Below are 57,671 nucleotides of genomic sequence, written 5' to 3'. Positions count from 1 at the left end.
ATTAACTCAGGCGGCCTCGGCACCATGGGATTCGGTTTACCCGCGGCGTTAGGGGTGAAAATGGCGCTGCCGGATGAAACAGTGGTGTGCGTTACCGGGGATGGCAGCATTCAGATGAACATCCAGGAACTGTCGACGGCGCTGCAATATGAGCTACCGGTACTGGTGCTCAACCTTAACAACCGCTATCTCGGCATGGTCAAACAGTGGCAGGACATGATTTACTCCGGGCGTCACTCCCAGTCTTATATGCAGTCGCTACCCGATTTTGTGCGCCTTGCTGAAGCTTATGGGCATATCGGTATCCAGATTAATCATCCAGGCGAACTGGAGAGCAAGCTGGGCGAAGCGCTGGAACATGTGCGTAACCATCGCCTGGTGTTTGTTGATGTCACCGTCGACGGCAGTGAGCATGTCTACCCGATGCAGATTCGTGGGGGCGGGATGGACGAAATGTGGTTAAGTAAAACGGAGAGGACCTGATTATGCGCCGGATATTATCAGTATTGCTGGAAAACGAGTCGGGTGCATTGTCACGTGTGATTGGCCTCTTCGCCCAGCGCGGATACAACATTGAAAGCCTGACCGTCGCGCCGACTGACGACCCGACCTTATCGCGGATGACGATTCAAACGGTAGGGGATGAGAAAGTCCTGGAGCAGATCGAAAAGCAGCTACACAAACTGGTGGATGTTCTGCGCGTCAGCGAACTGGGGAAGGGCGCCCACGTTGAACGAGAAATCATGCTGGTGAAAATCCAGGCTAGCGGCTATGGCCGGGAAGAGGTGAAACGCAACACTGAGATATTCCGTGGGCAAATCATCGATGTTACGCCGTCGATCTACACCGTACAGCTGGCGGGCAGCAGCGATAAGCTGGATGCGTTTCTGGCAACGCTACGGGAAGTCGCCAAAATCGTGGAAGTTGCCCGTTCCGGCGTGGTGGGGCTTTCCCGCGGCGATAAAATTATGCGCTAACGCTTACCTGACCTACGCGAGATGCATTGGCTACTGGTTGCTTTTTTTTGCGAAATCAGCAGTAACCAGAGACAAAAGCGGTTGCCGCAGTCATTATTCTGCGCTTAGATGTTAAGAAGTTTAACCCATGCCATCTCAAAGGTTATGGTTTGTACATTTTACGCAAGGGGCAATTGTGAAACTGGATGAAATCGCTCGGTTGGCCGGCGTTTCGCGAACGACTGCAAGCTACGTTATTAACGGCAAAGCAAAGCAATACCGCGTAAGCGACAAAACGGTTGAAAAAGTCATGGCGGTGGTGCGTGAGCATAATTACCACCCGAATGCCGTGGCGGCCGGGCTGCGTGCTGGACGCACACGTTCTATCGGGCTGGTGATCCCGGATCTCGAAAACACGAGCTATACCCGGATCGCAAACTATCTGGAGCGCCAGGCGCGTCAGCGCGGGTATCAACTACTGATTGCCTGCTCTGAAGATCAGCCTGATAACGAAATGCGCTGTATTGAGCATCTTTTACAACGTCAGGTTGATGCCATTATCGTTTCGACTTCCTTGCCGCCTGAACATCCGTTTTATCAGCGCTGGGCGAACAGTTCATTCCCGATTGTGGCGCTGGATCGCGCGCTGGATCGTGAACATTTTACCAGCGTGGTGGGCGCAGACCAGGATGATGCGCAGATGCTGGCGGAGGAGTTACGTAAATTCCCTGCTGAAACCGTGCTCTATCTGGGGGCGCTTCCTGAATTGTCCGTCAGTTTCCTGCGCGAACAGGGTTTCCGTACCGCGTGGAAGGACGATCCGCGTGAAGTGCATTTTCTCTATGCCAACAGCTATGAGCGGGAGGCGGCCGCGCAGTTATTTGATAAATGGCTGGAAACGCATCCAATGCCTCAGGCGCTGTTTACCACGTCGTTTGCCCTGTTGCAGGGGGTGATGGATGTGACCCTGCGCCGCGACGGGCAGTTACCGTCTGATTTAGCGATTGCGACTTTTGGCGACCACGAGCTGCTCGACTTCCTGCAGTGCCCGGTTCTGGCGGTGGCGCAGCGCCATCGAGATGTCGCGGAACGCGTGTTGGAGATTGTGTTGGCAAGCCTGGATGAGCCGCGTAAACCCAAACCAGGTTTAACGCGTATACGGCGTAATCTGTACCGTCGCGGTATTCTAAGCCGTAACTAAGTTGCCTCAATTGATGATGTCGGCGGATAAGCCTCTGACATCATCAATTATCCCGTTCTCGGAAATAACCGCATTATAATTAAGAATATTCTTTAGAATTATCTGAAATTGATTCTTCTATTATGCCGAATTAAAAATGCAACTATCCATTTTTGGGTAATTGAGACGTAACGATGCGTTACGGTTGTATTATTTTGTTACAAGCATGTAGGGATTTGCCGAATTAACAAACACTTTACTGGTGTGTTGCGACAATCTCGCCCTTATCTCGCTCCTGTGCGGCGTACAGACTGATTAACTGGTACTGTTATCTCGCTGCATATTGTCCTAAAATGCCGCTCGCGTCGCAAACTGACACTTTATATTTTTCTTTTGATGATATTCAGTTGTTTTAAACAATCATGAGTTGTTGGATTTTTTTCTTACAAATATTCATGACGTTAATTTGCTTCGTTTGCTGTACGGAATTTGTTCAACGCTGATATTAGCCGTAAACAATGGGTTTTTTGCTCCGCTAAGCGCCGTGACTTGCTTGACAAGGTTTTCCTCCGCTCCGTAAACTCCTTTAAGTGGGAATTTGTGGGATAAAGTGGTAATCGGGGGTGAGGCTGGCATGTTCCGGGGAGCAACGTTAGTTAATCTCGACAGTAAAGGGCGCTTATCTGTGCCTACCCGTTATCGGGATCAACTGCTCGAGAGCGCTACCGGTCAAATGGTTTGCACCATTGACATCCATCACCCGTGCCTGCTGCTGTACCCCCTGCCTGAATGGGAAATTATCGAGCAGAAGTTATCGCGTCTGTCGAGCATGAATCCAGTTGAGCGTCGCGTACAGCGCCTGTTGTTGGGTCATGCTAGCGAATGTCAGATGGATAGCGCTGGCCGATTATTGATAGCGCCCATTCTGCGGCAACACGCAGGGCTAACGAAAGAAGTGATGCTGGTTGGGCAGTTCAATAAGTTTGAGCTGTGGGATGAAACGACCTGGTATCAACAGGTCAAGGAAGATATCGACGCTGAGCAGTCTGTTACCGGCGCGCTGTCGGAACGATTGCAGGATTTGTCTCTATAAAATGATGGAAAATTATAAACATACAACGGTGTTGCTGGATGAAGCCGTAAACGGCCTGAATATTCGTCCAGACGGCATCTACATTGACGGGACATTTGGTCGCGGTGGTCACTCACGTCTGATCCTCTCGCAACTTGGCGAAGCGGGGCGTTTACTGGCCATCGATCGCGATCCGCAGGCGATTGCCGTTGCAAAGACGATTACCGATCCCCGTTTTTCCATCGTCCATGGTCCTTTTTCTGCGCTGGCTGATTATGTCGCCGAGCGCGGACTTACCGGTAAGATCGACGGGATTCTTCTCGATCTTGGGGTTTCTTCTCCACAGCTTGATGATGCTGAGCGCGGATTCTCATTTATGCGTGACGGTCCGTTAGATATGCGTATGGACCCTACACGCGGTCAGTCAGCGGCCGAATGGCTGCAAACCGCCGATGAAGCAGATATTGCCTGGGTGATTAAAACCTTTGGCGAAGAGCGCTTCGGCAAACGTATTGCTCGCGCCATCGTAGAGCGCAACCGCATCGAACCGATGACCCGCACTAAAGAGCTGGCGGAAGTGATTGCGGCGGCAATGCCGGTGAAAGACAAATTCAAACATCCCGCGACCCGTACCTTCCAGGCGGTGCGCATTTGGGTGAACAGTGAACTGGAGGAGATAGAGCAGGCGCTAAAAAGCTCGCTCAGCGTGCTGGCACCAGGTGGTCGCCTTTCGGTAATCAGTTTCCATTCGCTTGAAGATCGCATTGTGAAACGCTTTATGCGCGAACAAAGCCGTGGTCCTCAGGTTCCGGCTGGAATACCGATGACCGAAGCGCAGATCAAAAAGCTGGGCGGCCGTGAGTTAAGAGCACTAGGCAAGATGATGCCGGGTGAAGAAGAGGTAGCTGAAAATCCTCGTGCCCGTAGTTCAGTTCTGCGTATTGCAGAGAGGACGAACGCATGATCAGCAGAGTGACAGAAGCCCTCAGCAAAGTTAAAGGATCGATAGGAAGCAACGAGCGCCATGCCTTGCCTGGCGTGATCGGTGACGATCTTTTGCGGTATGGGAAGCTGCCACTCTGTCTGTTCATTTGCATTATTTTGACGGCGGTTACCGTCGTGACAACAGCACACCATACGCGGTTACTGACCGCGCAGCGTGAGCAGCTGGTTCTGGAGCGAGATGCGTTGGATATCGAATGGCGCAACTTGATCCTTGAGGAGAACGCGCTCGGCGACCATAGCCGTGTTGAACGGATCGCAACGGAAAAGCTGCAAATGCAGCATGTTGATCCCTCACAAGAAAATATCGTAGTACAAAAATAAGGATAAACGCGACGCATGAAAGCAGCGGCAAAAACGCACAAGCCAAAACGCCAGGAAGAACAAGCCAACTTTATCAGTTGGCGTTTTGCGTTACTGTGCGGCTGTATTTTGCTGGCACTGGGTTTTCTGCTGGGGCGCGTTGCCTGGCTGCAAATCATCGCGCCGGACATGCTGGTGCGTCAGGGCGATATGCGCTCTCTGCGCGTACAGGAAGTGTCCACATCGCGCGGGATGATTACCGACCGTTCAGGTCGTCCGCTGGCGGTGAGCGTTCCGGTTAAGGCGATTTGGGCCGACCCCAAAGAGGTGCATGACGCAGGCGGTGTAAGCGTTGGTGAACGCTGGAGAGCGCTGTCGACCGCGCTGAATCTCCCGCTCGATCAACTGGCTTCCCGCATTAACGCCAACCCGAAAGGGCGCTTTATCTATCTGGCGCGTCAGGTAAACCCTGACATGGCTGACTACATCAAAAAACTGAAGCTGCCAGGCATTCACCTGCGCGAAGAATCCCGCCGTTACTATCCTTCCGGAGAAGTGACCGCTCACCTTATCGGTTTTACTAACGTCGACAGCCAGGGGATTGAAGGCGTTGAGAAGAGCTTTGACAAATGGCTCACCGGGCAACCGGGCGAACGTATTGTACGTAAAGACCGTTATGGCCGCGTCATTGAGGATATTTCCTCTACCGACAGCCAGGCGGCGCATAACCTTGCGCTAAGTATTGATGAGCGTTTACAGGCGCTGGTCTACCGCGAACTGAATAACGCCGTGGCGTTTAACAAGGCGGAGTCAGGCAGTGCGGTACTGGTGGATGTGAACACCGGTGAAGTGCTGGCGATGGCCAACAGCCCGTCCTACAACCCGAACAATCTCACCGGTACGCCGAAGGATGCGATGCGTAACCGTACGATTACCGACGTGTTTGAACCGGGTTCCACCGTTAAACCGATGGTGGTGATGACGGTGCTGCAGCGTGGCGTGGTTCGCGAAAATACCGTACTTAACACTATCCCTTACCGAATTAATAGCCATGAAATCAAAGACGTGGCGCGTTATAGCGAATTGACCCTCACCGGGGTTTTGCAGAAGTCGAGTAACGTCGGTGTTTCCAAGCTGGCGTTAGCGATGCCGTCCTCAGCGTTAGTAGACACTTACTCACGTTTTGGGCTGGGAAAAGCGACCAATTTGGGGTTGGTCGGAGAACGCAGTGGCTTATATCCTCAAAAACAACGGTGGTCTGACATAGAGAGGGCCACCTTCTCTTTCGGCTATGGGCTAATGGTAACGCCGTTACAGTTAGCGCGAGTCTATGCAACGATCGGCAGCTATGGCGTTTATCGGCCACTGTCGATCACCAAAGTTGACCCTCCTGTTCCGGGCGAGCGTATCTTCCCGGAATCAACCGTGCGTACCGTAGTGCACATGATGGAAAGCGTGGCGCTGCCCGGCGGCGGCGGCGTGAAGGCGGCGATTAAAGGCTATCGTATCGCCATTAAAACCGGTACGGCGAAGAAAGTAGGGCCGGATGGCCGCTACATCAACAAATACATTGCTTATACCGCAGGCGTTGCGCCTGCGAGTCAGCCGCGCTTCGCGCTGGTTGTTGTTATCAACGATCCGCAGGCGGGTAAATACTACGGTGGCGCCGTTTCCGCGCCGGTCTTTGGTGCCATCATGGGCGGCGTACTGCGCACCATGAACATCGAACCGGATGCGCTGACAACGGGCGATAAAAATGAATTTGTGAATAATCAAGGCGAGGCAACAGGTGGCAGATCGTAATTTGCGCGACCTTCTTGCTCCATGGGTGCCGGGTGCACCGGAGCGAGCACTGCGGGAGATGACGCTCGACAGCCGTATGGCTGCATCGGGCGATCTCTTTGTCGCAGTATTGGGTCATCAGGCGGACGGGCGTCGGTATATCCCGCAGGCGATAGCGCAAGGTGTGGCTGCCATTATTGCAGAAGCAAAAGATGAAGCTACTGACGGTGAAATCCGTGAAATGCACGGCGTTCCAGTTATCTATCTCAGTCAGCTTAACGAACGTTTATCTGCACTGGCGGGCCGCTTTTACCACGAGCCTTCTGAAAAAATGCGACTGGTCGGCGTGACCGGGACCAACGGTAAAACCACCACTACCCAATTGCTGGCACAGTGGAGCCAACTGCTTGGCGAAACCAGCGCGGTGATGGGAACAGTCGGCAATGGCCTGCTGGGCAAAGTGATCCCGACGGAAAATACCACCGGCTCAGCCGTTGATGTCCAGCATGTGCTGGCAGGGCTGGTTGCACAAGGCGCAACGGTTGGCGCGATGGAAGTGTCTTCACACGGTCTGGTTCAGCATCGCGTGGCGGCGCTGAAGTTTGCCGCATCAGTATTTACCAACTTAAGCCGCGACCATCTTGATTACCACGGCGACATGGAACATTACGAAGCCGCGAAATGGCTGCTGTATTCCACGCACCATTGCGGCCAGGCCATCGTTAATGCGGATGATGAAGTCGGTCGTCGCTGGTTGGCCAAACTTCCGGATGCGGTTGCCGTATCGATGGAAGATCACATCAACCCGAACTGTCACGGTCGTTGGTTAAAGGCGATTGACGTGAATTATCACGACAGCGGGGCAACGATTCGTTTTACCTCCTCATGGGGTGACGGCGAAATTGAAAGTCGCCTGATGGGCGCGTTTAACGTCAGCAATCTGCTGTTGGCGCTGGCAACGCTGCTGGCGTTGGGATATCCGTTAGCTGATTTACTGAAAACGGCGACACAATTACAGCCAGTTTGTGGGCGCATGGAAGTGTTCAGCGCGCCGGGTAAAACCACCGTTGTGGTTGATTATGCCCATACGCCAGATGCGCTGGAAAAAGCGCTGCAGGCGGCACGTCTGCACTGTACTGGCAAACTGTGGTGCGTCTTTGGCTGCGGCGGCGATCGCGACAAAGGTAAACGTCCGTTGATGGGCGCGATTGCCGAGCAGTTTGCTGATGTTGTCGTGGTGACCGATGACAACCCGCGTACCGAAGAGCCGCGCGCCATTATTAACGACATTCTGGCGGGTATGCTGGATGCCGGACAGGCGAAAGTGATGGAAGGTCGCGCAGAGGCTGTGACAAACGCCATTATGCAGGCGAAAGAAAACGATGTGGTGCTGGTGGCCGGGAAAGGTCACGAAGACTACCAGATCGTTGGCTCGCAGCGCCTCGACTATTCTGACCGCGTCACGGCAGCGCGTCTGCTGGGAGTAATCGCATGATTAGCGTAACGCTCAGCCAACTGGCGGAGATCCTCCGTGGCGAACTGAAAGGAGCCGATCTGACTCTTGATGCGGTGACAACCGATACGCGTAAAGTTACGCCGGGCTGCCTGTTTGTCGCGCTGAAAGGCGAACGCTTTGATGCCCACGATTTCGCAGACAAGGCGCAAGAGAGCGGGGCGGGTGCGCTGCTGGTCAGCCGTCCGTTGGACACCAACCTGCCGCAGCTGATTGTTAAAGATACACGTCTGGCGTTTGGTGAACTGGCGGCATGGGTACGCGCCCAGGTTCCGGCGCGCGTTGTCGCGCTGACCGGCTCTTCCGGTAAAACGTCCGTCAAAGAGATGACCGCATCCATTCTGAGTCAGTGTGGCAACACCTTATATACCGCGGGCAACCTGAATAACGACATCGGCGTACCGATGACGCTGTTGCGCTTAAACAACGATTACGACTATGCCGTGATTGAGCTTGGCGCTAATCATCAGGGCGAAATCGCCTGGACCGTTGGCCTGACGCGTCCGGAAGCGGCGCTGGTGAATAACCTGGCGGCCGCGCATCTGGAAGGCTTTGGTTCACTGGCGGGCGTTGCGAAGGCAAAAGGTGAGATTTTTACCGGCCTGCCAGCGAACGGAATCGCCATTATGAATGCCGACAATAACGACTGGCTGAACTGGCAGAGCATTATCGGCGATCGTAAAGTCTGGCGCTTCTCCCCGAATGCGGCCAACAGCGACTTTTCGGCGGCCAATGTTCATGTGACTTCATACGGCACAGAGTTTTCTCTGCAAACGCCAACCGGAAGCATTGATGTTCTGCTGCCGCTGCCGGGTCGTCACAACATTGCTAACGCCCTGGCGGCGGCTGCGCTCTCTATGGCGGTAGGCGCGACGCACGAAGCGATTAAAGCGGGTCTGAAGGAGCTGCAAGCGGTACCGGGGCGTCTGTTCCCGATTCAACTGGCAGATAATCAGCTACTGCTGGATGACTCCTATAACGCAAATGTCGGGTCAATGACCGCAGCGGTAAACGTGCTGTCCGAAATGCCGGGCTACCGCGTGCTGGTCGTTGGCGATATGGCAGAGCTTGGCGCGGAAAGCGAAGCATGCCACGTGCAGGTGGGTGACGCTGCGAAGGCTGCAGGTATCGACCGTGTGCTGAGTACAGGGAAACTGAGTCAGGCAATTAGCCATGCCAGCGGTGTGGGTGAGCATTTTGCGGATAAAACCGCGTTGACCGCGCATCTTAAGGCGCTGATTGCAGAACATCAGATTATGACGATTTTAGTGAAGGGTTCACGTAGTGCCGCCATGGAAGAGGTAGTACGCGCATTACAGGAGAATGGGACATGTTAGTTTGGCTGGCCGAACATTTGGTCAAATATTATTCCGGCTTTAACGTCTTTTCCTATCTGACGTTTCGCGCCATCGTCAGCCTGCTGACCGCGCTGTTCATCTCTTTGTGGATGGGCCCGCGCATGATCGCCCGCTTGCAAAAAATGTCCTTTGGACAGGTCGTGCGTAACGACGGTCCGGAATCACACTTCAGTAAACGCGGTACGCCGACTATGGGCGGGATTATGATCCTCACCGCGATTGTTATCTCCGTACTGCTGTGGGCATACCCGTCGAACCCGTACGTATGGTGCGTGCTGGTGGTATTGGTCGGTTACGGCATTATCGGTTTTGTCGATGACTACCGCAAAGTGGTACGCAAAGACACCAAGGGCCTGATCGCGCGCTGGAAATACTTCTGGATGTCGGTGATTGCGCTGGGCGTGGCCTTTGCCCTGTATTTGGCTGGTAAAGATACCCCGGCCACTGAGCTGGTGGTGCCGTTCTTTAAAGACGTGATGCCGCAGTTGGGGCTGTTCTACGTGCTGCTGGCGTACTTCGTGATTGTGGGTACTGGCAACGCGGTCAACCTCACCGATGGTCTGGATGGTCTGGCGATTATGCCGACCGTGTTTGTGGCCGCAGGTTTTGCGTTGGTAGCGTGGGCGACCGGTAACATGAACTTCGCCAACTATCTGCATATTCCCTATTTACGTCATGCCGGCGAATTGGTGATCGTCTGTACGGCAATTGTCGGTGCGGGGTTAGGCTTCTTGTGGTTTAACACCTATCCGGCGCAGGTCTTTATGGGCGACGTCGGATCGCTGGCGCTGGGCGGCGCGCTGGGCATTATTGCCGTGCTCCTGCGTCAGGAGTTCCTGCTGGTGATCATGGGCGGTGTATTCGTCGTAGAAACACTGTCGGTCATTTTGCAGGTTGGCTCCTTTAAGCTGCGCGGACAGCGCATCTTCCGTATGGCGCCGATCCACCATCACTATGAACTGAAAGGCTGGCCGGAACCGCGCGTAATTGTGCGCTTCTGGATTATTTCGCTGATGCTGGTGCTGATTGGCCTGGCAACGCTGAAGGTACGTTAATCATGGCTGATTACCAGGGTAAAAAAGTCGTCATTATCGGTCTGGGTTTGACCGGGCTGTCCTGCGTGGATTTCTTCCTGGCGCGTGGCGTGACGCCGCGCGTAATGGATACCCGCGCGACGCCGCCGGGCCTGGACAAATTACCGGAAGCGGTTGAGCGTCATGTTGGCAGTCTGAATGATGACTGGCTGCTGGCCGCTGATCTTATTGTCGCCAGCCCTGGTATTGCCCTGGCGCATCCTTCGTTGAGCGCCGCCGCCGATGCGGGAATTGAAATTGTCGGCGACATTGAGCTGTTCTGTCGCGAAGCACAGGCACCGATCGTCGCGATCACCGGTTCCAACGGGAAAAGCACAGTCACTACGCTGGTAGGTGAGATGGCGAAAGCGGCCGGTGTGAACGTGGGGGTTGGCGGTAATATTGGCCTGCCCGCGCTGATGCTGCTGGATGACGAACGTGAGCTGTATGTTCTGGAACTGTCGAGCTTCCAACTGGAAACGACCTCCAGCTTACAAGCCGTAGCCGCTACCATTTTGAACGTCACCGAAGACCATATGGACAGATATCCGTTTGGCTTGCAGCAGTACCGTGCAGCCAAACTGCGCGTCTATGAAAACGCGAAAGTGTGTGTGGTCAACGCTGATGATGCGCTGACCATGCCGGTTCGCGGTGCGGATGAGCGTTGCGTGAGCTTTGGCATCAACATGGGTGACTATCACCTGAACCGTCAGCAGGGCGAAACCTGGCTGCGAGTGAAGGGTGAAAAAGTTCTTAACGTGAAAGAGATGACGCTTTCCGGTCAGCATAACTATACCAACGCCCTGGCTGCGCTGGCGCTGGCGGATGCTGCGGGTCTGCCGCGGGCGTCGAGCCTGAAAGCGCTCACCACGTTTACCGGTCTGGCGCACCGTTTCCAGACTGTGCTTGAGCACAACGGCGTGCGCTGGATTAACGATTCTAAAGCCACCAACGTCGGCAGCACTGAAGCCGCGCTGAATGGCCTGCACGTTGACGGTACGTTGCACCTGTTGCTGGGGGGAGACGGGAAATCCGCTGACTTTACGCCGCTGCAACGATACCTGACCGGCGACAACATTCGTCTGTATTGCTTTGGTCGCGATGGCGCGCAGCTTGCCGCTCTGCGACCTGACGTTACGGAACAAACTGAAACCATGGAGCAGGCAATGCGTCTGCTCGCACCGCACGTGAAGACGGGCGATATGGTGCTGCTGTCGCCCGCCTGCGCCAGCCTCGACCAGTTCAAGAACTTTGAGCAACGCGGTGACGTCTTTACCCGCCTGGCGAAGGAGTTGGGTTGATGCGCTTATCTCTCCCTCGTCTGAGAATGCCGCGCTTACCGGGACTGGGTATCCTGGCGTGGGTCTTCGCGGCACTTAAAGGCTGGGTGATGGCTTCGCGTGATAAAGACGCGGACAGCCTGATCATGTATGACCGCATGCTGCTGTGGTTGACCTTTGGTCTGGCAGCGATCGGTTTTGTGATGGTGACATCGGCATCGATGCCCGTAGGGCAACGCCTGGCGGGCGATCCTTTCCTGTTTGCTAAGCGTGACGCACTGTACATCTTCCTCGCCTTCTGTCTGGCGATGGTGACGCTGCGTCTGCCGATGGAGTTCTGGCAAAAGTACAGTACGACGATGCTGATAGCCTCGATCATCATGCTGCTGATTGTGCTGGTGGTGGGTAGCTCCGTTAACGGGGCGTCGCGCTGGATTGCGCTGGGGCCGCTGCGTATTCAGCCTGCGGAATTTACCAAGCTGTCGCTGTTCTGTTACCTCGCCAACTACCTGGTGCGTAAAGTTGATGAAGTGCGTAACAACCTGCGCGGTTTCTTAAAACCGATGGGCGTGATCCTGGTGCTGGCTATTTTACTGCTGGCACAGCCTGACCTTGGTACGGTGGTAGTGCTGTTTGTCACTACCCTGGCGATGCTGTTTCTCGCCGGAGCGAAACTGTGGCAGTTCATTGCCATTATCGGCATGGGGATTTCAGCGGTCGTGCTGCTGATCCTTGCCGAACCGTATCGTATTCGCCGCGTAACCTCCTTCTGGAACCCATGGGAAGATCCGTTCGGCAGTGGCTACCAGCTGACGCAATCCCTGATGGCCTTTGGTCGCGGTGAGGTTTGGGGGCAGGGCTTAGGTAATTCAGTCCAAAAACTGGAGTATTTACCAGAAGCGCACACCGACTTCATCTTCGCCATCATTGGGGAAGAGCTGGGTTATATCGGTGTGGTATTGGCACTTTTAATGGTATTCTTCGTCGCTTTTCGCGCGATGTCGATTGGCCGTAAGGCGTTGGAAATTGACCACCGTTTTTCAGGCTTTTTAGCCTGCTCTATCGGGATCTGGTTTAGCTTCCAGGCACTGGTAAACGTCGGTGCGGCGGCGGGTATGCTGCCAACCAAAGGTCTGACGCTGCCGCTGATCAGTTATGGTGGTTCAAGTTTGTTGATTATGTCGACGGCCATCATGTTTTTGTTACGTATTGATTATGAAACGCGTCTGGAAAAAGCCCAGGCGTTTACACGAGGTGCACGATGAGTGGTCAACCGAAGCGGTTAATGGTGATGGCAGGCGGTACCGGCGGGCATGTGTTCCCGGGGCTGGCGGTCGCGCACCATTTAATGGCCCAGGGCTGGCAGGTTCGTTGGCTGGGCACCGCCGATCGTATGGAAGCGGACTTAGTGCCGAAACACGGCATTGAAATTGACTTTATTCGTATCTCCGGTTTGCGTGGTAAAGGCGTCAATGCGCTGCTTGCCGCACCTGTGCGTATTTTTAATGCCTGGCGTCAGGCGCGCGCCATCATGAAGCAGTTTAAACCCGATGTGGTGCTGGGTATGGGCGGCTACGTGTCTGGCCCTGGCGGTCTGGCGGCCTGGTCATTAGGTATTCCGGTTGTACTGCATGAGCAGAACGGCATTGCGGGATTAACTAACAAATGGCTGGCGAAGATTGCCACTACGGTGATGCAGGCTTTTCCTGGTGCTTTCCCGAATGCGGAAGTGGTAGGTAACCCGGTGCGCACTGACGTGCTGGCGCTGCCGTTGCCAAAAGCGCGTCTGGCCGGGCGTGAAGGTCCGGTTCGTGTATTGGTCGTCGGGGGATCTCAGGGCGCACGCGTACTGAACCAGACGATGCCGCAGGTTGCCGCAAAGCTTGGTGGCGCGGTGACTATCTGGCATCAGAGCGGCAAAGGCGCGCAGCAGACCGTTGAACAGGCGTATGCCGACGCGGGACAACCGCAGCACAAGGTCACTGAGTTTATTGATGATATGGCAGCGGCCTACGCGTGGGCTGATGTCGTGGTTTGTCGCTCAGGCGCGCTGACGGTGAGCGAAATTGCCGCCGCAGGTTTGCCTGCGCTGTTTGTGCCGTTCCAGCACAAAGACAGACAGCAGTATTGGAATGCGCTGCCGCTGGAGAAAGCGGGCGCCGCCAAAATTCTGGAGCAGCCGCAGTTTACTGTGGATGCCGTCGCCAGCACCCTTGCCGGGTGGTCGCGAGAAACGTTATTAACCATGGCAGAACGTGCGCGCGCCGCATCCATACCGGATGCCACAGAGCGCGTTGCAAATGAAGTGAGCCGGGCTGCCCGGGCGTAATTGTGGTGATGCCTTTTGCATCGCATGAACTAAGAAGTTAATGGCTAAAGAATGAATACACAACAACTGGCAAAACTGCGTTCCATCGTGCCCGAAATGCGTCGCGTTCGGCACATTCACTTTGTCGGCATCGGTGGTGCTGGTATGGGCGGTATTGCCGAAGTTTTGGCCAATGAAGGTTATCAGATCAGCGGTTCTGACTTAGCGCCGAATCCTGTGACGCAGCAGTTGACGAATCTGGGTGCCACGATTTTCTTCAACCATCGCCCGGAAAACGTGCGCGATGCGAGCGTGGTGGTGGTATCCAGCGCTATTTCTGCGGATAACCCGGAAATTGTTGCAGCGCATGAAGCACGTATTCCGGTGATTCGTCGTGCTGAAATGCTGGCGGAGTTAATGCGTTTTCGTCACGGTATTGCTATTGCCGGGACGCACGGTAAAACCACGACTACGGCAATGGTCTCCAGCATCTACGCGGAAGCGGGTCTGGATCCCACTTTTGTCAACGGCGGTCTGGTGAAGGCCGCAGGCGTGCATGCGCGCCTGGGTCATAGCCGTTATTTGATTGCCGAAGCAGACGAGAGCGACGCGTCGTTCCTGCATTTGCAGCCAATGGTGGCGATTGTCACCAATATCGAAGCCGATCATATGGATACCTACCATGGCGACTTCGAAAATTTAAAGCAGACGTTTATTAATTTCCTGCATAACTTGCCGTTTTATGGTCGTGCGGTGATGTGCGTTGACGATCCGGTTATCCGCGAACTGTTACCGCGAGTTGGCCGTCAAACCACAACCTATGGTTTCAGTGATGATGCCGATGTGCGCGTTGAAGATTACCAGCAGATTGGTCCACAAGGACACTTCACGCTGGTGCGTCAGGGGATGGCCGATTTACGTGTTACGTTAAACGCGCCGGGTCGTCACAATGCACTGAACGCGGCGGCGGCAGTGGCGGTCGCGACGGAAGAAGGTATTGAAGACGACGCTATTCTGCGCGCGCTGGAAAGTTTCCAGGGTACCGGACGTCGTTTTGACTTCCTCGGCGAATTCCCGCTTGAGCCGGTGAACGGTAAAGCCGGGACCGCGATGCTGGTTGATGATTATGGCCACCACCCAACGGAAGTGGACGCTACGATTAAAGCCGCGCGCGCGGGTTGGCCGGACAAAAACCTTGTGATGCTGTTCCAGCCGCACCGGTTTACGCGTACTCGCGATCTGTACGACGACTTTGCCAACGTGCTTACCCAGGTCGATGCGCTGTTGATGCTGGATGTGTATGCCGCGGGCGAAGCCGCGATTCCGGGGGCCGACAGCCGCTCGTTGTGCCGTACGATTCGTGGCCGCGGTAAGATCGATCCGATTCTGGTATCCGATCCGGCCCAGGTGGCAGAAATGCTGGCACCCGTATTAACCGGCAACGATCTGATTTTGGTGCAGGGCGCTGGAAATATCGGCAAAATCGCGCGTTCCTTAGCTGAAATCAAACTGAAGCCGCAAAACCCGGAGGAAGAACAACATGGCTGATAAAATCGCGGTCCTGTTAGGGGGAACCTCCGCTGAACGTGAAGTATCGCTGAATTCAGGCGCGGCCGTATTGGCAGGGTTACGCGAAGGTGGTGTAGATGCCCATCCGGTTGACCCTAAAGAGGTCGATGTCACTCTTTTGAAATCTATGGGGTTTCAGAAGGTGTTTATTGCGCTGCATGGTCGTGGCGGTGAAGATGGCACATTGCAGGGCATGCTGGAGCTGATTGGCCTGCCGTATACCGGCAGCGGCGTCATGGCTTCCGCGATTTCCATGGACAAACTGCGCAGCAAGCTGCTGTGGCAGGGCGCAGGTTTACCCGTCGCCCCATGGGTTGCGCTGACCCGCGCTGAGTTCGAAAAAGGTCTTAGCGATGAAGCAGTTACAAAAATTTCTGCGTTAGGCTTGCCGCTGATTGTAAAGCCAAGCCGTGAAGGTTCCAGCGTAGGGATGTCAAAAGTTGAAGAAGAAAATGCTTTGCAGGGTGCATTAGCATTGGCTTTTCAGCATGATGAAGAAGTACTGATTGAAAAATGGCTCAGTGGCCCGGAATTTACAGTTGCGATACTTGGCGAAGAAATTTTACCGTCAATACGTATCCAACCCGCGGGAACCTTCTATGATTATGAGGCGAAGTATCTCTCTGATGAGACACAATATTTCTGCCCTGCTGGTCTGGAAGTCGAACAAGAAGCCTTTTTACAGGAATTAGTCCTGAAAGCGTGGACTGCATTGGGCTGTAAAGGTTGGGGTCGCATTGACGTCATGCTGGACAGCGATGGCCAGTTTTATCTGCTGGAAGCGAATACCTCTCCGGGTATGACCAGCCACAGTCTGGTGCCGATGGCGGCGCGTCAGGCGGGCCTGAGCTTCTCGCAGTTGGTGGTAAGAATTCTGGAGTTGGCGGACTGATATGTCGCAGGCTGCGCTGAACACGCGAAACGGTGATGAAGAAGAAGTAAACTCCTCACGCCGCAATAATGGAACGCGTCTTGCAGGAATACTGTTCCTGCTGACAGTGCTGTGCACCGTGTTTGTCAGCGGCTGGGTAGTGTTGGGATGGATGGAAGATGCGCAGCGCCTGCCATTGTCAAAACTGGTGTTAACCGGTGAACGGCATTACACGCGCAATGACGATATCCGTCAGTCCATCCTGGCGCTGGGCGCTCCGGGAACATTTATGACTCAGGATGTGAACATCATCCAGAGTCAGATTGAACGCCTCCCCTGGATCAAACAGGCGAGCGTCAGAAAGCAATGGCCTGATGAATTGAAGATTCATCTGGTTGAATATGTGCCAATAGCGCGTTGGAATGACCAACATATGGTGGATGCCGAAGGAAATACCTTCAGTGTCCCAACCGGTCGGGCCAATAAGCAGGTATTACCTATGTTGTACGGACCGGAAGGCAGCGCAAGTGAAGTGCTGCAAGGGTTCCGCGATATGGGGCAGGTGCTGGCTAAGGACAGATTCACCCTGAAGGAAGCGGCAATGACCGCTCGTCGTTCCTGGCAGTTGACGCTGAATAACGATATTAAGCTGAATCTGGGCAGGGGCGATACGATAAAACGTTTGGCTCGCTTTGTGGAACTCTACCCGGTTTTACAGCAGCAGGCGCAAACCGATGGCAAACGGATTAGCTACGTTGATTTGCGTTATGACTCAGGAGCGGCAGTAGGCTGGGTTCCCTTGCCTCCTGAGGAATCTAATCAGCAACAGAATCAGGCACAGGCAGAACAACAATGATCAAGGCGACGGACAGAAAACTGGTAGTTGGACTGGAGATTGGCACCGCGAAGGTAGCCGCTTTAGTAGGGGAAGTTCTGCCCGACGGTATGGTCAATATCATTGGCGTGGGCAGTTGCCCATCGCGAGGTATGGATAAAGGCGGGGTGAATGACCTTGAGTCAGTGGTGAAGTGCGTACAGCGCGCCATTGACCAGGCTGAACTGATGGCAGATTGCCAGATCTCTTCAGTGTATCTGGCGCTTTCCGGTAAACATATTAGCTGTCAGAATGAAATTGGTATGGTGCCCATTTCCGAAGAGGAAGTGACGCAGGAAGATGTGGAAAACGTGGTACATACGGCAAAATCCGTACGCGTTCGCGATGAACATCGTGTTCTGCACGTCATCCCGCAGGAATACGCCATCGACTACCAGGAAGGTATCAAAAATCCGGTCGGTCTTTCCGGTGTGCGTATGCAGGCAAAAGTCCATCTTATTACCTGCCACAACGACATGGCGAAGAATATTGTCAAAGCCGTTGAACGTTGTGGTCTGAAAGTTGACCAACTGATTTTTGCCGGGTTGGCAGCCAGTTATTCCGTATTGACGGAAGATGAACGTGAACTGGGTGTCTGCGTGGTGGATATTGGTGGTGGTACAATGGACATCGCCGTTTATACTGGCGGGGCGTTGCGCCACACTAAAGTTATCCCTTATGCAGGGAATGTCGTGACCAGCGATATCGCGTATGCCTTTGGTACGCCGCCGAGCGATGCTGAAGCCATCAAAGTGCGTCATGGCTGCGCACTGGGTTCCATCGTGGGTAAAGACGAGAGCGTTGAAGTGCCAAGCGTTGGTGGTCGTCCGCCGCGTAGCCTGCAACGTCAGACTCTGGCAGAGGTCATTGAGCCGCGTTATACCGAGCTGCTCAACCTGGTCAACGAAGAAATTTTGCAATTACAAGAACAGCTTCGCCAGCAGGGTGTGAAACATCATCTGGCGGCGGGGATTGTGTTAACCGGCGGTGCTGCGCAAATTGAAGGTCTTGCGGCCTGCGCACAGCGCGTGTTCCATACACAAGTACGTATTGGCGCACCGCTGAATATTACCGGTCTGACGGATTATGCCCAGGAGCCGTATTATTCAACGGCGGTAGGGCTGCTGCACTACGGGAAAGAATCCCATTTAAGTGGTGAGGCTGAAGTAGAAAAGCGCGTAACTGCCTCGGTCGGATCGTGGATCAAGCGACTGAATAGCTGGTTACGTAAAGAGTTTTAATTTTTAAAGAGACCGACGCAAATTAACGGTCTCAGGCGACAGGCACTACACAAAGTCATTCAAGTTGCATCGCGGCGGCAACTGAGCGAATCTCCTGGAGCATAGTTTACTATGTCACGGGAGTGAGTGAAGGCAGCCAACAAAGAGGCGGCTTGAAGGATGAAGTGTAAAACGGAGAGAGAAACTATGTTTGAACCTATGGAACTAACCAACGACGCGGTGATTAAAGTCATCGGCGTCGGTGGCGGCGGCGGTAATGCCGTTGAACACATGGTGCGTGAGCGCATCGAAGGTGTTGAATTCTTCGCGGTGAATACCGACGCTCAGGCGTTGCGTAAAACGGCGGTTGGACAGACCATTCAGATTGGTAGCGGCATCACCAAAGGTCTGGGCGCGGGTGCAAACCCGGAAGTCGGTCGTAATGCGGCAGACGAAGATCGCGAAGCTCTGCGCGCAGCGCTTGACGGCGCAGACATGGTGTTTATCGCAGCTGGCATGGGCGGCGGTACCGGTACCGGTGCAGCGCCAGTGGTAGCTGAAGTCGCAAAAGATTTAGGTATTCTGACCGTTGCTGTCGTGACTAAGCCTTTCAACTTTGAAGGCAAGAAGCGTATGGCATTCGCGGAGCAGGGTATCACTGAGCTGTCCAAACACGTGGACTCTCTGATCACTATCCCTAACGACAAGCTGCTGAAAGTACTGGGCCGCGGTATCTCCCTGCTGGATGCATTTGGCGCAGCGAACGACGTGCTGAAAGGCGCAGTCCAGGGTATCGCTGAACTGATTACTCGTCCGGGCCTGATGAACGTCGACTTTGCAGACGTGCGCACCGTGATGTCCGAAATGGGCTACGCGATGATGGGTTCTGGCGTGGCGAGCGGTGAAGACCGTGCAGAAGAAGCGGCTGAAATGGCTATCTCTTCTCCGCTGCTGGAAGATATCGATCTGTCCGGCGCACGCGGCGTGCTGGTTAACATTACTGCGGGCTTCGACCTGCGTCTGGATGAGTTCGAAACCGTGGGTAACACGATTCGTGCCTTTGCATCGGATAACGCGACCGTGGTTATCGGTACCTCTCTGGACCCGGATATGAACGACGAACTGCGCGTGACCGTTGTTGCGACTGGAATTGGTATGGACAAGCGTCCTGAAATCACTCTGGTGACCAACAAACAGGTACAGCAGCCGGTAATGGATCGTTACCAGCAGCACGGTATGGCGCCGTTGACGCAAGAGCAGAAACCGGTAGCAAAAGTGGTTAACGACAATACGCCGCAAACCACGAAAGAGCCGGATTATCTGGATATCCCTGCATTCCTGCGTAAGCAAGCTGATTAAGAATTAGCTGGAATTTGGGAATTGTGGCTCTTTGTGCTAAACTGGCCCACCGAATGTATAGTACACTTCGGTTGGATAGGTAATTTGGCGAGATTATACGATGATCAAACAAAGGACTCTTAAACGTATCGTTCAGGCGACTGGCGTCGGTTTGCATACCGGCAAAAAAGTCACCCTGACATTACGCCCTGCGCCGGCCAACACCGGGGTCATCTATCGTCGCACCGACTTGAATCCTCCGGTAGATTTCCCGGCCGATGCCAAATCTGTGCGTGATACCATGCTCTGTACGTGTCTGGTCAATGAGCATGATGTGCGGATTTCAACCGTAGAGCACCTTAATGCTGCTCTGGCGGGCTTAGGTATCGATAACATCGTTATTGAAGTCAACGCCCCGGAAATCCCGATTATGGATGGCAGTGCCGCTCCGTTCGTTTACCTGCTGCTTGATGCAGGTATTGAAGAACTGAGCAGCGCCAAAAAATTTGTTCGCATCAAAGAGACCGTTCGTGTCGAAGATGGCGATAAGTGGGCTGAGTTTAAGCCGTATAATGGTTTTACGTTGGATTTCACCATCGACTTTAACCATCCGGCGATCGACTCCAGCACGCAGCGCTACGCGATGAACTTCTCTGCGGATGCGTTCATGCGCCAGATCAGCCGCGCGCGTACTTTCGGCTTCATGCGTGATATCGAATATCTGCAGTCCCGCGGCCTGTGCCTGGGCGGCAGCTTCGATTGTGCCATCGTTGTTGACGATTATCGCGTATTGAACGAAGACGGCCTGCGTTTTGAAGACGAATTCGTTCGTCACAAAATGCTCGACGCGATTGGTGACTTGTTCATGTGTGGTCACAACATTATTGGTGCATTCACCGCGTATAAATCCGGTCATGCACTGAATAACAAACTATTGCAGGCAGTCCTGGCAAAACAGGAAGCCTGGGAATATGTGACCTTCCAGGACGATGCAGAACTGCCGTTGGCGTTCAAAGCACCTTCGACTGTACTGGCATAACGACATACGCTGTCGCATAAATTCGACTGGTAAATCTGGCACTCTCTCCGGCCAGGTGAGCCAGTCGTTTTTTTATCTTTCGATTGCAAAACCACCTTATCTGAAGCGACTTTTTTCCCCACCGACAGATTAAAACACCGTTCGATCGCTGCTTTCTTAAGCATATTTACCCGCGACTTGCTGTCATTACTGCTGTGGAGCGTACGCTTTAATGGTAATATTTATGCGCAAAAAAATGGTTTTGCATTTGTAACCCCAAACGCAGGGTATATCAGGTGGCAATAACGTGAGTGGAATACTGACGCGTTGGCGACAGTTAGGCAGACGGTACTTCTGGCCGCATCTCCTGTTGGGGATGGTCGCGGCTAGTTTTGGCCTGCCTGCGCTCGGTAATGCTGCTGAACCTAATACTCCCGCGAAGGCGACCGCCAGCAATCACGATCAATCTGCCAAAGTTAACTTTAGCCAGCTTGCTTTGCTGGAGGCGACCAATCGCCGCCCGAATTTTACCGTTGACTACTGGCATCAGCATGCCATTCGTACAGTCATTCGCCATCTTTCTTTTGCTATGGCTCCTCAGGCGCTGCCTGTTGCCGAAGAGCCGTTGCCAATCCAGGCGCACCATCTTGCGTTACTGAATACGCTCAGCGCGATGCTGACGCAAGAAGGCAGACCGCCCGCGACCGTGAGTTGCGCGACATATGCCCATTTTACCTCTCAGGCCGCATTTAGCGTTCCGGTCTGGATCAGCCAGCTGCAGGGTATCCGTGCTGGCCCTCAACGCCTCAGCTAAAAAAGAACCTTCCAACTTATAATTTTTGACTCCGCATCGCGGGGCGTTTGAGATTTTATTATGCTAATCAAATTATTAACAAAAGTATTCGGTAGCCGTAACGAGCGTACGCTGCGTCGTATGCGTAAAGTGGTCAATGTCATCAATGCAATGGAACCGGAGATGGAAAAACTCTCCGATGATGAACTGAAAGCGAAGACCGCTGAATTCCGCGCCCGTCTGGAAAAAGGCGCCAGCGTTGAAAGCCTGATCCCGGAAGCGTTCGCGGTGGTCCGCGAAGCGAGTAAGCGTGTGTTCGGCATGCGTCATTTCGACGTACAGCTGCTGGGTGGTATGGTGCTTAACGATCGCTGCATCGCAGAAATGCGTACCGGTGAAGGTAAAACCCTGACCGCAACGCTGCCAGCCTACCTCAACGCCTTAAGCGGGAAAGGTGTACACGTGGTTACCGTGAACGACTACCTGGCTCAGCGTGACGCCGAAAATAACCGCCCGCTGTTTGAATTCCTCGGCATGACCGTGGGTATCAACATGTCTGGCCTGCCTGCGCCAGCCAAGCGTGAAGCCTACAATGCCGATATTACTTACGGTACCAACAACGAATACGGCTTTGACTACCTGCGCGACAACATGGCGTTTAGCCCGGAAGAACGCGTTCAGCGTAAACTGCACTATGCGCTGGTTGATGAAGTCGACTCCATCCTGATCGATGAAGCGCGTACGCCGCTGATCATTTCCGGTCCGGCTGAAGACAGCTCGGAAATGTATAAAAAAGTGAACAAAATCATCCCGCACCTGATTCGTCAGGAGAAGGACGATTCCGACACGTTCCAGGGGGAAGGCCACTTCTCTGTTGATGAGAAAGCGCGCCAGGTCAACCTGACCGAACGTGGTCTGGTACTGATTGAAGAGCTGTTGGTTAACGAAGGCATTATGGATGAGGGCGAGTCGCTGTACTCTCCGGGCAACATTATGCTGATGCACCACGTGACTGCTGCACTGCGCGCGCACGTGTTGTTTACCCGCGACGTTGACTATATCGTGAAAGACGGCGAAGTTATCATCGTCGACGAACACACCGGTCGTACTATGCAGGGCCGCCGCTGGTCCGATGGTCTGCACCAGGCTGTTGAAGCCAAAGAAGGCGTAGATATCCAAAACGAGAACCAGACGCTGGCATCTATTACCTTCCAGAACTACTTCCGTTTGTACGAAAAACTGGCCGGTATGACCGGTACAGCAGACACTGAAGCCTTTGAATTCAGCTCCATCTACAAACTGGATACCGTGGTTGTGCCGACCAACCGCCCGATGATCCGTAAGGATTTACCGGATCTGGTGTACATGACTGAAGCGGAAAAAATTCAGGCGATCATTGAAGATATTAAAGAGCGTACCGCAAATGGCCAGCCGGTGCTGGTTGGTACTATCTCTATTGAAAAATCGGAAGTGGTTTCTAACGAGCTGAACAAGGCGGGTATCAAACACAACGTTCTGAACGCCAAGTTCCACGCCAACGAAGCCGCAATCGTCGCCCAGGCGGGTTATCCGTCCGCAGTGACTATCGCGACAAACATGGCAGGTCGTGGTACCGATATCGTGCTGGGTGGTAGCTGGCAGGCGGAAATTGCCGAGCTGGAGGACCCGACTCCAGAACAAATCGCGCAGATCAAAGCCGAGTGGCAGGTTCGCCATGATGCGGTGTTAGCAGCAGGTGGTTTACATATTATCGGTACCGAGCGTCACGAATCTCGTCGTATAGATAACCAGCTGCGTGGTCGTTCTGGTCGTCAGGGGGATGCGGGGTCTTCTCGTTTCTATCTGTCGATGGAAGATGCGCTGATGCGTATTTTTGCTTCTGACCGCGTGTCCGGCATGATGCGTAAACTGGGCATGAAGCCTGGTGAAGCGATTGAACACCCGTGGGTGACTAAAGCGATTGCAAACGCGCAGCGTAAAGTAGAAAGCCGCAACTTCGATATTCGTAAGCAACTGCTGGAATATGATGACGTTGCCAATGACCAGCGTCGCGCAATCTACACCCAGCGTAACGAACTGCTGGACGTAACTGACGTTAGCGAAACCATTAATAGCATCCGTGAGGATGTCTTCAAAGCGACGATTGATGCCTATATTCCGCCGCAGTCTCTGGAAGAAATGTGGGATATTCCGGGTCTGCAGGAACGTCTGAAAAACGACTTCGATCTGGAAATGCCTATTTCAGAGTGGCTGGATAAAGAGCCTGAGCTGCATGAGGAAACGCTGCGCGAACGTATTCTGGCAAACGCCATCGAAGTTTATCAGCGTAAAGAAGAAGTTGTGGGCGCGGAGATGATGCGTCACTTCGAAAAAGGCGTGATGCTGCAAACTCTCGATTCTCTGTGGAAAGAGCACCTTGCGGCGATGGATTACCTGCGTCAGGGTATCCACCTGCGTGGTTATGCGCAAAAAGATCCGAAGCAGGAATACAAGCGTGAATCCTTCTCTATGTTTGCATCAATGCTGGAATCACTGAAGTACGAAGTGATCAGTACCCTGAGCAAAGTTCAGGTACGTATGCCTGAAGAAGTAGAAGCGATGGAGCAGCAACGTCGTGAAGACGCTGAACGTTTAGCGCAGATGCAGCAGTTGAGCCATAAAGGTGACGATTCTGCCGCGGCAGAAGAGCTGGCAGCACAAACTGGCGATCGTAAAGTGGGTCGTAACGATCCGTGTCCTTGCGGTTCCGGCAAAAAGTACAAACAGTGCCATGGCCGTCTGAGCTAAGAAAGTAACTTACTGAAAAGGCGCAGAATTCTGCGCCTTTTTTATGGACGATAAAGATGAAAATACTGCAGATCGCCGTCGGGATTATTCGCAACCAGCACCATGAAATTTTTATAACCCAGCGTGCGGCTGATGCCCACATGGCAAATAAGCTGGAGTTCCCCGGCGGGAAAATTGAAGCAGGCGAAACGCCGGAGCAGGCGCTGATTCGCGAGTTACAGGAAGAAGTAGGCATTACGCCGACTCAAAGCTCACTGTTCGAAAAGCTGGAGTACCAGTTTCCGGACCGGCATATCACTCTGTGGTTCTGGCTGGTTGAAAGCTGGGAAGGCGAACCGTGGGGGAAAGAGGGGCAACCGGCGCAGTGGATTGCGCAAGATGCTCTGAATGCAGAAGATTTTCCGCCTGCGAATGCGCCGGTAATTGAAAAGCTGATTGCTGGTTAAAGGTGTTCCTAGGCCGGATTAGGCAACCCCACCATCCGGCAAATTAGGGCGGGGTCGCTACGCTTGCCCGCCCTACGTTTTAGCTGAATTACTTCTGCTCTTCACTCCAGTCGTCGTTTTCCGACAGATCACCAGAGCTTGGGATACGTTTCTCTTCTGCGGCCCACTCACCCAGATCGATTAACTGGCAGCGCTTGCTGCAGAATGGGCGAAACGGGCTGACTTCACCCCACACTACGGGTTTGCCGCAGGTTGGGCAGTTGACGATGGTTTGTTCAGACATGTTGACTCCTTAACAGCACGCCAGATCAAAATCGAGACGCTCAGGCACCTGGCCATTCTCGCTATCCAGCGGCATAAAGCGAATAGCAAAGCGGCTCTTATGACCAGAAATTTGCGGATAAAGCTGCGAATCAAGCGGCAGCTGCAAGCGAAGCAGATCGGCATCTTCGCCGTTGTCCTGATAAAAACCATTCAAGCTGGTTTGCTTACGGAATGGCGCAGAGTTGCGAATTAAATCCAGCACCAGCGACAGTGCCTGATTGAGCGGATTCAGACTTGCAAGCCAGGTTTCAACCTGCGCGTCGCGATGCGACTGCGGTAGATGTAACCAAATATGCAGGGTCGGCAGATCGAAACTGCAGCATCCGCCAGGAATGCTTAAACGCTGACGTACAAGGCCAATCAGACGATCTTCGCGCAGCGTCTGTCCAATACGCGGAGCCGAAATCAGAATGCTGCCCGCGCTTTTTAACTGCTGGCGCAATGCGTCGATCCTGTTTTGATCGACGCCGGGAACTTCAACCCAGGCCTGGAGTTTACGCTGTTGTCTTTCCAGCTCTTTGAGGAGTTCGGTACGGACTTCGCCGCGTTCAAATACATCCAGTAAGTCTCCGATGTTGCGGAAAAAATGCAGTGCGCCTGCATGGTCCGCTATGGGTACATTAACGGAGAGCTGTTGGATTAAAAACTCAATGCGCAGCCATGTACGCATCTTCTCATTGAGAGGGTGTTCAAAAAGGACCTGGGTGTGCATTACGGTTTTTCCTGTGAGACAAACTGCAACGCGCATTGCAAATAGAGCGCGTGCAGGCGGGCGACATCCGAGGCGATGGCCTCCGGTGCGCCATTATTATCAATAACATCGTCTGCCACGGCCAGACGCGCTTCGCGCGTTGCCTGGGCAGCAAGAATTTGTTCAACATGCTCACGCGTGACGTCATCGCGCTGCATAGTGCGTCTGAGCTGTGTCTCGGGGGTAACATCCACCACGAGTACGCGGTTGGCTTTTTTATACAGCGAATTTTCCACCAGCAAAGGTACAACCCACAACAGATAAGGGGAGGTTGCTTGCTGAAACTGGCGCTGCGTTTCCTGCTGAATAAGCGGATGGAGCAAGGCATTCAGCCAGCTTTTCTCCTCAGGACTGGAAAAAATGCGTTCGCGTAAAATGCGTCGCTGCAACGATCCGTCGGTAGCTATAACTTCGGTACCAAAATGTTCTTCGATCGCCTTAAGGGCTGGGGTACCGGGTTCAACCACCTGGCGCGCAATAATATCTGCATCAATGACGTTTATTCCGAGGTCAGCGAACGCATTTGCAACGGTACTTTTACCACTGCCAATGCCGCCGGTTAAGGCTACCGTATACCTCATAGATGCAGATCCTGGAGTTTAAGTTTGATTATCAAACAGTTAAAAGTTACGCGTGCGACGGCGAGGTTGCTGCAGGATTAACCTACTATTCGCCAGGTAAATTTATGGGATTGTAGCGTAAAAAAAGAGAATTTCGCAGTCTTGCGCGGCATTGATTAGTGCGTATGATAGCGTCACTGGAGTTGTGAGTTTCGATTTTTCGCCATTAACCCCAGGAATCCGCACATGCGTATCGAAGAAGATCTGAAGTTAGGTTTCAAAGACGTTCTTATCCGCCCTAAGCGTTCTACTCTCAAAAGCCGTTCCGATGTTGAGCTGGAACGTCAATTTACCTTTAAGCACTCAGGTCAGACCTGGTCCGGCGTACCGATTATTGCCGCGAACATGGACACTGTCGGGACGTTTGCCATGGCAACGGCGCTGGCATCCTTCGACATCCTGACTGCGGTACACAAACACTATTCTGTTGAAGACTGGGCTGCTTTCATCGCAGAGAGCTCTGCTGATGTGCTCAAACACGTAATGGTTTCAACCGGCACCTCTGATGCCGATTTCGAAAAAACCAAACAGATTCTGGCGCTCAACCCGGCGCTGAACTTTATCTGCATTGATGTGGCAAATGGCTACTCAGAGCATTTTGTTCAGTTTGTGTCGAAAGCGCGTGAAGCATGGCCGACAAAAACAATTTGTGCGGGCAATGTGGTTACTGGAGAAATGTGTGAAGAGCTGGTACTTTCCGGCGCGGACATTGTTAAAGTCGGCATTGGCCCGGGTTCTGTATGTACCACACGTGTAAAAACCGGCGTTGGCTACCCACAGCTTTCTGCGGTTATTGAATGTGCCGATGCCGCTCACGGTCTGGGCGGCATGATTGTCAGTGACGGCGGCTGCACAATGCCGGGTGACGTGGCAAAAGCGTTCGGCGGTGGCGCTGACTTCGTTATGCTCGGCGGTATGTTGGCCGGTCATGAAGAAAGCGGCGGAAAAATTGTTGAAGAGAGCGGTGAGAAATTCATGCTGTTCTACGGCATGAGCTCTGAATCAGCCATGACGCGTCACGTCGGTGGTGTTGCACAATACCGCGCTGCGGAAGGTAAAACAGTTAAGTTGCCTCTGCGTGGCCCGGTTGATAACACTGCACGCGATATCCTTGGTGGCCTGCGTTCTGCCTGTACCTATGTCGGTGCATCTCGCCTGAAAGAGCTGACCAAACGTACAACGTTTATTCGTGTACAGGAACAAGAAAACCGCGTTTTCAATAGCCTGTAAGAACAGGTAGTACTATGACATGCCGGATAAGCTGTGCGCCATCCGGCATTTGAATTTATCTCACCCCGCTCATCGCATCTCCTAAATGAAAAATCGGCAAATACATCGCAACGACCAGCGTACCGATTATCAGCCCCGTAATGACCAGTAACGCAGGCTCTAGCAGCGCAGCCAGATTCTCTGCCTGAGACAATGTTTTCTCGCCGTGGTGATGGGCGAGATTACGCAGCATTGTATCCAGCGAGCCGGAAGCCTCACCTGTTCTGACCAACTGTATGCACAATGGGCTGAATTCACCGCAATTTTTTAGCGCTAACCAGACCGGTTTTCCGGCGCTGATGTCGTGATGTACCTGTGCTAAGCGTTGCGACCAGAAAGGGTTGGCCAACGTTTCAGTGACGCTCTCAAGACCTTGCAGAAAAGGAATACCTGCATTTTGCGTTAACGCCAGAACAGTGAAGATCTGCGTGAGTTTTTGCCCTCTCACCATCGGCCCTATGACCGGGAAGCCGAGCAGCAATTTCTGGCGCAGAGTGAGCCAGTATGGCTTCTGCTTCATCAGGTGATATGCCGCACCCGCTACCAGGCTGAATGCTCCCGCCAGCCATCCCCATTGGCTGCTAAAATGCGCGATGGCAATAATCCACTGAGTGAGTGCCGGTAGCGGGGTGTTAAACGACTGGTAAATGGCGGCAAACTCAGGGAGTACAAACTGCAGCATCGCGAACACCACCATCACCGCCATCGTGATAATGAAAATCGGATAGCGTAGAGCTTTTTTAACTTTATCCGCCAGTTGCTGTTGATTCTTCTGCTGGCGGGCGAGTTCAAAGCAGCAGTCGTCCAGCTTACCCGTAAGCTCTCCGGTACGGATCATTGCCTGATAAAGAGGCGGAAAAACGTGTTGCCACTGAGATAGCGAGGTGGAGAGAGAAATACCCTGTTCCATATCGTGAGCCAGCGTGCGCAGTAGCGCTTGCCATTGGCTGCTGGGATGCTGTTCAGCCAGCAAAGCTAAACTTGCCGAGAGTGTTAGCCCTGCTTTCAGCAACGTCGCTAGTTGATGTATGGTTTCAGCGCTTTTTTCACGGCTCCAGTGTGAGGCTTTGACACGCATACGATTAATGCGCAGCGGCGTAATATGCCGTTGCTCGAGAGCAAGCATCAATGAGGGGCGGGTATCGGCCCAAAGTACGCCTTCCAGTGGATTACCTTCGTTGCTAATACCTTGCCAGCGCCAAAGCAGTTTAGCTGACATGGGGCATGCCCAGTACGCGTACCAACTCTTCAAATGTTGTTAACCCTTGTTCGACGGCCTTGCAACCATTTTCGAAAAGCGTGCTCATCCCCAGTTGCTGAGCATTCGATTCCACTCCGTCTACGGACGTACCGTTGGCGATGCTCTGGCGCAATGCAGGTGTAACGGGGAGAACTTCAAACAATGCCGTACGGCCATAAAATCCGTGATAGCAATGTTGGCAGCCCGGAGCCTGCCAACGAGGCAGTGGCGTAGGCCAGATCGCTTCCGGGAGCATGATCGGCGTTTCCAGGCGTTGTCGGCAATGGGGACACAATTTTCTCACCAACCGCTGCGCAATAACGAGCGTCAGCGCGGAGGCGATCATCCAGCGTGCAACCCCCATTTGCTGCAAGCGTATTAGTGTTTCTGTGGTGGAATTGGTATGCAGTGTTGATAGAACCAGATGACCGGTTTGTGCGGCTTTAAGGGCTATTTCAGCCGTTTCGCCATCACGGATTTCACCCACCATGATAATGTCGGGATCCTGGCGCAGCAGCGCGCGCAATACTCCCTGAAAAGTGAGACCGGCACGTGGATGAATTTGTGTCTGGTTAAGACCTGCGATCGGGATCTCGACTGGATCTTCCACGCTACAGAGGTTAACGTCCGGAGTGTTTCTGGTCTGCAGCGCACTGTACAGCGTGACCGTTTTACCGCTTCCGGTTGGTCCGGTGACCAGAATCAGCCCCTGAGGCTGCTGCAACGCTTGTGAAAATGCTGCCAGCTGCGCGTCCTGCATTCCCAGCGCGGTGATTTCCAGCGCTTGATCGACCTGATGCAGTAGCCGTAGCACCACTTTTTCGCCAAAGCGACAGGGCAGGGTGGCGATGCGAAACGAGACCGGCTCTCCTGAAATCTCAACGGTAAATTGACCGTCTTGCGCAAGTCGGTGCTCGGCAATATCCAGACTGCCTAAAACTTTTAGTCTGGCAGTGATGGCGATACCCATCTCGGTCGTGACGTCCGGTAAAGCATGCAGTACGCCATCCACACGTAATCTGATTCGATAGTGATTTTCCGCTGGTTCAAAATGAATATCAGAAGCCCGTTGCACCAGCGCGGATTGAAACGTCTGATTCAGCAAATCTGCTGCGCTGGCGCTGCTTTTCGTGACCACTGCCGGGAGCATTTTCTGTGGCGTATGCGTGTGGCCTTCCATTTGTTGACGCGTCCAGCAGACGATGTCGATACGTCGGGTGGTGGCAAAATGCAGTGCGTCCAGCAATTCGTGGGATGGAGCGTCCACGACGGCGATGTGCACCACTTCATTGTCTGCATCCAGTAATATTCCCTGATGACGTTGGCACAGCGCCGTAAGTTGGGTGGTATTCATCTCTTTTCCTTAATTAATATCGAAACGGAAAACGTCTTCACAGGCCTGTTGCAATGCGCTGTCATTCTGGATAACGCAGTTACGGCTCCAGCCGGTAATACCGTTGGCATTGTCCCAACCCGGCGTCATGGTGATGCTTAACCCGTTCAGGCTTTCTTGTCCGCTGAGGCTGACCACTCCTTTTTCAACGCTCATGGCGGAGACATAACGGGTGGTGGCTGGAGAAGGGATGCCATTCGTTCCGGCATCACAGGTTGTTGTTCCGCCATGCTCCAGCGCACAGAGCTCAACCGCCGTGCGATAGGGAACAAAGGTTTGCAGCATGTCTGTTAACGCGGCTTTGCGCAGATAGTTTTGATAAGCCGGAATACCGATGGCGCTAAGGATGGCAATAATGCCAATGACCACCATGAGTTCGATAAGTGTGAAGCCTCGTTGCTTGTCCATCGTTCGCTCCTTGAGTTAGCTGGCGCTACTTTGGCAAACGCTCGGGGTCACGGCGAGAGGCAAAAAACAGAACGGGAAAGCGGGTTCCGAGGATTTTTATGAAATTACAGAGTCAGACAACGTAGTTGCGAAGAGGCTCGAAGAAACAGCCGTATGGCGGCGGAAACGCTTTATCCGGCCGATAGAAAAACCGACGTGATGGGCCCGATAAGTGAAACTACTATCGGGCTACACCATCAGTAATTAGCGAAAACGCATAGAGAGATCGAGCGCGCGAACATGCTTGGTCAGTGCGCCAACAGAGATGAAATCCACGCCAGTTTCGGCAAATTCGCGCAGAGTTTCATGAGTGACGTTACCCGACACTTCCAGACGCGCCTGGCCGTTGGTGCGTTTTACCGCTTCCCGCATTTGGTCAGTTTCGAAGTTATCGAGCATGATGATGTCGGCCCCTGCTTTCAGCGCGTCGTCCAGTTCATCCAGGCTTTCTACTTCGACTTCAACCGGCACATCCGGGTGCAGCCAGAAGGCTTTTTCAACGGCCTGACGTACCGAACCTGAAGCAATAATGTGGTTTTCTTTAATCAGGAAAGCGTCAGAAAGGCCCAGACGATGATTCGCGCCGCCGCCGCATAATACGGCGTATTTCAGCGCGGTACGCAGCCCCGGCAGAGTTTTACGTGTATCCAGCAGTTGGGTTTTTGTTCCCGCCAGCAGGTCGACGTATTTACGCACCTCGCTCGCCACACCCGAAAGCGTCTGTACAAAATTAAGCGCGGTACGTTCGCCGGTTAGCAGCACGCGGGAAGGGCCGTCCAGTTCAAATAGCGGCTGATTGGTCTTAATGCTGTCGCCATCTTCGACATGCCAGGTGATGTTGACATCATCGCCCGCCAGTTGAATAAAGACCTCTTCAACCCAACGTTTTCCACAAAAAACGCCATCTTCGCGGGTGATCACGGTGGCGTGGGAGCGCATCTCCGCGGGTAAAAGCTGTGCGGTGATATCGTTATTGGCATCAACTTCTCCGCCTAAATCTTCACGCAGCGCCTGAGCTACAGCGGCAGGGATATCCAGATTTATGCGTTCCAACAGCGCGTCACGTCGGTAGTCAGGGTTATAGCGGCGAGGCGGCATGATAAAACTCCAAATTGCTAACGAATCATAAGGTGGAAACATGCTACCCTGAACCTGATATGAGCACCACCAATAAGGAGATTCTGCATGTTGTTAGACGAGGGCTGGCTGGCAGAGGCGCGACGCGTTCCCTCTCCTCATTACGATTGCCGCCCGGATGACGAAAACCCTTCTCTGCTGGTGGTGCATAATATCAGCCTGCCGCCCGGCGAGTTTGGCGGCCCGTGGATCGATGCGCTGTTTACGGGCACGATTGATCCCAATGCCCATCCTTATTTTGCCGGGATCGCCCATTTGCGCGTTTCGGCACATTGTTTAATTCGCCGTGACGGTGAAATCGTGCAGTATGTCCCCTTTGATAAACGCGCCTGGCATGCTGGCGTGTCGAACTATCAAGGCCGCGAACGCTGTAATGATTTCTCAATTAGTATTGAGCTGGAAGGGACGGATACGCTGGCTTATACCGATGCGCAGTATCAGCAACTGGCAGCCGTGACGAATGCCCTGATTACGCGTTATCCGGCCATTGCCAACAACATGACAGGACATTGCAATATTGCGCCCGAGCGTAAGACCGATCCCGGGCCCTCTTTTGACTGGGCAAGGTTTCGCGCCCTGGTCACCCCCTCGTCGCACAAGGAGATGACATGACGCTGTTTACAACATTACTGGTGTTGATTGTTGAACGCCTGTTTAAGCTGGGTGAGCACTGGCAGCTTGATCACCGGGTTGAAGCTTTTTTCCGCCGGGTGAAGCATTTTTCGATGATGCGTACGGTAGGCATGGCCCTTATTGCGATGGGGGTGACGTTCCTGCTGCTGCGCGCACTTCAAGGCCTGCTGTTTAACGTGCCTTTGCTGGTGGCGTGGATCTTAATTGGTTTGCTGTGCATCGGCGCTGGCAAGACGCGTCTTCATTATCATGCCTATCTGAATGCGGCTGCTCGCGATGACGCTCACGCCCGTGAAGCGATGGCCAGCGAGCTGACCTTGATTCATGGGATTCCGCCTGAGTGCGATGAGCGTGAGTTCTTGCGTGAACTGCAGAACGCGCTGTTATGGAACAACTTTCGCTTTTATCTGGCGCCGTTATTCTGGCTGATTGTCGGTGGCCCGTGGGGACCGGTGACGCTGGTGGGTTATGCCTTTCTACGTGCCTGGCAGTCCTGGCTGGCGCGCTATCAGACGCCACACCAGCGTTTGCAATCAGGTATCGATGCGATCCTGCATGTGCTGGACTGGATCCCGGTGCGCCTGGCGGGAGTCGTCTATGCGCTGCTGGGGCACGGCGAGAAGGCGTTGCCTGCCTGGTTTGCGTCGCTGGCGGATCTGCATACTTCGCAATATCAGGTGCTTACTCGCCTTGCGCAGTTTTCTTTAGCGCGTGAACCACATACCGATAAAGTCGCAACGCCAAAAGCCGCGGTTTCGATGGCGAAGAAGACCTCGTTTGTGGTGGTGGTGGTCATTGCCGTGCTGACCATTTATGGAACATTAATTTAAGCCATTATTAGTGGATGGCGCTGCGCTTATCCGTCGAGGAAAAAAATTGGCCCGGTCGCTTTGTGCTTGCGGGCCAATCTTTCAAAGCGTATCAGCAGGTGGGATGCCAAAATCTGGCATCTCGTTTTCGTTCCAGCGCACCAGCTTCAGACGAGTGTGGCGGTTTGGGTCGTACAGCGGATCGCCCTCGATTTCAGTGTAATTTCTCGCGTGGTACACCAGCACATCTTCTCCTTCCGGCGTTTGCGTAAAGCTGTTGTGTCCCGGCCCGTATTGGCGGTTTTCGTAGCTGGTGGTAAAGACCGGGCGCGGCGATTTGTGCCAGTTCTGCGGGTTGAGCGGATCGCCATTGAGATCAATCCACAATAATCCCATACAGTAGTTCTCATCGGTGGCGCTGGCGGAATAGCTGATAAACAGCTTGTCGCCGTGAACCATGACGGCCGGGCCTTCGTTGACCCAAAAACCCCGGCATTCCCAGTCATACTCTGGATGACTGAGCATTACCGGCTCGCCTTTAATCGTCCATGGATTTTCCAGTTCGGCGAGATAGATATTGGAGTTTCCGGCGATATCGGGGGATTTCTGCGCCCACAGATACCACTGTTTTCCCTGATGGTTAAAGGTGGTGGCATCAAGCGCGAAGGTATCAAACTGTGTTTTAATCTGTCCTTTCTCTGTCCATTGACCGGTCAGCGGATCGGCGTCTGCACATTCGAGCGCAAACATACGGTGCTGGAACATCCCCAGCTTGTCGAGCGCCTGTGTGTGGGCGGCGGCAAAATAGATGTACCACTTGCCTGCCAGATGATGGATCTCAGGTGCCCAGATCAGCTGGCTCATGGGGCCGTTTTCTGGTTTGCGCCAGACGACAACCGGGACGGCGGTGCGTAACCCTTCCAGCGAGTCCGCCCGGCGGATCTCCAGGCGATCGTATTCGGGTACTGAAGCAATGAAATAGTAGTGGCTACCGTCACGTAAAATAAACGGGTCGGCACGCTGTTCAATAAAGGGATTTGGCCACTGACTCATTAGGCTTTCCTTACGTTTTCAGTCGTTTTTATATCGTGGTACTCATTCAGTTCACGGTAGTTGGCGCGGCGCTTTTCTAAATCTGTCTGGATTTGTTGCATAAACTCGCGGTCAACTTTCAGCAGACGAACTACGCCTGCGGTAATCAGGTAGCCTACACCCGGTATGATGGTAAACAGCAGCATAATACCGTTAATGGCGGAGTCGCTTTGCGCTTTCGCCCCTGCGTCGTAGCCATACCAGGAGAGCAGGAAACCAACCATCGCTCCGGCAATCGCCAGGCCCAGTTTCAGGAAGAACAGGTTGCCGGAGAAGCTGATTCCGGTGATACGTTTACCGGTTTTCCACTCGCCGTAGTCATCGACATCTGCCATCAGCGACCAGTGCAGTGGGGATGGGATCTGATGCAGAATGTTGAGCAGGAAGTAAAGCACCATAATCATCATGGTGGCTTTAGGATCGAAGAAGTAAAACGCGCCGGAGAAAATCGCCAGGATGATATTGGTCCAGAAGAAGACTTTCAGTTTGCACCAGCGATCGGTTAACACCTTCGCCAGCATGCTGCCGATCATCATGCCCACAACGCCAAGGCTGATAAACAGCGTTGCGAACTGCGTGCTTTGCTGCATAACCCAGGTTACGTAGTACATGGTGGCGGCCATGCGAATAAAGCCCGGACAGACGTTGCACAGGGTTAACAGCAGGATTTTTACCCACTGATCGTTCTTCCATACGTCTTTCAGGTCGGCTTTTAAATCGTCGTTAGTCGGGACGGCAGGACGTACGCGCTCACGGACGGTTGCAAAGCAAAACAGGAACATACACATGCCGATGAAGGCCAGCACTGCCATCGCCATCTGATAGCCTTTAGCTTTGTCTTCCCCGCCAAACCAGTCCGCCATTGGCAGTAAGGTGAGGGAGAGCAGCAGGGTTGCAATTCCTACCAACACAAAGCGATATGACTGGCAGGCGACACGTTCCTTTGGATCGTTAGTGATGACGCTGCCGAGCGAGCAGTAAGGGATGTTGATCGCCGTATAGGTGATAGAGAGCAGGAAGTAGGTGACGAACGCATAGATTACTTTGCTGTTATACGTCCACTCAGGGGTGGTAAACATGAGTACGCTAAATAATGCGTATGGGAAAGCCATCCACAAAAGCCATGGACGAAATCGACCATATTTGCTGCGGGTGCGGTCGGCCATTGCGCCCATAATAGGGTCGGTAACGGCATCTATAACGCGTACTGACAGCAGTAACACGCCGACCAGGGCCGGTGCCAGGCCAAAAATATCGGTGTAAAAATAGTTAACAAACAACATGATGGCGCCAAAGATGATGTTGCATCCGGCGTCGCCCATTCCATAGCCGATCTTTTCTTTCACCGTGAGCTTACTGGTTTCCATCAACTGCACTCCATTAATAAGATATGGAGATAATTATTGTCTGGCAGAGGTGTTTTTGCGTTGCAGGATAACGCCAGTGATATGGACGAAACAGTCGTGAGTGGGAAAGTGTGAGGCAGGTAACAACCCCCACCTGATGCAGGTGGGGGAGGGAGAATTAATGTGCTTTAGCTACTTTGGCGGTTTTCTGTTTGCACAAATAGCCGATGCCAAGAATGGCTATCCATACCGGGATTAAGTACACCGAAATCGCCATGCCCGGCGTCATCAGCATAATCACCAGCACTGCAGCCATGAAAATCAGGCATACCCAGTTACCAAGCGGATAGAGCAGCGCCGGGAAACGGGTGGTAACGCCTTGCTGCTGTTTGGCTTTGCGGAACTTCATGTGCGCCAGGCTAATCATTGCCCAGTTGATCACCAGTGCGGAAACCACCAGCGCCATCAGCAGGCCAAAGGCGGATTCCGGTGCCAGATAGTTGATCAGTACACACAGAGCCGTAACCAGCGCGGAGACCAGAATGGTGTTCACCGGTACGCCGCGTTTGTCGACGTTCATCAGCGCTTTTGGCGCGTTACCCTGCTGTGCCAGACCGAACAGCATACGGCTATTGCAGTATACGCAGCTGTTATACACAGAAAGGGCAGCGGTCAGCACTACGATGTTCAGAGCATTGGCAACAAAGGTGTCGCCCAGCTCGTGGAAAATAAGGACAAACGGGCTGGTATCAGCCGTGACGCGCGTCCACGGCATCAGGGAAAGCAGAACAGCCAGCGAACCTACATAGAAAATCAGGATACGGTAGATAACCTGGTTGGTTGCTTTGGGAATGCTTTGCTCCGGGTTATCGGCTTCTGCTGCGGTGATCCCGACCAGCTCCAGCCCACCGAAAGAGAACATAATAATAGCCATCATCATCACCAGACCGGTGAAGCCGTGCGGCAGGAAGCCACCCTGACTCCACAGGTTACTGACGCTGGCCTGCGGGCCGCCGTTGCCGCTAAACAGCAACCAGCCGCCGAACAGAATCATCGCAACCACGGCAATGACTTTGATAATGGCGAACCAGAACTCCATTTCCCCAAACACTTTCACGTTGGTCAGGTTGATGGCGTTGATCAGCACGAAGAAGGCTGCAGCAGAAACCCAGGTGGGGATATCCGGATACCAGAACTGGATGTATTTACCTACGGCAGTCAGTTCAGCCATGGCAACCAGGACGTACAGTACCCAATAGTTCCAGCCAGAAGAGAAACCCGCGAAACCGCCCCAGTATTTATAAGCAAAGTGGCTAAAGGAGCCTGCAACCGGCTCTTCAACCACCATTTCACCTAACTGACGCATAATCAAAAAGGCGATAAAGCCGGCAATTGCGTAACCCAGAATAATACCCGGTCCTGCAGACTGGATAACGGATGCGCTCCCGAGGAATAACCCGGTACCAATCGCGCCACCCAGCGCGATTAGCTGTATATGGCGGTTCTTAAGACCGCGCTTGAGCTGATCGCCATGCTGTTGACTTTCCATCATTAAACCTCGTGTGTGGTTTTACTCTTCATATTTCGAGTACTTATTTTTTGAACTACGCAGCAATGCGTGTGTAAGTTTGCAATTCCGTTTGTTGTATTTATTTGTTTACAGATGCTTTAGATAAAATGTTGCCTCAATGCTTTTGTCTTGATCAGAATAATGATATGCGAGCGCGAATGCACCTGCTTTATGCGGGCAAGATGACGAGTTGAATAAAAAGAAACCATTTGTAAATGCGAGTTTATCTACCACAAAATTTCCATTTTGAATTTTTATTCACTAATTGTGGCTAATGTGTCGATAAATAATCGGGTGAATCGGTTCAGATGAGATATTTTTTCGTTTCAATTCCGTTAAAACTACCCCGTGGTGGGTAAATTTAACATTTGTGCATAGTTACATGTTTGAAACGTTATTTCTGTAATGTTGTTAAAATATGCCCCCTTTACTGATTTCAATCAAAACCTGTATGGACAGAAGGTGAATACTTTGTTACTTTAGCGTCAAGAACATGAAATTGGTAAGACCAATTGACTCCGGGCAAATGGCTTAAGACAGGAAATCATGGCCTACAGCAAAATCCGCCAACCAAAACTCTCCGATGTGATTGAGCAGCAGCTGGAGTTTTTAATTCTTGAGGGGACACTTCGCCCCGGAGAAAAACTCCCACCGGAACGCGAGCTGGCAAAACAGTTCGACGTCTCCCGCCCCTCCTTACGCGAGGCGATCCAACGCCTTGAAGCGAAGGGGTTACTGCTTCGTCGTCAGGGCGGTGGCACTTTTGTTCAGAGCAGCCTGTGGCAGAGCTTTAGCGACCCACTGGTAGAGCTGCTCTCCGACCATCCTGAATCCCAGTTTGACCTGCTTGAGACGCGCCATGCGCTGGAAGGTATTGCAGCCTATTACGCTGCACTGCGCAGCACGGATGAAGACAAAACGCGTATCCGTGAACTACACCATGCGATCGAGCTTGCTCAACAGTCCGGCGATCTTGACGGCGAATCTGACGCGGTACTCCAGTATCAAATTGCTGTCACCGAAGCGGCACATAATGTGGTGCTGCTCCATTTGCTAAGGTGTATGGAGCCGATGCTGGCCCAGAACGTTCGGCAAAACTTCGAATTGCTGTATGCGCGTCGCGAGATGCTGCCGCTGGTGAGCAGTCACCGTACCCGCATCTTTGAAGCAATTATCGCCGGGAAGCCTGAAGAAGCGCGTGAAGCGTCTCACCGTCACCTGGCGTTTATCGAAGAGATTCTGCTGGACAGGAGCCGTGAGGAAAGCCGTCGTGAACGCGCCTTACGCCGTCTGGAGCAACGAAAGAATTAGTGATTTTTCTGGCAGAACGTTAACCAGAAGATGTTGTAAATCAAGCGCTATCGAAAGGCGCGGCAACTAAACGCAGAACCTGTCTTATTACGCTCTCTGGTGAGAACGTAATGGGACAGGTTCCAGATAACTCAACGTATTAGATAGATAAGGAATACCCCCATGTCAGAACGTTTCCCAAATGACGTGGATCCGATCGAAACTCGCGACTGGCTACAGGCGATCGAATCGGTCATCCGTGAAGAAGGTGTTGAGCGTGCTCAGTATCTGATCGACCAACTGCTTTCAGAAGCTCGCAAAGGCGGCGTGAAAGTAGCGGCAGGTGCTGGGGCCAGCAATTATGTAAACACTATTGCCGTTGAAGATGAACCGGAATACCCGGGCAATCTGGAGCTGGAACGTCGTATTCGTTCTGCTATCCGCTGGAACGCCATCATGACCGTACTGCGCGCGTCTAAAAAGGACCTTGAGCTGGGTGGCCACATGGCATCCTTCCAGTCCTCCGCAACGGTATATGATGTTTGCTTCAACCACTTCTTCCGTGCACGCAACGAACAGGATGGCGGCGATCTGGTTTACTTCCAGGGCCACATCTCTCCGGGCATCTACGCTCGCGCATTCCTGGAAGGTCGTCTGACTGAAGAGCAGATGAACAACTTCCGTCAGGAAGTACATGGCAAAGGCCTGTCTTCCTACCCGCACCCGAAACTGATGCCGGAATTCTGGCAGTTCCCGACCGTATCTATGGGTCTGGGCCCAATCGGTGCAATCTACCAGGCTAAATTCCTGAAATATCTGGAACACCGTGGCCTGAAAGATACCTCTAAACAAACCGTTTACGCCTTCCTGGGCGACGGCGAAATGGATGAGCCAGAATCTAAGGGTGCAATCACCATCGCGACCCGTGAGAAACTGGACAACCTGGTCTTTGTTATCAACTGTAACCTGCAGCGTCTTGACGGTCCGGTCACCGGTAACGGCAAGATTGTTAACGAACTGGAAGGCATCTTCGCGGGCGCTGGCTGGAACGTTATCAAAGTCATGTGGGGCGGTCGTTGGGATGAGCTGCTGCGTAAAGATACCAGCGGTAAACTGATCCAACTGATGAACGAAACCGTTGACGGCGACTACCAGACCTTTAAATCCAAAGATGGCGCATACGTACGTGAGCACTTCTTCGGTAAATACCCGGAAACCGCAGCCCTGGTTGCTGACTGGACTGACGAGCAGATTTGGGCTCTGAATCGTGGTGGTCACGATCCGAAGAAAGTCTACGCTGCACTGAAGAAAGCGCAGGAAACCAAAGGCAAAGCAACTGTAATCCTGGCCCATACCATCAAAGGTTACGGCATGGGTGACACCGCCGAAGGTAAAAACATCGCTCACCAGGTTAAGAAAATGAACATGGACGGCGTGCGTTATATCCGCGACCGTTTCAACGTTCCTGTGACCGATGAGCAGGTTGAAAACCTGTCTTACATCACCTTCCCGGAAGGTTCTGAAGAGCACACTTATCTGCACGCTCAGCGTCAGAAACTGCACGGCTATCTGCCTGCTCGTCAGCCGAACTTCACCGAGAAGCTGGAACTGCCTGCTCTGGAAGACTTCGGTGCGCTGCTGGAAGAGCAGAACAAAGAAATCTCCACCACTATCGCTTTCGTTCGTGCCCTGAACGTAATGCTGAAGAACAAGTCGATTAAAGATCGTCTGGTTCCGATCATCGCTGACGAAGCGCGTACTTTCGGTATGGAAGGTCTGTTCCGTCAGATCGGTATCTACAGCCCGAACGGTCAGCAGTACACCCCGCAGGACCGTGAGCAGGTTGCTTACTATAAAGAAGACGAGAAAGGTCAGATCCTGCAGGAAGGCATCAACGAACTGGGTGCTGGCGCATCCTGGCTGGCTGCTGCGACCTCCTACAGCACCAACGATCTGCCGATGATTCCGTTCTACATCTACTACTCCATGTTCGGGTTCCAGCGTATCGGTGACCTGTGCTGGCAGGCAGGCGACCAACAGGCTCGCGGCTTCCTGGTAGGGGGAACTTCTGGTCGTACGACGCTGAACGGCGAAGGTCTGCAGCACGAAGATGGTCACAGCCATATTCAGTCTCTGACTATCCCGAACTGTATCTCTTACGATCCGTCTTACGCGTACGAAGTTGCGGTCATCATGCACGATGGTCTGGAGCGTATGTACGGTGAGAAACAAGAGAACGTTTATTACTACATCACCACGCTGAACGAAAACTACCACATGCCGGCAATGCCAGCAGGTGCCGAGGAAGGTATCCGTAAAGGTATCTACAAACTCGAAACCCTCGAAGGTAAGAAAGGTAAAGTTCAGCTGCTGGGCTCCGGTTCTATCCTGCGTCACGTGCGTGAAGCAGCACAGATCCTGGCGAACGACTACGGTGTAGGTTCTGACGTTTACAGCGTAACCTCCTTCACTGAACTGGCGCGTGATGGCCAGGATTGTGAACGCTGGAACATGCTGCACCCGATGGAAACTCCGCGCGTTCCGTACATCGCTCAGGTGATGAACGACGCTCCGGCAGTGGCATCTACTGACTATATGAAACTGTTTGCCGAACAGGTTCGTACTTATGTACCGGCTGATGATTATCGCGTACTGGGTACTGACGGCTTCGGTCGCTCTGACAGCCGTGAAAACCTGCGTCACCACTTCGAAGTTGATGCTTCTTATGTGGTTGTAGCGGCCCTGGGCGAACTGGCTAAACGTGGCGAAATCGATAAGAAAGTGGTTGCTGACGCAATCATCAAATTCAACATCGATGCAGATAAAGTTAACCCGCGTCTGGCGTAAGAGGTAAAAGAATAATGGCTATCGAAATCAATGTACCGGACATCGGGGCTGATGAAGTTGAAATCACCGAGATCCTGGTCAAAGTGGGCGACAAAGTTGAAGCTGAACAGTCGCTGATCACCGTAGAAGGCGACAAAGCCTCTATGGAAGTTCCGTCTCCTCAGGCAGGTATCGTTAAAGAGATCAAAGTCTCTGTTGGCGACAAAACTGAGACCGGCAAACTGATCATGATTTTCGATTCCGCCGATGGTGCAGCAGCCGCTGCACCTGCTCCGGCAGAAGAGAAGAAAGAAGCCGCTCCGGCAGCAGCACCTGCTGCGGCAGCGGCGAAAGAAGTACACGTACCGGACATCGGCGGTGACGAAGTCGAAGTTACCGAGGTTATGGTTAAAGTGGGCGACACCGTTGCGGCTGAACAGTCTCTGATAACCGTTGAAGGCGATAAAGCGTCGATGGAAGTTCCGGCGCCGTTCGCGGGCACCGTTAAAGAGATCAAAATCAACACGGGCGATAAAGTGTCTACCGGTTCTCTGATTATGGTCTTCGAAGTTGCAGGCGCAGCGCCTGCTGCAGCACCGGCTCAGGCGGCAGCTCCAGCAGCAGCGGCGGCTCCGGCAGCTTCTGGCTCGAAAGAGGTTAACGTTCCGGATATCGGCGGTGACGAAGTTGAAGTCACTGAAGTGATGGTTAAAGTGGGCGATAAAATTGCCGCTGAGCAGTCACTGATTACCGTTGAAGGCGATAAAGCGTCGATGGAAGTTCCGGCACCGTTCGCGGGCACCGTGAAGGAAATCAAAATCAGCACCGGTGACAAAGTCAAAACCGGTTCTCTGATTATGATCTTCGAAGTTGAAGGCGCAGCACCTGCTGCTGCTCCAGCTGCCGCGGCTGCTCCAGCCTCTGCAGCTGCACCGGCTCAGGCTGCTAAACCAGCCGCAGCTCCGGCCGCGAAAGCGGAAGGTAAATCTGAGTTCGCTGAGAACGACGCTTACGTTCATGCAACGCCGCTGATTCGTCGCCTGGCGCGCGAGTTCGGTGTAAACCTGGCGAAAGTGAAAGGTTCTGGCCGTAAAGGTCGTATCCTGCGTGAAGACGTTCAGGCTTACGTTAAAGACGCTATCAAGCGTGCTGAAGCTGCTCCGGCAGCAGCAGGCGGCGGTATTCCGGGCATGCTGCCTTGGCCGAAAGTGGACTTCAGCAAGTTTGGTGAAATCGAAGAAGTGGAACTGGGCCGTATCCAGAAAATCTCTGGTGCTAACCTGAGCCGTAACTGGGTGATGATCCCGCACGTTACTCACTTCGACAAGACCGATATCACCGATCTGGAAGCGTTCCGTAAACAGCAGAACGCCGAAGCTGAAAAACGTAAACTGGACGTGAAATTCACGCCAGTGGTCTTCATCATGAAAGCCGTTGCCGCCGCTCTGGAACAGATGCCGCGCTTCAACAGCTCTCTGTCTGAAGACGGTCAGCGTCTGACCCTGAAAAAATACATCAACATCGGTGTCGCGGTAGATACGCCGAATGGTCTGGTTGTTCCGGTCTTCAAAGACGTGAACAAGAAGAGCATTACCGAGCTGTCTCGTGAACTGACCACCATCTCCAAGAAAGCGCGTGATGGCAAGCTGACCGCTGGCGAAATGCAGGGCGGTTGCTTCACCATCTCCAGCATCGGTGGCCTGGGTACGACCCACTTCGCGCCGATTGTGAACGCGCCGGAAGTGGCTATCCTCGGTGTCTCCAAGTCCTCTATGGAGCCAGTGTGGAACGGTAAAGAGTTTATGCCGCGTCTGATGATGCCGATTTCGCTCTCCTTCGACCACCGCGTAATCGACGGTGCTGATGGTGCGCGCTTTATCACCATCATCAACAACATGCTGTCTGACATTCGCCGCCTGGTGATGTAAGCGAAAAAGCCGGCCCGACGGCCGGCTTTTTTCTGGTAATCTCATGAAGTCAGTGAGGTTATTGTGCGAAAGACAAATCGGTTGCCGTTTGTTGTTTCAAAATTGTTAACAATTTTGTAAAATACGGGCGGATAGAACGACCCGGTGGACGACGGGTATAAATTAAGAGGTCATGATGAGCACTGAAATCAAAACTCAGGTCGTGGTACTTGGGGCAGGCCCTGCAGGTTACTCTGCTGCCTTCCGTTGCGCAGATTTAGGTCTGGAGACCGTCATCGTAGAACGTTACAGCACCCTCGGTGGTGTTTGTCTGAACGTCGGCTGTATCCCTTCTAAAGCGCTGCTGCACGTAGCAAAAGTTATCGAAGAAGCCAAAGCGCTGGCTGAACACGGTATCGTTTTTGGCGAGCCGAAAACCGATATCGACAAGATTCGTACCTGGAAAGAAAAAGTTATCACTCAACTGACCGGCGGTCTGGCGGGTATGGCCAAAGGCCGTAAAGTGAAAGTGGTTAACGGTCTGGGTAAATTTACCGGGGCAAACACCCTGGAAGTTGAAGGTGAAAACGGCAAAACCGTGATCAACTTTGACAACGCGATCATCGCGGCGGGTTCCCGTCCGATCGAACTGCCATTCATTCCGCATGAAGATCCGCGCGTGTGGGATTCCACCGATGCACTGGAACTGAAAACTGTTCCTAAGCGCCTGCTGGTAATGGGCGGCGGTATTATCGGTCTGGAAATGGGTACCGTTTACCATGCGCTGGGTTCAGAGATCGACGTGGTTGAAATGTTCGACCAGGTTATCCCGGCTGCCGATAAAGACGTGGTTAAAGTCTTTACCAAACGCATCAGCAAGAAATTCAACCTGATGCTGGAAACCAAAGTAACTGCCGTTGAAGCGAAAGAAGACGGTATCTACGTTTCCATGGAAGGCAAAAAAGCGCCTGCTGAAGCTCAGCGTTACGATGCAGTGTTGGTGGCTATCGGTCGTGTACCGAACGGCAAAAACCTCGACGCGGGCAAAGCTGGCGTGGAAGTTGATGACCGTGGCTTCATCCGCGTTGACAAACAGCTGCGTACCAACGTGCCGCACATCTTTGCTATCGGCGATATCGTCGGTCAGCCGATGCTGGCGCACAAAGGTGTTCACGAAGGTCACGTTGCCGCTGAAGTTATCGCCGGTAAGAAACACTACTTCGATCCGAAAGTTATCCCATCCATCGCATACACTGAACCAGAAGTTGCATGGGTTGGCCTGACTGAGAAAGAAGCGAAAGAGAAAGGCATCAGCTTTGAGACCGCCACCTTCCCGTGGGCTGCTTCTGGTCGTGCTATCGCTTCCGACTGCGCAGACGGTATGACTAAACTGATTTTCGACAAAGAATCTCACCGTGTTATCGGTGGTGCGATTGTCGGTACCAACGGCGGCGAGCTGCTGGGTGAAATCGGTCTGGCGATCGAAATGGGTTGTGATGCTGAAGACATCGCGCTGACCATCCACGCGCACCCGACTCTGCACGAGTCTGTGGGCCTGGCGGCAGAAGTGTTCGAAGGTAGCATCACCGACCTGCCAAACCCGAAAGCGAAGAAAAAGTAATCTTCCCGCTTTTGTGAAAACGCCTCTTCGGAGGCGTTTTTTTTGCCTGAAAGCTACCAGTTCTGGTAGTCATCTTATTGATATTTCCACTAAAAAAAATTGCGCAACTGCCGATACTTTTTTCGCCATTGTGTGGCTACTGGCCGCGCGGTTAAGAGGCTCTGGATTCTCTATTACACGAAAAAAGGAAATAACATGTCTTTAAAAAAAATCGCGGTTGTTGGCATGGTTGTCGCGACAATGACGCTGACTGGTTGTGGCGCGATGACCACCGCCGTTAAAAAACGTAATCTCGAAGTGAAAACGCAGATGAGTGAAACCATCTGGCTGGAGCCTTCCAGCGAGAAGACCGTCTACATTCAGGTAAAAAACACTTCTGATAAAGACATGAGCAACCTGCAAACCCTGCTGGCAAACGACCTGTCTGCGAAGGGCTATAAAGTGACCAGTTCACCAGACAGCGCTTACTACTGGGTGCAGGCGAACGTACTGAAAGCGGACAAAATGGATCTGCGTGAAGCTCAGGGCTTCCTGAAGACCGGCTATGAAGGGGCAGCGGTGGGTGCTGCGTTGGGGGCGGGGATCACTGCCTATAACAGCAACTCCTCCGGCGCGGCGCTGGGCGTTGGCCTGGCGGCGGGGCTGATCGGTATGGCCGCGGATGCCATGGTAGAAGACGTGAACTACACCATGGTCACTGACCTGCAAATCTCTGAGCGCAGCAAAGCGAAAGTGACAACGGATAACGTTGCCGCACTGCGCCAGGGCACGTCCGGTATCAAGCTGCAAACCAGCAGCGCGCAGGGCGATCGCGCAAAATACCAGACCCGCGTCGTGTCTAATGCCAACAAAGTGAACCTGAAGTTCGAAGAAGCGAAACCGGTTCTGGAAGCGCAGCTGGCGAAATCCGTCGCTAACATCCTGTAATCTCTCGTGAGTTGGCCGGAGGGGCTTCGCTTCCCCGGTCAACTCACTATTTGACTGGCATTCAGGGCGCTACGGGCTGCCAGTTTTTATCCAGATGATATGCGGTTAACGCCTGGGCTTTCTGCTGTGCATCAGCGCCGAGATCGGCCTGATAGACTTTATCATCACCGTTAATCATAAAACTCATAACGCCTGTGTGATCGTAGCTGACGGGCCAGGCAACCATCGCAAAGCCGCTGGTTTTATCGGGAAGGATACGGAAACGATAGCCGTGATAGCCCGTGCCAGGCTCTTGCGGACTAAAGGCCGGGCCAAGCGGGCTTGGCGCTTCGCCGGGCGAAACAGGCCAGTACAGACCATCTTTTTTCCCTTCAGAACTGACAATCTTTTGCGCGTATTTTTGGTTCATCGCAAAGTAGCTTTGCTGAGCATCTACATAGGCGTGTAATGCTTCAATAGCGGCAAGTTCGTTGCGCCCAATCTCACGGGTCAGGATCTCTTCAGCCGCTTCCTTGATATCAAATTGCCAGCCGGAAGCGGTTTTAACAACCGGGATCGGCAGTTGCCAGTCGCTGTCCCCGACCACCAGGTGTGCGCTATTGCCGTCGATGACGGTATTATGGCGGACCTTCCAGTCGCGCAGGAAGCGATCAACCGCATCAGGATCGACGCCTTCCGGTGGCAGAAACTCGCGCCAGTTTTCCCCGAGCAGGTTGTTCATCGCGCTTTCATTCTGCTCGCTTATCGCGGTTGCCAGGGCATCGGTCGCCTGGTCTGGTGTGCTGAAGGATTGCTGTGCCATCGCGGTGGTCGAAACCATGAATAACACCATTCCACTGAGTAGTTTATTTTTCATGTCGGTTCCCTTAACGATGACGGAATTCACGGTGTTCAGCACGGTCGCCGGATAGCTGGCGAGATGGCTGGTTGCGGGCGACCTGCCTGCTTTGAGCCCCTCGCTGCTGCTGCGCCTGCCAACTGGCGGAGCGACTGTCGTTGCCGCTCAGCGCATTGGCCCGCGGCTGGCTGGTCCGCTGTTGAAGATTGCGCTGCTGCACGTTGCGTTGCTGCGCTGGTTGCGTGACCCGTTTCTCTTGTCGCTGAGTGGCAGCCTGGCGATGTTCATGTTGCTGAGCGTTTGCCCGTTTTGCCGTTTGCGGTTTGGTATCGTAACCACGGTAGTTATTACGCTGGGAAATTTGCTTAAGCTGTTGGCTGGATGCCTGACGCTGGGCGTCTTTCGTTCCCGTACGCGCCGTCTGGGGGAAGGTTTTCCCCGTTGATTTTTCCATCTGGCTCAACGCTGCCTGACGCTGGCTATCACGGTTGACCGGTCTTTGTTGGGTTGAGCTTAGGCCCGTAGCCGTGTTAGTGGAGTGGAAGCGGTTATTGAGCTGGCTATTAGGGTACGGAACCCCTTCGCGATAGGCCGGGTTGTGCTGCCAGGTACGGTTGGCATCCGTCAGACGCTGTCCACTGATTTTATTGAAGTTATCAACGTTGATATTGATGTTGTTATCACCGTTGCGGTTATAGCCGCCATGGTTATCCCAGTCATCATTATGATGGTGATCCCAGTCATCGTCGTCATCCCAGTCGATATTGCTGAAAATGGCATAAGTTGTGGCGACGCCGAGGCTGAAGCCTAAACCGTTAACGAAGCTGTTGCCAAACTGCTCGCCGGGCGTTGGCGGTAGATAGGTTGGCGGATAGGCGGTGTTCGGCCAGGTACCGTAAACCGTATTTGGGTTATAGGTGGGAACGTAAACTACCTGCGGGTCGGCGGATTCAATTTTGATTACCGTTGGGCTTGCTGAGGCGGCGGTCGTGGCTGTTGTGGTCGTTGACTCGCTGGTAACGGTTTTAGCCGGAGCTGCTTTGGCCACGGTGGTAACAGTCTGCTGCGGTGTTGATTGCAATGCTCCGGTCTGTTGCGCCAGCGCACGCAGGCGTTGAACGGAATCCATAACCTCTTTCGGCTGCGCAAGGAATGCATCGCCCAGGCTCTGTACCCACGGCGGATTTTCACCCATCAGCGACATCAGCTGCGGAAACGCCACCAGCGATTTCACGCTGGGATCCCAGGGTTGGCTGGCAACGGCCTGAATGGCGGCATCACCCTGCATTTTGGGATTGTCTTTTGACCACTGCGCGGCCTGGATGACGTTGGCCGGGTAGGTTGAGGCCATCAAAATTTGCGACAGCAGTGAATCCGGATAGAGCGCGATAGGCGCAACCCACTGATCGATTTGTGCCGATGTGTACGTAGGGGCTGCGGTGGGCGCTGGTTGGTCGGCCGGGGCAGGGGCCGCCACGGGAGCCGGTGCGGACGGTTGCTGTGCGACGGGGGCTGGAGCTGCTGGCTCCGTTGCGCGACTTTTAACGAACATCACGCCAGAGGCGGCAAACAGCCCGGCACTGCACAGAAGGACAAGCAGATGTGGCTTAAAGGGCAACTTCATAAAATGACTCCAACGAGACGAGCGCTGTGCCGTGAGGCGTTCTGTTGCCGCGAGTATTATTCACCCGTGTTAGATAGTTTTGACTTTTATTGGGGATTCACCCGGCAGGTCCGGAAAAAGAGTGTGAAGATTTATTACACAATTATATCTGATGGCTGAAAAATCGCTGGAATATTCAGCATGTCACGCTTGAAAATTAACCGTTTTACATCGTTTTTAGGGAGCCTAAATTACGCCCCGCCTTGTCGCTACACCATTCTTAACGATTCAGCCAATTTTTTATGTTGCTTTTTTGTAAACGGATTAACACTTAATGAAAATCCTGTTATTGTGCCTTACGCGGTACCGGGCATTTACCCTACTAACTACTGTCTCACAGGAGCGTGAAGAGAATCGCCCATCTACAAAAGCGCCGCATTATGACAATGAGAGCGAGGAGATATCGTCGTGCTAGAAGAATACCGTAAGCACGTAGCTGAGCGTGCTGCCCAGGGGATTGTGCCAAAACCGTTAGACGCAACCCAAATGGCCGCACTTGTCGAGCTGCTGAAGACCCCGCCTGTGGGCGAAGAAGAATTCCTGTTAGACCTGTTGATCAACCGCGTTCCTCCTGGCGTAGATGAAGCCGCTTATGTTAAAGCGGGTTTTCTCGCTGCCGTCGCGAAAGGCGACACCACCTCCCCGCTGGTGACTCCAGAAAAAGCCATTGAACTGCTGGGCACCATGCAGGGTGGTTACAACATTCATCCGCTGATCGACGCGCTTGACGACGCAAAACTGGCGCCGATTGCCGCCAAAGCGCTCTCTTCAACGCTGCTGATGTTCGATAACTTCTACGATGTAGAAGAAAAAGCCAAAGCGGGCAACGAATATGCGAAGCAGGTAATGCAGTCCTGGGCCGATGCCGAATGGTTCCTGAACCGTCCTGCTCTGGCTGAAAAAATCACCGTTACCGTGTTTAAAGTGACGGGTGAAACCAACACCGATGACCTCTCTCCGGCACCGGACGCATGGTCTCGCCCGGATATCCCTCTGCACGCGCTGGCGATGCTGAAAAACGCCCGTGAAGGTATCGAACCGGACCAGCCGGGCGCGGTAGGCCCGATCAAACAGATTGAAGAACTGCAGAAAAAAGGCTACCCGCTGGCGTATGTGGGTGACGTTGTTGGTACCGGCTCTTCGCGTAAATCTGCAACCAACTCCGTACTGTGGTTCATGGGCGATGATATCCCTCATGTACCGAACAAGCGCGGCGGCGGTCTGTGTCTCGGCGGCAAAATTGCACCTATCTTCTTTAATACCATGGAAGATGCGGGCGCACTGCCAATCGAAGTGGACGTCTCGAACATGAACATGGGCGACGTGATTGACGTTTACCCGTTCAAAGGAGAAGTGCGTAACCATGAAACCGGCGAATTGCTGGCAAGCTTTGAGCTGAAAACTGATGTGCTGATCGACGAAGTGCGCGCTGGTGGCCGTATTCCACTGATCATCGGTCGTGGCCTGACTACTAAAGCGCGCGAAGCGCTGGGACTGCCGCACAGCGACGTATTCCGTCAGGCGAAAGACGTGGCGGAAAGCAGCCGCGGCTTCTCTCTGGCGCAGAAAATGGTGGGCCGCGCCTGCGGCGTGAAAGGTATCCGTCCGGGCGCGTACTGCGAACCGAAGATGACCTCTGTGGGTTCTCAGGATACCACCGGCCCGATGACCCGTGATGAACTGAAAGACCTGGCGTGCCTGGGCTTCTCTGCTGACCTGGTGATGCAGTCCTTCTGTCACACTGCCGCGTATCCGAAGCCGGTTGACGTGACCACGCACCACACTCTGCCGGACTTCATCATGAACCGTGGCGGCGTGTCGCTGCGTCCGGGCGATGGCGTAATCCACTCCTGGCTGAACCGCATGCTGTTGCCGGATACCGTCGGCACCGGCGGTGACTCCCATACTCGTTTCCCGATTGGCATCTCCTTCCCGGCGGGTTCTGGCCTGGTGGCGTTTGCTGCTGCGACCGGCGTGATGCCGCTGGATATGCCGGAATCCGTTCTGGTGCGTTTCAAAGGCAAAATGCAGCCGGGGATTACCCTGCGCGATCTGGTACACGCCATTCCGCTGTACGCGATCAAACAGGGTCTGCTGACCGTTGAGAAGAAAGGTAAGAAAAACATCTTCTCTGGCCGCATCCTCGAAATCGAAGGTCTGCCGGATCTGAAAGTGGAGCAGGCGTTCGAACTGACCGATGCCTCCGCTGAACGTTCCGCTGCCGGTTGTACCATCAAACTGAACAAAGAGCCGATCGTTGAGTATCTGAACTCTAACATCGTTCTGCTGAAGTGGATGATCGCTGAAGGTTACGGCGATCGCCGTACGCTGGAGCGTCGTGTGCAGGGGATGGAAAAATGGCTGGCGGATCCGCAATTGCTGGAAGCCGACGCTGACGCAGAATACGCGGCGGTGATCGACATCGATCTGGCGGATATCAAAGAGCCAATCCTGTGTGCACCGAACGATCCGGACGACGCGCGTCTGCTGTCTGACGTGCAGGGCGAGAAGATCGATGAAGTCTTCATCGGCTCCTGCATGACCAACATCGGCCACTTCCGTGCGGCGGGTAAACTGCTGGATGCACACAAAGGCCAGTTGCCGACGCGTCTGTGGGTGGCTCCGCCAACCCGTATGGATGCGGCGCAGCTGACCGAAGAAGGCTACTACAGCGTGTTTGGTAAGAGCGGTGCGCGTATTGAGATCCCAGGCTGTTCGCTGTGCATGGGTAACCAGGCGCGTGTGGCTGACGGCGCAACGGTGGTCTCGACCTCTACCCGTAACTTCCCGAACCGTTTAGGTACCGGGGCGAACGTCTACCTGGCTTCTGCGGAACTGGCGGCGGTTGCGGCGCTGATTGGCAAACTGCCGACGGCGGAAGAGTATCAGACCTATGTGGCGCAGGTTGATAAGACGGCGGTGGATACTTACCGTTATCTGAACTTCGACCAGTTGTCTCAGTATACTGAGAAAGCCGATGGTGTGATTTTCCAGACCGCGGTGTAATACGCTAACGCGATTTGTGTAAAAACGCATCAATGCCCGGAGAAGTCTGCTTCTCCGGGCATTTTTATTTCTATTCCTTATACCCGCTACACTTTTTTTCTGCCGCGCTGCTGCGATAATTACAGCAAGGCGCAATGCGGTATTGGCGCATTGCCGGGAGCAGAGGAAGACATTATGGATTACGAATTTCTGCGCGATATTACCGGAGTGGTAAAAGTGCGTATGTCCATGGGCCACGAGGTGGTGGGGCACTGGTTTAACGAAGAAGTGAAAGAGAACCTGGCCTTACTTGATGAAGTGGAACAGGCGGCGCATGCGGTGAAGGGCAGTGAGCGCTCCTGGCAGCGAGCAGGGCATGAATACACGCTCTGGCTGGATGGTGAAGAGGTGATGGTGCGCGCCAATCAGCTGGAATTCTCCGGAGATGAAATGGAAGAGGGGATGAGCTACTACGACGAAGAGAGCTTTTCACTCTGCGGCGTAGAGGACTTTCTTCAGGTCGTGGCGGCGTACCGCGAGTTTGTACAACAATCCTGAGATATTTCAGATATCAATGAAGCCGGGTGAGACGAACCCGGCTTTTTTTCATTGAAATGATTATTTGATTTTTATTAATCATTTTAAAACTGTGATCTGCCGCGTTTGCGATCTGTTTTTGATTGAATATAATCTTTATGATTTTATTTAATCACAACACAACAACAGGCGGGAAGACCATGAACATCAAGAAGGCAATAGAACGCGTACCCGGCGGCATGATGGTAGTGCCGTTGGTTATCGGTGCCATTATCAACACTTTTGCCCCGCAGGCGTTGCAGATCGGTGGATTCACCACGGCTTTATTTAAAAATGGTGCGGCTCCTTTGATCGGCGCGTTCCTGCTCTGCATGGGGGCGGGAATTAGTGTAAAGGCGGCACCACAGGCTTTGTTACAAGGCGGTACGATTACGCTGACGAAATTGCTGGTCGCAATCGCGATTGGTCTCGGGGTTGAACACCTGTTTGGTGCAGAAGGCATCTTTGGCTTGAGCGGTGTCGCCATTATTGCGGCAATGAGTAACTCCAATGGCGGGCTTTATGCGGCGCTGGTTGGGGAATTTGGCAACGAACGTGATGTCGGTGCGATTTCTATTCTGTCTTTGAATGACGGACCTTTCTTTACCATGATTGCACTGGGTGCTGCGGGTATGGCAAACATTCCTGTCATGGCGCTGGTGGCAGTTCTGGTACCGTTGGCGGTAGGTATGATCCTCGGTAACCTCGATGCCAATATGCGTGACTTCCTGACCAAAGGCGGTCCGTTGCTCATTCCTTTCTTTGCGTTTGCACTTGGGGCTGGCATTAATCTGGAAATGCTGCTGCAGGGTGGTCTGGCAGGCATTCTGCTTGGCGTGCTGACCACCTTTGTTGGCGGCTTCTTTAACATTCGTGCCGATCGTCTGGTAGGCGGAAGTGGTATTGCTGGCGCCGCTGCATCCAGTACAGCGGGGAACGCCGTCGCGACGCCGCTGGCGATAGCACAAGCCGATCCATCGTTGGCAGAGGTTGCCGCTGCGGCTGCGCCGTTGATTGCTGCGTCGGTAATTACCACCGCTATTCTGACGCCAATTCTTACGTCGTGGGTGGCGAAAAAACAGGCGCGTCAGGCGGTGCAGGAGAAGAAAGCATGAAAATGATCGTTATCGCCGATGATTTTACGGGGTCTAACGATACCGGCGTACAGTTGGCGAAAAAAGGCGCACGCACTGAGGTCATGCTTACATCGGCACAGAAGCCTTCTCGTCGCGTCGATGTTCTGGTCATCAACACGGAAAGTCGGGCGATGCCTGCAATGCAGGCCGCAGCAGCTGTACAACAGGCGTTAGCGCCATGGTGTGAAGAAGCAATAAAACCGCTGGTGTACAAAAAAATCGACTCGACATTCCGTGGCAACGTAGGGGCTGAAGTTACTGCTGCCATGCACACAGCTGGTCGGACGCAGGCCGTTATTGCGGCGGCGATTCCTGCCGCCGGGCGTACCACACGGGATGGATTATGCCTGGTTCATGGCGTACCGCTGTTGGAGACGGAATTCGCCAGCGATCCGAAAACGCCAATTCTCTCTTCACGTATTGCTGAACTGCTCGCGTTACAAAGCGATATCCCGGTACATGAGGTGTCGCTAGCGGATGTGCGTCGGGGAAGCTTGAGTGCGTTGCTGAGCGGATTCGCGACAGCAGGTGAATGTATGGTGGTGGTGGATGCGCAAGAGGAACGAGATCTCGCGTTGATTGCTCAGGCTGTCTGTGAGCAAAAACAGATGCCACTACTGGTCGGGGCGGCGGGGCTTGCCAATGCGCTACCGGCCGGAACGTTTATGCAAGAAAAGCAGGAATTGCCGGTGTTGGTTGTGGCGGGCTCAATGAGCGAAGCAACGCGACGTCAGGTGGAAAAGGCCTTGTGTCAGGACCGGGCAAAGGTGGTGGACGTTGATGCCGCACGCCTGGCAGGGTCAGAATTCGAGCAGGAAATGGCCTCCGTTATTGAGCAGGCTTGTGGGCTGTTGAGTCAACAACACCACACGATCCTGCGCACCAGTCGGCGTGCTGAAGACCGGGATATGATCGACGCGCTGTGTCGTAACGTGGAAATGAGCCGACAACAGCTAGGAGAACTGCTGAGCCAGCGTCTCGGAATGATAACGCTGCACATTATTGAACAGGCACGTATCGGCGGCTTGTTCCTGACCGGAGGTGATATTGCCACGGCGGTCGCCAGTGCGTTGGGAGCCGAAGGGTATCGCATTCAAAGTGAGGTTGCCCCCTGTATTCCGTGTGGAACGTTTGTGAATAGCGAGATTGATGACTTGCCTGTGATTACCAAAGCGGGCGGATTCGGTTCTGACACGACCCTTTGTGATGCGCTGTATTTTATTGAGGAGATGTACCGTGGTAACTAAAACAATTGCGATTACGATGGGAGATCCGGCGGGGATTGGTCCGGAAATTATTGTTAAAGCGCTACGCGAGGATGAGCTTAACGGTGCGCCGTTAGTGGTGGTTGGGTGCCTGAAAACGCTGCATCGATTGCAGGCCCAGGGGTTGGCCGAAGGGGTGACATTTCGCGCTATTGAACAGGTCGCCGATGCCCGATTTACACCAGATACGATTCATGTGATTGATGAACCGTTGGCACAACCCGATGAACTTGTTCCGGGAACCGTACAGGCGCAGGCGGGCGATCTGGCCTATCGCTGTGTGAAACGCGCGACGGAACTGGCAATGAAGGGTGATGTGCATGCGATTGCGACCGCGCCGTTGAACAAAGAAGCATTGCATCTTGGTGGACACAATTATCCCGGACATACGGAACTGCTGGCAACGCTGACGGAAAGTCGTGATTACGCAATGGTGCTGTACACAGACAAACTGAAAGTCATCCATGTTTCCACGCATATCGCTCTGCGCAAATTCCTCGATACGCTCAATGGGCAACGTGTCGAAACGGTGATTGGCATTGCCGATACCTTCCTGAAGCGCGTAGGCTTTGCGCATCCGCGTATTGCCGTTGCGGGAGTGAACCCACATGCCGGTGAGAATGGCCTGTTTGGCGATGAGGAAATCCGTATTGTCGGGCCTGCGATTGAAAATATGAAGGCGAAGGGGATGGATGTTTACGGTCCGTGCCCACCGGATACCGTGTTTTTACAGGCTTATGAAGGCCAGTATGACATGGTCGTGGCGATGTACCACGACCAGGGACATATCCCACTGAAGTTGCTCGGTTTTTATGATGGCGTAAATATCACAGCAGGTTTGCCGTTCATTCGTACTTCTGCCGATCATGGTACGGCATTTGATATCGCCTGGACGGGAAAAGCAAAATCTGAGAGCATGGTCGTATCGATCAAACTGGCAATGCAACTGGCGTAATTTACTGTTATGAAAGGGCAACACCGTCTGGATAAGATAGTGGCGTATTTGAAAAATCATACGCTGGTTACCGTGGAACAATTGGTTGATGCGGTTGACGCTTCACCAGCAACGATCAGACGCGATCTCATTAAGCTGGATGAACAGGGTGTGATCAGCCGTAGCCACGGCGGTGTTGCGTTACGACGCTTTGAAGCGGCGCAGCCGACCACGAACGAAAAGCAACTGCGTTCGCGTGCTGAGAAACGGGCGATTGCGCGTTTTGCCGCCTCAATGGTGCGCGCGGGCGATGCCGTGGTGCTTGACGCCGGTACCACGATGCTGGAATTGGCAAAATGTTTGACGCATTTGCCGCTGCGCGTCATTACCGTTGATCTACACATTGCCCTGTTTTTGTCAGAATTTCGCCAGATAGAGGTGACGATCGTCGGTGGGCGCATCGATGACAGTAGCCAGTCCTGTATTGGTGAGTTTGGCCGGAAAATGTTGCGCAGCGTCTATCCTGATATCGCTTTTATGAGCTGTAACACCTGGAGTATGGAAAAGGGCGTAACCACGCCCACGGAAGACAAAGCGGGATTAAAGCAGGAAATTATTGCTAATGCTCAACGCAAGGTATTACTGGCGGATAGCAGCAAGTACGGTGCGCATTCGTTATTTAACGTCGCGCCGCTCAGCCGCTTTACCGATGTTGTTACCGATGTGAATTTAGCGCCAAACGCGCAGGCTGAATTAAAAGCGCAATCCGTTGCCCTCTCGCTGGTTCAGCCAGAGTAATGGTAATATCAACCGTGGTCGTGCCGGAGATTATTTTACGTAAGCCAACAGGCTCAGGGAGTCACGTGCCAGCGCTTTGCATTTCTTGGCCGTTGGGATGCCTATACCGCTGAGGTCGCGGTAGCTGTCTTCACCCAACGCTTTCATATTGAAGGTGTCGTAATTACTTAGGTCCCACTGGTTTTGCTGGGCAAAAAAGACCAGTGCGCGACGAATCTGCCCATTTGGCAAATTCTGGTATCCACAGTCATTTTTCAGAAAAACAAAAACTGCCGTTAAATCGGCCATATCTTCGGCTTCGGACTCACTAAGCGCGTAGCTGTTTGCGCATACGGCCATCAGGCTGCCGAACAAAACGGTTCTGAAAAACGTCTTCATTGCTTCTACCACTGCATCACGGAATTTAAACGTTAGCACACTGCGAGCGAAGCGACGACCTTTATTATTAGCCGTTTACTTGACCTTCCCGTAAGGGGAGGGCTTATGCTTAAAAGATAGCCTGCTTAAGCTGCTGAATATAAGGAAGTGATTATGCAACGTCGTGACTTTTTAAAGTACTCTGTGGCGCTGGGTGTCGCGTTAGCGTTACCTCTGTGGAGCCGGAGCGTATTTGCTGCAGACCGTCCCGCATTACCCATTCCAGACCTGTTAACCGCAGATGCCTCTAACCGTATGCAGCTGATCGTGCAAGCCGGACAGTCGAGTTTTGCAGGCAAAACAGCCACGACCTGGGGATATAACGGCAGTTTGCTCGGGCCGGCGGTCAAGCTGAGTAAAGGGCAATCGGTGACGGTGGATATCCATAACCAGCTTGCCGAAGAGACGACGTTGCACTGGCACGGGCTGGAAATCCCCGGTGAAGTCGACGGTGGCCCGCAAGGTATTATTCCGGCGGGTGGGAAACGTTCTGTGACCTTCACACCGGATCAGCGCGCGGCAACCTGCTGGTTCCACCCGCATCAGCATGGGAAGACCGGTCATCAGGTGGCGATGGGCCTGGCCGGGCTGGTGCTGATTGAAGATGAAGAGATTCGCAAGCTGCTGCTGCCTAAGCAGTGGGGCATTGATGATGTGCCGGTGATTATTCAGGATAAACAGTTCTCTGCTGATGGTCAGGTTAACTATCAACTGGACATCATGACCGCTGCCGTCGGTTGGTTTGGCGATACGCTGCTAACCAATGGGGCGATTTATCCTCAGCATGCTGCACCGCGCGGTTGGCTACGCCTGCGTCTGCTAAATGGTTGTAACGCACGCTCACTGAATATCGCGGCCAGCGACAATCGTCCTTTGTACGTTATTGCCAGCGACGGCGGACTGTTGGCGGAGCCAGTAAAAGTAACCGAACTTCCTATGCTGATGGGCGAACGCTTTGAAGTGCTGGTGGACGTGAGCGACGGTAAAGCGTTTGATCTGGTCACTCTGCCTGTGGGTCAGATGGGCATGGCGATTGCGCCATTTGATAAGCCGCATCCGGTGATGCGCGTTCAGCCACTGCTGATTACCGCTTCCGGCACGCTGCCGGATACGC

General features: G+C 53.4%; 50 protein-coding genes (2 of these 50 cut by a window edge). 37 read left to right on the top strand and 13 right to left on the bottom strand.

Annotated elements, in window-relative coordinates; translation table 11 throughout:
* From ilvI to mutT, 22 genes are all read left to right on the top strand, one after another.
* Positions 1–483, top strand: the 3' end of a protein-coding gene (ilvI, locus tag HV229_RS21060) for an acetolactate synthase 3 large subunit (protein ID WP_181546307.1). 1,242 nt of this gene lie to the left of the window's left edge; only the last 483 of its 1,725 coding nucleotides appear in the window; its start codon lies off the left edge, out of view; its stop codon occupies positions 481–483.
* A 2-nt stretch (positions 484–485) separates the two neighbouring features.
* A complete protein-coding gene (ilvN, locus tag HV229_RS21055) occupies positions 486–977 on the top strand; it encodes an acetolactate synthase small subunit (protein ID WP_181546304.1) in 492 nt (163 codons plus the stop codon).
* Positions 978–1,152: 175 nt separating this feature from the next.
* A complete protein-coding gene (gene cra / locus HV229_RS21050) occupies positions 1,153–2,157 on the top strand; it encodes a catabolite repressor/activator (RefSeq protein WP_016151689.1) in 1,005 nt (334 codons plus the stop codon).
* Between the two features lie 613 nt (positions 2,158–2,770).
* Positions 2,771–3,229, top strand: a complete 459-nt coding sequence (gene mraZ / locus HV229_RS21045; protein WP_005124560.1) for a division/cell wall cluster transcriptional repressor MraZ — start codon at positions 2,771–2,773, stop codon at positions 3,227–3,229.
* A 1-nt stretch (position 3,230) separates the two neighbouring features.
* A complete protein-coding gene (rsmH, locus tag HV229_RS21040) occupies positions 3,231–4,172 on the top strand; it encodes a 16S rRNA (cytosine(1402)-N(4))-methyltransferase RsmH (RefSeq protein ID WP_016155687.1) in 942 nt (313 codons plus the stop codon).
* Positions 4,169–4,534, top strand: a complete 366-nt coding sequence (gene ftsL / locus HV229_RS21035) for a cell division protein FtsL (RefSeq protein WP_006686695.1) — start codon at positions 4,169–4,171, stop codon at positions 4,532–4,534. The genes rsmH and ftsL overlap by 4 nt, the downstream gene beginning before the upstream one ends.
* A gap of 15 nt (positions 4,535–4,549) precedes the next feature.
* A complete protein-coding gene (ftsI, locus tag HV229_RS21030; RefSeq protein ID WP_181546302.1) occupies positions 4,550–6,316 on the top strand; it encodes a peptidoglycan glycosyltransferase FtsI in 1,767 nt (588 codons plus the stop codon).
* Positions 6,303–7,790: a UDP-N-acetylmuramoyl-L-alanyl-D-glutamate--2,6-diaminopimelate ligase gene (murE, locus tag HV229_RS21025; protein ID WP_016151692.1), complete on the top strand. Its 1,488-nt coding sequence runs from the start codon at positions 6,303–6,305 to the stop codon at positions 7,788–7,790. The genes ftsI and murE overlap by 14 nt, the downstream gene beginning before the upstream one ends.
* The gene (murF, locus tag HV229_RS21020; protein WP_181546300.1) at positions 7,787–9,145 is read left to right on the top strand and encodes a UDP-N-acetylmuramoyl-tripeptide--D-alanyl-D-alanine ligase; all 1,359 of its coding nucleotides are present in this window, start codon (positions 7,787–7,789) and stop codon (positions 9,143–9,145) included. The genes murE and murF overlap by 4 nt, the downstream gene beginning before the upstream one ends.
* Positions 9,139–10,221, top strand: a complete 1,083-nt coding sequence (gene mraY, locus HV229_RS21015; RefSeq protein WP_016151694.1) for a phospho-N-acetylmuramoyl-pentapeptide-transferase — start codon at positions 9,139–9,141, stop codon at positions 10,219–10,221. Before murF ends, mraY begins: the two co-directional genes overlap by 7 nt.
* 2 nt (positions 10,222–10,223) lie before the next feature.
* Positions 10,224–11,540 (top strand): UDP-N-acetylmuramoyl-L-alanine--D-glutamate ligase, encoded by a 1,317-nt coding sequence (gene murD, locus HV229_RS21010; RefSeq protein WP_181546298.1) that lies wholly within the window; start codon positions 10,224–10,226, stop codon positions 11,538–11,540.
* On the top strand, positions 11,540–12,784 hold the full coding sequence (gene ftsW / locus HV229_RS21005) for a cell division protein FtsW (RefSeq protein WP_016151696.1): 1,245 nt from the start codon (positions 11,540–11,542) through the stop codon (positions 12,782–12,784). The genes murD and ftsW overlap by 1 nt, the downstream gene beginning before the upstream one ends.
* Positions 12,781–13,848, top strand: coding sequence for an undecaprenyldiphospho-muramoylpentapeptide beta-N-acetylglucosaminyltransferase (gene murG / locus HV229_RS21000; protein ID WP_047499873.1), 1,068 nt, complete (start codon positions 12,781–12,783; stop codon positions 13,846–13,848). Before ftsW ends, murG begins: the two co-directional genes overlap by 4 nt.
* A 51-nt stretch (positions 13,849–13,899) precedes the next feature.
* Positions 13,900–15,375: a UDP-N-acetylmuramate--L-alanine ligase gene (murC, locus tag HV229_RS20995; protein WP_016151698.1), complete on the top strand. Its 1,476-nt coding sequence runs from the start codon at positions 13,900–13,902 to the stop codon at positions 15,373–15,375.
* Positions 15,368–16,288 carry a D-alanine--D-alanine ligase gene (locus HV229_RS20990; RefSeq protein WP_016151699.1) on the top strand — a complete coding sequence of 307 codons (921 nt, stop codon included), beginning with the start codon at positions 15,368–15,370 and terminating at the stop codon, positions 16,286–16,288. The genes murC and HV229_RS20990 overlap by 8 nt, the downstream gene beginning before the upstream one ends.
* A 1-nt stretch (position 16,289) precedes the next feature.
* Positions 16,290–17,123 (top strand): cell division protein FtsQ, encoded by an 834-nt coding sequence (gene ftsQ / locus HV229_RS20985; protein WP_003018758.1) that lies wholly within the window; start codon positions 16,290–16,292, stop codon positions 17,121–17,123.
* Positions 17,120–18,382, top strand: coding sequence for a cell division protein FtsA (ftsA, locus tag HV229_RS20980; protein WP_003018755.1), 1,263 nt, complete (start codon positions 17,120–17,122; stop codon positions 18,380–18,382). Before ftsQ ends, ftsA begins: the two co-directional genes overlap by 4 nt.
* 186 nt (positions 18,383–18,568) lie before the next feature.
* Positions 18,569–19,720, top strand: coding sequence for a cell division protein FtsZ (gene ftsZ, locus HV229_RS20975; protein ID WP_003018753.1), 1,152 nt, complete (start codon positions 18,569–18,571; stop codon positions 19,718–19,720).
* 100 nt (positions 19,721–19,820) lie between these two features.
* Entirely contained in the window at positions 19,821–20,738 is a 918-nt protein-coding gene (gene lpxC, locus HV229_RS20970; protein ID WP_006686706.1) for a UDP-3-O-acyl-N-acetylglucosamine deacetylase, read from the top strand.
* A 286-nt stretch (positions 20,739–21,024) separates the two neighbouring features.
* Positions 21,025–21,531 (top strand): secA translation cis-regulator SecM, encoded by a 507-nt coding sequence (gene secM / locus HV229_RS20965; RefSeq protein ID WP_181546296.1) that lies wholly within the window; start codon positions 21,025–21,027, stop codon positions 21,529–21,531.
* 60 nt (positions 21,532–21,591) lie between these two features.
* Positions 21,592–24,297, top strand: a complete 2,706-nt coding sequence (secA, locus tag HV229_RS20960; protein ID WP_016151702.1) for a preprotein translocase subunit SecA — start codon at positions 21,592–21,594, stop codon at positions 24,295–24,297.
* 56 nt (positions 24,298–24,353) lie between these two features.
* Positions 24,354–24,743, top strand: coding sequence for an 8-oxo-dGTP diphosphatase MutT (mutT, locus tag HV229_RS20955; protein WP_046275370.1), 390 nt, complete (start codon positions 24,354–24,356; stop codon positions 24,741–24,743).
* 88 nt (positions 24,744–24,831) lie between these two features.
* Here mutT and yacG read toward each other — a convergent pair whose 3' ends face one another.
* From yacG to coaE, 3 genes are read right to left on the bottom strand one after another with little or no spacing between them, the layout of a single operon-like run.
* A complete protein-coding gene (gene yacG / locus HV229_RS20950) occupies positions 24,832–25,026 on the bottom strand; it encodes a DNA gyrase inhibitor YacG (protein ID WP_016151704.1) in 195 nt (64 codons plus the stop codon).
* Between the two features lie 9 nt (positions 25,027–25,035).
* Positions 25,036–25,779, bottom strand: coding sequence for a cell division protein ZapD (gene zapD / locus HV229_RS20945; protein WP_016151705.1), 744 nt, complete (start codon positions 25,777–25,779; stop codon positions 25,036–25,038).
* Positions 25,779–26,399, bottom strand: coding sequence for a dephospho-CoA kinase (coaE, locus tag HV229_RS20940; RefSeq protein ID WP_046275369.1), 621 nt, complete (start codon positions 26,397–26,399; stop codon positions 25,779–25,781). Before coaE ends, zapD begins: the two co-directional genes overlap by 1 nt.
* A 225-nt stretch (positions 26,400–26,624) precedes the next feature.
* Between coaE and HV229_RS20935 the strand changes: the two genes are divergently transcribed.
* A complete protein-coding gene (locus HV229_RS20935) occupies positions 26,625–27,668 on the top strand; it encodes a GMP reductase (protein WP_181546294.1) in 1,044 nt (347 codons plus the stop codon).
* 55 nt (positions 27,669–27,723) lie between these two features.
* On the opposite strand, the gene hofC is transcribed toward HV229_RS20935, so the two are convergent.
* The 4 genes from hofC to nadC all read right to left on the bottom strand — a co-directional run bounded on the left by hofC (position 27,724) and on the right by nadC (position 31,885).
* Positions 27,724–28,926 (bottom strand): protein transport protein HofC, encoded by a 1,203-nt coding sequence (gene hofC / locus HV229_RS20930; protein WP_181546292.1) that lies wholly within the window; start codon positions 28,924–28,926, stop codon positions 27,724–27,726.
* A complete protein-coding gene (gene gspE / locus HV229_RS20925) occupies positions 28,916–30,301 on the bottom strand; it encodes a type II secretion system protein GspE (protein ID WP_049269183.1) in 1,386 nt (461 codons plus the stop codon). Before gspE ends, hofC begins: the two co-directional genes overlap by 11 nt.
* A gap of 9 nt (positions 30,302–30,310) precedes the next feature.
* Positions 30,311–30,748, bottom strand: a complete 438-nt coding sequence (gene ppdD / locus HV229_RS20920; RefSeq protein WP_016151710.1) for a prepilin peptidase-dependent pilin — start codon at positions 30,746–30,748, stop codon at positions 30,311–30,313.
* A 243-nt stretch (positions 30,749–30,991) separates the two neighbouring features.
* On the bottom strand, positions 30,992–31,885 hold the full coding sequence (gene nadC / locus HV229_RS20915; protein ID WP_047358402.1) for a carboxylating nicotinate-nucleotide diphosphorylase: 894 nt from the start codon (positions 31,883–31,885) through the stop codon (positions 30,992–30,994).
* An 87-nt stretch (positions 31,886–31,972) separates the two neighbouring features.
* On the opposite strand from nadC, the gene ampD reads away from it, so the two are divergent.
* Entirely contained in the window at positions 31,973–32,536 is a 564-nt protein-coding gene (gene ampD, locus HV229_RS20910) for a 1,6-anhydro-N-acetylmuramyl-L-alanine amidase AmpD (protein WP_181546290.1), read from the top strand.
* Positions 32,533–33,387 (top strand): beta-lactamase regulator AmpE, encoded by an 855-nt coding sequence (gene ampE, locus HV229_RS20905; RefSeq protein ID WP_016155697.1) that lies wholly within the window; start codon positions 32,533–32,535, stop codon positions 33,385–33,387. The genes ampD and ampE overlap by 4 nt, the downstream gene beginning before the upstream one ends.
* Before the next feature lie 81 nt (positions 33,388–33,468).
* Here ampE and HV229_RS20900 read toward each other — a convergent pair whose 3' ends face one another.
* From HV229_RS20900 to aroP, 3 genes are all read right to left on the bottom strand, one after another.
* The gene (locus HV229_RS20900) at positions 33,469–34,419 is read right to left on the bottom strand and encodes a family 43 glycosylhydrolase (RefSeq protein ID WP_181546288.1); all 951 of its coding nucleotides are present in this window, start codon (positions 34,417–34,419) and stop codon (positions 33,469–33,471) included.
* The gene (locus tag HV229_RS20895) at positions 34,419–35,825 is read right to left on the bottom strand and encodes an MFS transporter (protein WP_016151715.1); all 1,407 of its coding nucleotides are present in this window, start codon (positions 35,823–35,825) and stop codon (positions 34,419–34,421) included. Before HV229_RS20895 ends, HV229_RS20900 begins: the two co-directional genes overlap by 1 nt.
* A 157-nt stretch (positions 35,826–35,982) precedes the next feature.
* A complete protein-coding gene (gene aroP, locus HV229_RS20890) occupies positions 35,983–37,356 on the bottom strand; it encodes an aromatic amino acid transporter AroP (RefSeq protein WP_085951098.1) in 1,374 nt (457 codons plus the stop codon).
* 564 nt (positions 37,357–37,920) lie between these two features.
* Here aroP and pdhR point away from each other — a divergent pair.
* The 5 genes from pdhR to traT all read left to right on the top strand — a co-directional run bounded on the left by pdhR (position 37,921) and on the right by traT (position 45,945).
* Positions 37,921–38,685 carry a pyruvate dehydrogenase complex transcriptional repressor PdhR gene (gene pdhR, locus HV229_RS20885; RefSeq protein ID WP_003018699.1) on the top strand — a complete coding sequence of 255 codons (765 nt, stop codon included), beginning with the start codon at positions 37,921–37,923 and terminating at the stop codon, positions 38,683–38,685.
* A gap of 162 nt (positions 38,686–38,847) precedes the next feature.
* Positions 38,848–41,511, top strand: a complete 2,664-nt coding sequence (gene aceE / locus HV229_RS20880) for a pyruvate dehydrogenase (acetyl-transferring), homodimeric type (RefSeq protein WP_016151717.1) — start codon at positions 38,848–38,850, stop codon at positions 41,509–41,511.
* 14 nt (positions 41,512–41,525) lie between these two features.
* Positions 41,526–43,418 carry a pyruvate dehydrogenase complex dihydrolipoyllysine-residue acetyltransferase gene (gene aceF / locus HV229_RS20875; RefSeq protein WP_016151718.1) on the top strand — a complete coding sequence of 631 codons (1,893 nt, stop codon included), beginning with the start codon at positions 41,526–41,528 and terminating at the stop codon, positions 43,416–43,418.
* A 175-nt stretch (positions 43,419–43,593) separates the two neighbouring features.
* Positions 43,594–45,018, top strand: coding sequence for a dihydrolipoyl dehydrogenase (lpdA, locus tag HV229_RS20870; protein ID WP_016155701.1), 1,425 nt, complete (start codon positions 43,594–43,596; stop codon positions 45,016–45,018).
* A gap of 195 nt (positions 45,019–45,213) precedes the next feature.
* On the top strand, positions 45,214–45,945 hold the full coding sequence (gene traT, locus HV229_RS20865) for a conjugal transfer complement resistance protein TraT (protein WP_043018444.1): 732 nt from the start codon (positions 45,214–45,216) through the stop codon (positions 45,943–45,945).
* Between the two features lie 61 nt (positions 45,946–46,006).
* On the opposite strand, the gene HV229_RS20860 is transcribed toward traT, so the two are convergent.
* Positions 46,007–46,801 carry a DUF2950 family protein gene (locus HV229_RS20860; protein WP_094760762.1) on the bottom strand — a complete coding sequence of 265 codons (795 nt, stop codon included), beginning with the start codon at positions 46,799–46,801 and terminating at the stop codon, positions 46,007–46,009.
* A 10-nt stretch (positions 46,802–46,811) separates the two neighbouring features.
* Positions 46,812–48,407 (bottom strand): DUF3300 domain-containing protein, encoded by a 1,596-nt coding sequence (locus HV229_RS20855; protein ID WP_181546286.1) that lies wholly within the window; start codon positions 48,405–48,407, stop codon positions 46,812–46,814.
* Positions 48,408–48,854: 447 nt separating this feature from the next.
* Here HV229_RS20855 and acnB point away from each other — a divergent pair, with 447 nt between their 5' ends.
* The 6 genes from acnB (at position 48,855) to HV229_RS20825 (ending at position 56,140) form a co-directional block, all read left to right on the top strand.
* On the top strand, positions 48,855–51,452 hold the full coding sequence (gene acnB / locus HV229_RS20850) for a bifunctional aconitate hydratase 2/2-methylisocitrate dehydratase (protein ID WP_016151723.1): 2,598 nt from the start codon (positions 48,855–48,857) through the stop codon (positions 51,450–51,452).
* Positions 51,453–51,626: 174 nt separating this feature from the next.
* Complete coding sequence (gene yacL / locus HV229_RS20845; RefSeq protein ID WP_016151724.1) at positions 51,627–51,989, top strand: protein YacL; 363 nt, start codon at positions 51,627–51,629, stop codon at positions 51,987–51,989.
* 179 nt (positions 51,990–52,168) lie between these two features.
* The gene (locus tag HV229_RS20840) at positions 52,169–53,122 is read left to right on the top strand and encodes a 2-keto-3-deoxygluconate permease 1 (RefSeq protein ID WP_016151725.1); all 954 of its coding nucleotides are present in this window, start codon (positions 52,169–52,171) and stop codon (positions 53,120–53,122) included.
* Positions 53,119–54,390 (top strand): D-threonate kinase, encoded by a 1,272-nt coding sequence (locus tag HV229_RS20835; protein ID WP_080859363.1) that lies wholly within the window; start codon positions 53,119–53,121, stop codon positions 54,388–54,390. The genes HV229_RS20840 and HV229_RS20835 overlap by 4 nt, the downstream gene beginning before the upstream one ends.
* On the top strand, positions 54,380–55,363 hold the full coding sequence (locus HV229_RS20830; RefSeq protein ID WP_181546284.1) for a D-threonate 4-phosphate dehydrogenase: 984 nt from the start codon (positions 54,380–54,382) through the stop codon (positions 55,361–55,363). Before HV229_RS20835 ends, HV229_RS20830 begins: the two co-directional genes overlap by 11 nt.
* Before the next feature lie 9 nt (positions 55,364–55,372).
* On the top strand, positions 55,373–56,140 hold the full coding sequence (locus HV229_RS20825) for a DeoR/GlpR family DNA-binding transcription regulator (RefSeq protein ID WP_046275359.1): 768 nt from the start codon (positions 55,373–55,375) through the stop codon (positions 56,138–56,140).
* Between the two features lie 30 nt (positions 56,141–56,170).
* On the opposite strand, the gene HV229_RS20820 is transcribed toward HV229_RS20825, so the two are convergent.
* Positions 56,171–56,518 carry a YacC family pilotin-like protein gene (locus tag HV229_RS20820; RefSeq protein WP_003018667.1) on the bottom strand — a complete coding sequence of 116 codons (348 nt, stop codon included), beginning with the start codon at positions 56,516–56,518 and terminating at the stop codon, positions 56,171–56,173.
* 153 nt (positions 56,519–56,671) lie between these two features.
* Between HV229_RS20820 and cueO the strand changes: the two genes are divergently transcribed.
* On the top strand, positions 56,672–57,671 hold the 5' portion of the coding sequence (gene cueO, locus HV229_RS20815) for a multicopper oxidase CueO (protein WP_181546282.1). It continues 617 nt past the right edge of the window; 1,000 of the gene's 1,617 nt are visible here — the first part of the coding sequence; its start codon is at positions 56,672–56,674; its stop codon lies beyond the right edge, outside the window.

The sequence above is a fragment of the Citrobacter sp. RHBSTW-00524 genome (assembly GCF_013747755.1).
GTDB lineage: Bacteria > Pseudomonadota > Gammaproteobacteria > Enterobacterales > Enterobacteriaceae > Citrobacter > Citrobacter braakii.
The sequence above is the reverse complement of the archived record's forward strand: the minus strand, read 5'-3'. Positions and strand labels throughout refer to the sequence as shown.

Bases quoted from the DNA above. Each gene is read 5' to 3' on its own strand.
- ftsZ (WP_003018753.1), top strand. From the start codon at position 18,569: ATGTTTGAACCTATGGAACTAACCAACGACGCGGTGATTAAAGTCATC.
- HV229_RS20855 (WP_181546286.1), bottom strand. From the start codon at position 48,407: ATGAAGTTGCCCTTTAAGCCACATCTGCTTGTCCTTCTGTGCAGTGCC.
- aceF (WP_016151718.1), top strand. From the start codon at position 41,526: ATGGCTATCGAAATCAATGTACCGGACATCGGGGCTGATGAAGTTGAA.
- aroP (WP_085951098.1), bottom strand. From the start codon at position 37,356: ATGATGGAAAGTCAACAGCATGGCGATCAGCTCAAGCGCGGTCTTAAG.
- murF (WP_181546300.1), top strand. From the start codon at position 7,787: ATGATTAGCGTAACGCTCAGCCAACTGGCGGAGATCCTCCGTGGCGAA.
- rsmH (WP_016155687.1), top strand. From the start codon at position 3,231: ATGATGGAAAATTATAAACATACAACGGTGTTGCTGGATGAAGCCGTA.
- HV229_RS20895 (WP_016151715.1), bottom strand. From the start codon at position 35,825: ATGGAAACCAGTAAGCTCACGGTGAAAGAAAAGATCGGCTATGGAATG.
- mraZ (WP_005124560.1), top strand. From the start codon at position 2,771: ATGTTCCGGGGAGCAACGTTAGTTAATCTCGACAGTAAAGGGCGCTTA.
- HV229_RS20990 (WP_016151699.1), top strand. From the start codon at position 15,368: ATGGCTGATAAAATCGCGGTCCTGTTAGGGGGAACCTCCGCTGAACGT.
- mutT (WP_046275370.1), top strand. From the start codon at position 24,354: ATGAAAATACTGCAGATCGCCGTCGGGATTATTCGCAACCAGCACCAT.
- ampD (WP_181546290.1), top strand. From the start codon at position 31,973: ATGTTGTTAGACGAGGGCTGGCTGGCAGAGGCGCGACGCGTTCCCTCT.
- gspE (WP_049269183.1), bottom strand. From the start codon at position 30,301: ATGAATACCACCCAACTTACGGCGCTGTGCCAACGTCATCAGGGAATA.
- murC (WP_016151698.1), top strand. From the start codon at position 13,900: ATGAATACACAACAACTGGCAAAACTGCGTTCCATCGTGCCCGAAATG.
- ampE (WP_016155697.1), top strand. From the start codon at position 32,533: ATGACGCTGTTTACAACATTACTGGTGTTGATTGTTGAACGCCTGTTT.
- HV229_RS20840 (WP_016151725.1), top strand. From the start codon at position 52,169: ATGAACATCAAGAAGGCAATAGAACGCGTACCCGGCGGCATGATGGTA.
- ppdD (WP_016151710.1), bottom strand. From the start codon at position 30,748: ATGGACAAGCAACGAGGCTTCACACTTATCGAACTCATGGTGGTCATT.
- hofC (WP_181546292.1), bottom strand. From the start codon at position 28,926: ATGTCAGCTAAACTGCTTTGGCGCTGGCAAGGTATTAGCAACGAAGGT.
- HV229_RS20820 (WP_003018667.1), bottom strand. From the start codon at position 56,518: ATGAAGACGTTTTTCAGAACCGTTTTGTTCGGCAGCCTGATGGCCGTA.
- ilvN (WP_181546304.1), top strand. From the start codon at position 486: ATGCGCCGGATATTATCAGTATTGCTGGAAAACGAGTCGGGTGCATTG.
- ftsA (WP_003018755.1), top strand. From the start codon at position 17,120: ATGATCAAGGCGACGGACAGAAAACTGGTAGTTGGACTGGAGATTGGC.
- yacG (WP_016151704.1), bottom strand. From the start codon at position 25,026: ATGTCTGAACAAACCATCGTCAACTGCCCAACCTGCGGCAAACCCGTA.
- yacL (WP_016151724.1), top strand. From the start codon at position 51,627: ATGGATTACGAATTTCTGCGCGATATTACCGGAGTGGTAAAAGTGCGT.
- mraY (WP_016151694.1), top strand. From the start codon at position 9,139: ATGTTAGTTTGGCTGGCCGAACATTTGGTCAAATATTATTCCGGCTTT.
- secA (WP_016151702.1), top strand. From the start codon at position 21,592: ATGCTAATCAAATTATTAACAAAAGTATTCGGTAGCCGTAACGAGCGT.
- lpdA (WP_016155701.1), top strand. From the start codon at position 43,594: ATGAGCACTGAAATCAAAACTCAGGTCGTGGTACTTGGGGCAGGCCCT.
- traT (WP_043018444.1), top strand. From the start codon at position 45,214: ATGTCTTTAAAAAAAATCGCGGTTGTTGGCATGGTTGTCGCGACAATG.
- HV229_RS20835 (WP_080859363.1), top strand. From the start codon at position 53,119: ATGAAAATGATCGTTATCGCCGATGATTTTACGGGGTCTAACGATACC.
- murG (WP_047499873.1), top strand. From the start codon at position 12,781: ATGAGTGGTCAACCGAAGCGGTTAATGGTGATGGCAGGCGGTACCGGC.
- ftsW (WP_016151696.1), top strand. From the start codon at position 11,540: ATGCGCTTATCTCTCCCTCGTCTGAGAATGCCGCGCTTACCGGGACTG.
- HV229_RS20900 (WP_181546288.1), bottom strand. From the start codon at position 34,419: ATGAGTCAGTGGCCAAATCCCTTTATTGAACAGCGTGCCGACCCGTTT.
- murD (WP_181546298.1), top strand. From the start codon at position 10,224: ATGGCTGATTACCAGGGTAAAAAAGTCGTCATTATCGGTCTGGGTTTG.
- HV229_RS20825 (WP_046275359.1), top strand. From the start codon at position 55,373: ATGAAAGGGCAACACCGTCTGGATAAGATAGTGGCGTATTTGAAAAAT.
- ftsL (WP_006686695.1), top strand. From the start codon at position 4,169: ATGATCAGCAGAGTGACAGAAGCCCTCAGCAAAGTTAAAGGATCGATA.
- aceE (WP_016151717.1), top strand. From the start codon at position 38,848: ATGTCAGAACGTTTCCCAAATGACGTGGATCCGATCGAAACTCGCGAC.
- HV229_RS20860 (WP_094760762.1), bottom strand. From the start codon at position 46,801: ATGAAAAATAAACTACTCAGTGGAATGGTGTTATTCATGGTTTCGACC.
- ftsI (WP_181546302.1), top strand. From the start codon at position 4,550: ATGAAAGCAGCGGCAAAAACGCACAAGCCAAAACGCCAGGAAGAACAA.
- nadC (WP_047358402.1), bottom strand. From the start codon at position 31,885: ATGCCGCCTCGCCGCTATAACCCTGACTACCGACGTGACGCGCTGTTG.
- lpxC (WP_006686706.1), top strand. From the start codon at position 19,821: ATGATCAAACAAAGGACTCTTAAACGTATCGTTCAGGCGACTGGCGTC.
- pdhR (WP_003018699.1), top strand. From the start codon at position 37,921: ATGGCCTACAGCAAAATCCGCCAACCAAAACTCTCCGATGTGATTGAG.
- ftsQ (WP_003018758.1), top strand. From the start codon at position 16,290: ATGTCGCAGGCTGCGCTGAACACGCGAAACGGTGATGAAGAAGAAGTA.
- coaE (WP_046275369.1), bottom strand. From the start codon at position 26,399: ATGAGGTATACGGTAGCCTTAACCGGCGGCATTGGCAGTGGTAAAAGT.
- HV229_RS20935 (WP_181546294.1), top strand. From the start codon at position 26,625: ATGCGTATCGAAGAAGATCTGAAGTTAGGTTTCAAAGACGTTCTTATC.
- zapD (WP_016151705.1), bottom strand. From the start codon at position 25,779: ATGCACACCCAGGTCCTTTTTGAACACCCTCTCAATGAGAAGATGCGT.